38 protein-coding genes, 2 tRNA genes and 1 pseudogene (1 of these 41 only partly in view) are annotated in these 49,466 nt (G+C 71.8%); 28 read left to right on the forward strand and 13 right to left on the reverse strand.

The features are described from left to right. From B100_RS0126945 to B100_RS0126970, 6 genes are all read right to left on the reverse strand, one after another. On the reverse strand, positions 1–417 hold the 5' portion of the coding sequence (locus tag B100_RS0126945) for a TauD/TfdA dioxygenase family protein (protein ID WP_024887514.1). The gene continues 498 nt to the left of window position 1, outside the view; 417 of the gene's 915 nt are visible here — the first part of the coding sequence; its start codon is at positions 415–417; its stop codon lies off the left edge, out of view. Between the two features lie 44 nt (positions 418–461). Continuing rightward, positions 462–1,823, reverse strand: a complete 1,362-nt coding sequence (locus tag B100_RS0126950; RefSeq protein WP_024887515.1) for an LLM class flavin-dependent oxidoreductase — start codon at positions 1,821–1,823, stop codon at positions 462–464. An 89-nt stretch (positions 1,824–1,912) separates the two neighbouring features. After that, positions 1,913–2,632, reverse strand: coding sequence for an ABC transporter ATP-binding protein (locus tag B100_RS0126955; protein ID WP_024887516.1), 720 nt, complete (start codon positions 2,630–2,632; stop codon positions 1,913–1,915). Then, positions 2,608–3,456, reverse strand: a complete 849-nt coding sequence (locus tag B100_RS0126960; protein ID WP_037723586.1) for an ABC transporter permease — start codon at positions 3,454–3,456, stop codon at positions 2,608–2,610. Before B100_RS0126960 ends, B100_RS0126955 begins: the two co-directional genes overlap by 25 nt. 5 nt (positions 3,457–3,461) lie before the next feature. After that, the gene (locus tag B100_RS0126965) at positions 3,462–4,526 is read right to left on the reverse strand and encodes an ABC transporter substrate-binding protein (protein ID WP_024887518.1); all 1,065 of its coding nucleotides are present in this window, start codon (positions 4,524–4,526) and stop codon (positions 3,462–3,464) included. A 230-nt stretch (positions 4,527–4,756) separates the two neighbouring features. After that, positions 4,757–5,956, reverse strand: a complete 1,200-nt coding sequence (locus tag B100_RS0126970; RefSeq protein ID WP_024887519.1) for an ROK family protein — start codon at positions 5,954–5,956, stop codon at positions 4,757–4,759. 467 nt (positions 5,957–6,423) lie between these two features. Here B100_RS0126970 and B100_RS0126975 point away from each other — a divergent pair, with 467 nt between their 5' ends. Then, entirely contained in the window at positions 6,424–7,008 is a 585-nt protein-coding gene (locus tag B100_RS0126975) for a biotin transporter BioY (RefSeq protein WP_024887520.1), read from the forward strand. Between the two features lie 81 nt (positions 7,009–7,089). Here the strand turns inward: B100_RS0126975 and B100_RS0126980 are convergent, their stop codons facing one another. Beyond that, a complete protein-coding gene (locus B100_RS0126980; protein ID WP_024887521.1) occupies positions 7,090–8,556 on the reverse strand; it encodes an amino acid permease in 1,467 nt (488 codons plus the stop codon). A gap of 205 nt (positions 8,557–8,761) precedes the next feature. Between B100_RS0126980 and B100_RS0126985 the strand changes: the two genes are divergently transcribed. Both B100_RS0126985 and B100_RS0126990 read left to right on the forward strand, forming a co-directional pair. Further along, a complete protein-coding gene (locus B100_RS0126985) occupies positions 8,762–9,247 on the forward strand; it encodes a ribose-5-phosphate isomerase (RefSeq protein WP_024887522.1) in 486 nt (161 codons plus the stop codon). Between the two features lie 37 nt (positions 9,248–9,284). Further along, on the forward strand, positions 9,285–10,106 hold the full coding sequence (locus tag B100_RS0126990; RefSeq protein WP_024887523.1) for a DNA-formamidopyrimidine glycosylase family protein: 822 nt from the start codon (positions 9,285–9,287) through the stop codon (positions 10,104–10,106). A gap of 172 nt (positions 10,107–10,278) precedes the next feature. Here B100_RS0126990 and B100_RS0126995 read toward each other — a convergent pair whose 3' ends face one another. Beyond that, the gene (locus B100_RS0126995) at positions 10,279–11,529 is read right to left on the reverse strand and encodes a GNAT family N-acetyltransferase (RefSeq protein ID WP_024887524.1); all 1,251 of its coding nucleotides are present in this window, start codon (positions 11,527–11,529) and stop codon (positions 10,279–10,281) included. Between the two features lie 164 nt (positions 11,530–11,693). Here B100_RS0126995 and B100_RS0127000 point away from each other — a divergent pair, with 164 nt between their 5' ends. Together B100_RS0127000 and B100_RS0127005 are read left to right on the forward strand one after the other, a co-directional pair. Continuing rightward, entirely contained in the window at positions 11,694–12,872 is a 1,179-nt protein-coding gene (locus tag B100_RS0127000) for a PP2C family protein-serine/threonine phosphatase (RefSeq protein ID WP_024887525.1), read from the forward strand. An 87-nt stretch (positions 12,873–12,959) separates the two neighbouring features. Next, positions 12,960–13,403, forward strand: a complete 444-nt coding sequence (locus B100_RS0127005) for an HD domain-containing protein (protein WP_037723562.1) — start codon at positions 12,960–12,962, stop codon at positions 13,401–13,403. Here B100_RS0127005 and B100_RS0127010 read toward each other — a convergent pair. Beyond that, a complete protein-coding gene (locus B100_RS0127010) occupies positions 13,400–14,593 on the reverse strand; it encodes an acyltransferase family protein (protein ID WP_051490067.1) in 1,194 nt (397 codons plus the stop codon). The two genes, B100_RS0127005 and B100_RS0127010, sit on opposite strands and share 4 nt — an antisense overlap. 648 nt (positions 14,594–15,241) lie before the next feature. Between B100_RS0127010 and B100_RS0127015 the strand changes: the two genes are divergently transcribed. After that, on the forward strand, positions 15,242–15,436 hold the full coding sequence (locus B100_RS0127015) for a hypothetical protein (RefSeq protein ID WP_024887528.1): 195 nt from the start codon (positions 15,242–15,244) through the stop codon (positions 15,434–15,436). Positions 15,437–15,520: 84 nt separating this feature from the next. Here B100_RS0127015 and B100_RS0127020 read toward each other — a convergent pair. Then, positions 15,521–15,591 (reverse strand) — tRNA-Gly (locus B100_RS0127020). Between the two features lie 165 nt (positions 15,592–15,756). Here B100_RS0127020 and B100_RS0127025 point away from each other — a divergent pair. The 5 genes from B100_RS0127025 to clpX all read left to right on the forward strand — a co-directional run bounded on the left by B100_RS0127025 (position 15,757) and on the right by clpX (position 20,658). Continuing rightward, positions 15,757–15,833: transfer RNA gene (locus B100_RS0127025), tRNA-Pro, on the forward strand. Positions 15,834–15,997: 164 nt separating this feature from the next. Further along, positions 15,998–17,395, forward strand: a complete 1,398-nt coding sequence (tig, locus tag B100_RS0127030; protein ID WP_024887529.1) for a trigger factor — start codon at positions 15,998–16,000, stop codon at positions 17,393–17,395. Between the two features lie 370 nt (positions 17,396–17,765). Continuing rightward, positions 17,766–18,371, forward strand: a complete 606-nt coding sequence (locus B100_RS0127035) for an ATP-dependent Clp protease proteolytic subunit (RefSeq protein ID WP_024887530.1) — start codon at positions 17,766–17,768, stop codon at positions 18,369–18,371. 110 nt (positions 18,372–18,481) lie between these two features. Continuing rightward, the gene (locus tag B100_RS0127040) at positions 18,482–19,189 is read left to right on the forward strand and encodes an ATP-dependent Clp protease proteolytic subunit (protein WP_024887531.1); all 708 of its coding nucleotides are present in this window, start codon (positions 18,482–18,484) and stop codon (positions 19,187–19,189) included. Positions 19,190–19,371: 182 nt separating this feature from the next. Continuing rightward, a complete protein-coding gene (gene clpX, locus B100_RS0127045; RefSeq protein WP_024887532.1) occupies positions 19,372–20,658 on the forward strand; it encodes an ATP-dependent Clp protease ATP-binding subunit ClpX in 1,287 nt (428 codons plus the stop codon). 65 nt (positions 20,659–20,723) lie between these two features. Here clpX and B100_RS0127050 read toward each other — a convergent pair whose 3' ends face one another. Next, on the reverse strand, positions 20,724–21,662 hold the full coding sequence (locus tag B100_RS0127050) for a hypothetical protein (protein ID WP_024887533.1): 939 nt from the start codon (positions 21,660–21,662) through the stop codon (positions 20,724–20,726). A 37-nt stretch (positions 21,663–21,699) separates the two neighbouring features. Continuing rightward, positions 21,700–22,728, reverse strand: coding sequence for a hypothetical protein (locus B100_RS0127055; RefSeq protein WP_024887534.1), 1,029 nt, complete (start codon positions 22,726–22,728; stop codon positions 21,700–21,702). 136 nt (positions 22,729–22,864) lie between these two features. Between B100_RS0127055 and B100_RS0127060 the strand changes: the two genes are divergently transcribed. The 12 genes from B100_RS0127060 (at position 22,865) to B100_RS0127115 (ending at position 40,311) form a co-directional block, all read left to right on the forward strand. After that, positions 22,865–25,489 carry a valine--tRNA ligase gene (locus B100_RS0127060; RefSeq protein ID WP_024887535.1) on the forward strand — a complete coding sequence of 875 codons (2,625 nt, stop codon included), beginning with the start codon at positions 22,865–22,867 and terminating at the stop codon, positions 25,487–25,489. 146 nt (positions 25,490–25,635) lie between these two features. After that, positions 25,636–26,676, forward strand: coding sequence for an acyltransferase family protein (locus tag B100_RS0127065; RefSeq protein WP_024887536.1), 1,041 nt, complete (start codon positions 25,636–25,638; stop codon positions 26,674–26,676). A 54-nt stretch (positions 26,677–26,730) separates the two neighbouring features. Further along, a complete protein-coding gene (folC, locus tag B100_RS0127070) occupies positions 26,731–28,251 on the forward strand; it encodes a bifunctional tetrahydrofolate synthase/dihydrofolate synthase (RefSeq protein WP_024887537.1) in 1,521 nt (506 codons plus the stop codon). 6 nt (positions 28,252–28,257) lie between these two features. Next, positions 28,258–28,608: a DUF4233 domain-containing protein gene (locus tag B100_RS0127075; protein ID WP_024887538.1), complete on the forward strand. Its 351-nt coding sequence runs from the start codon at positions 28,258–28,260 to the stop codon at positions 28,606–28,608. 65 nt (positions 28,609–28,673) lie between these two features. Continuing rightward, positions 28,674–29,087: a nucleoside-diphosphate kinase gene (gene ndk / locus B100_RS0127080; RefSeq protein WP_024887539.1), complete on the forward strand. Its 414-nt coding sequence runs from the start codon at positions 28,674–28,676 to the stop codon at positions 29,085–29,087. Positions 29,088–30,097: 1,010 nt separating this feature from the next. After that, a complete protein-coding gene (locus tag B100_RS0127085) occupies positions 30,098–31,117 on the forward strand; it encodes a rod shape-determining protein (RefSeq protein ID WP_024887540.1) in 1,020 nt (339 codons plus the stop codon). Positions 31,118–31,288: 171 nt separating this feature from the next. Then, positions 31,289–32,230, forward strand: coding sequence for a rod shape-determining protein MreC (gene mreC, locus B100_RS0127090; RefSeq protein ID WP_024887541.1), 942 nt, complete (start codon positions 31,289–31,291; stop codon positions 32,228–32,230). A gap of 13 nt (positions 32,231–32,243) precedes the next feature. Further along, the gene (gene mreD / locus B100_RS0127095) at positions 32,244–32,912 is read left to right on the forward strand and encodes a rod shape-determining protein MreD (RefSeq protein WP_024887542.1); all 669 of its coding nucleotides are present in this window, start codon (positions 32,244–32,246) and stop codon (positions 32,910–32,912) included. Positions 32,913–33,027: 115 nt separating this feature from the next. Then, on the forward strand, positions 33,028–35,358 hold the full coding sequence (gene mrdA / locus B100_RS0127100; protein ID WP_024887543.1) for a penicillin-binding protein 2: 2,331 nt from the start codon (positions 33,028–33,030) through the stop codon (positions 35,356–35,358). Next, on the forward strand, positions 35,355–36,557 hold the full coding sequence (gene rodA / locus B100_RS0127105) for a rod shape-determining protein RodA (RefSeq protein WP_024887544.1): 1,203 nt from the start codon (positions 35,355–35,357) through the stop codon (positions 36,555–36,557). The genes mrdA and rodA overlap by 4 nt, the downstream gene beginning before the upstream one ends. Positions 36,558–36,658: 101 nt before the next feature. Further along, positions 36,659–38,242, forward strand: coding sequence for a CYTH and CHAD domain-containing protein (locus tag B100_RS0127110; RefSeq protein WP_024887545.1), 1,584 nt, complete (start codon positions 36,659–36,661; stop codon positions 38,240–38,242). A 104-nt stretch (positions 38,243–38,346) separates the two neighbouring features. Further along, entirely contained in the window at positions 38,347–40,311 is a 1,965-nt protein-coding gene (locus tag B100_RS0127115; RefSeq protein WP_024887546.1) for a TIGR03960 family B12-binding radical SAM protein, read from the forward strand. Between the two features lie 88 nt (positions 40,312–40,399). Here B100_RS0127115 and B100_RS0127120 read toward each other — a convergent pair whose 3' ends face one another. Then, on the reverse strand, positions 40,400–41,218 hold the full coding sequence (locus tag B100_RS0127120) for a DUF2637 domain-containing protein (RefSeq protein ID WP_024887547.1): 819 nt from the start codon (positions 41,216–41,218) through the stop codon (positions 40,400–40,402). 264 nt (positions 41,219–41,482) lie between these two features. Here B100_RS0127120 and B100_RS0127125 point away from each other — a divergent pair, with 264 nt between their 5' ends. From B100_RS0127125 to B100_RS0127145, 5 genes and pseudogenes are all read left to right on the forward strand, one after another. After that, positions 41,483–42,529, forward strand: a complete 1,047-nt coding sequence (locus tag B100_RS0127125) for a hypothetical protein (RefSeq protein WP_024887548.1) — start codon at positions 41,483–41,485, stop codon at positions 42,527–42,529. Between the two features lie 95 nt (positions 42,530–42,624). Then, positions 42,625–43,279: pseudogene (locus tag B100_RS34315) on the forward strand (MHYT domain-containing protein); the annotation flags it as partial. 386 nt (positions 43,280–43,665) lie between these two features. Beyond that, positions 43,666–44,442 (forward strand): TIGR03936 family radical SAM-associated protein, encoded by a 777-nt coding sequence (locus tag B100_RS0127135; protein WP_024887549.1) that lies wholly within the window; start codon positions 43,666–43,668, stop codon positions 44,440–44,442. Between the two features lie 261 nt (positions 44,443–44,703). After that, on the forward strand, positions 44,704–48,906 hold the full coding sequence (locus B100_RS0127140; protein WP_024887550.1) for an Rne/Rng family ribonuclease: 4,203 nt from the start codon (positions 44,704–44,706) through the stop codon (positions 48,904–48,906). A 79-nt stretch (positions 48,907–48,985) separates the two neighbouring features. After that, on the forward strand, positions 48,986–49,466 hold a 481-nt coding region (locus B100_RS0127145), incomplete at its 3' end, for a sugar phosphate nucleotidyltransferase (RefSeq protein ID WP_024887551.1).

Genomic DNA, 49,466 nt, shown 5'->3' on the forward strand with positions numbered 1-49,466 from the left:
CGGCTCGGGCAGGTCGCGGTAGGCGGCGGCCGAGTTGGCGATCAGCGTCTCGCCCCCGTACGGCGGGATCGTGATGCTGCGCAGGGAGGTGGCCTGCGGCGGGTTGAGGACGAAGGTGACGTCCGTGTGCCAGTTGTTGGCCGCGCGCCCGCGCCCGCTGTCGACCGGCAGAACGCTGGGCGCGCCCTCCACGGCGGGCACGGTCGGGTGGGCGCCGGTGATGTCGCCGAAGTGCCGCACGAAGGCCTGCTGCCCGGCGTCGTCGAGGTGCACGTCGTCGAACAGCAGCGTCTTGTGCTCGTTCAGGGCGTCGCGCAGCGCGGTGACGGTGGCGTCGTCCAGCGGCCGGGAGAGGTCGACGCCAAAGACCCGGGCGCCGATGTTCGCGGTGACCTTGGTGATCTGGAGGTCCGACATGAGGGCGTGCCTTCCTGTGACGGGGAGCGGTCGGGAGCGGTCGGTCAGACGAGTGCGGCGGTGGGGGCCGGCCCGGGGGCGTGCGGGGTGACGTGCTGGTTGGCGGGGCGCGGCAGCCCGTAGCGCTCGCGCAGGGTCCGCCGGGGGCCGTACTCGGTGCGGAACAGGCCGCGCTCGCGCAGGATCGGCACGACCTGGTCGACGAAGGTCTCCAGGCCGGACGGCAGCACGGCGGGCATGATGTTGAAGCCGTCGGCGGCGCCTTCGGCGAACCACCGGCCGATGGTGTCGGCGACCTGCTCCGGCGTGCCCGCGAAGGTCAGGTGTCCCCGCCCGCCACCCAGCCGCCCGATCAGCTGCCGCACGGTGAGCCGCTCGCGCCGGGCCAGCTCCACGATCAGCGTGTAGCGGCTCTTGGCGCCCTCGATGTCGTCCTCCGAGGGCAGCCCGCCCGGCAGTTCGCCGTCCAGGTCGAGCGTGCCCGGGGCGAGCCGCAGCAGCTCCTCCAGGCGGCGCACCCCGTGCTCGTGCACGATGTGCTCCTCCAGCACCTGCTCCAGACGCCGCGCCTCCGCCTCGGTGGAGCCGACCACGGGCACGATGCCGGGCAGCACCTTGATGTGGTCCGGGTCGCGCCCGGCCGCCGCCGTACGGGCCTTGAGGTCGGCGTAGAACGCCTGCGCGTCGGCCAGGGTCTGCTGGGCGGTGAACACCGCCTCCGCGTACCGCGCCGCGAACCGCTTGCCGTCCTCCGAGGACCCGGCCTGCACCAGCAGCGGGTAACCCTGCGGAGTGCGCGGCACGTTGAGCGCGCCCTCGACCCGGAAGTACCTGCCCCGGTGGCGCGGCGGGTGGATCTTCGCGTCGTCGCCCCAGACGCCCGCCGCCTTGTCGGCGACGATCGTGTCGTCCTCCCAGCTGTCCCACAGCAGCCGGGCGACGTCCAGGAACTCGGCGGCACGTGCGTACCGTTCGGCGTGCGCCGGCTCCGCGTCCAGGCCGAAGTTGCGGGCCGCCTCGGCTCCGGCGGTGGTGACGATGTTCCAGCCGGCCCGGCCCTTGCTGACGACGTCCAGCGAGGCGAACTTACGGGCCAGGTTGTAGGGCGAGTTGTACGAGGTGGACGCCGTCGCGATCAGCCCGATGTGCTCGGTGGCCGTCGCCAGCGCGGTGAGCAGGGTGAGCGGCTCCAGCGCCCCGGCGGGACGCTGGGCCACCGTGTTCCACAGCTGGGGACCGTCGGCGAGGAACAGCGAGTCGAACGTGCCCCGTTCGGCGATGCGGGCCAGCCGTACGTGGTGGTCCAGGTCGACGTGTGCGTACGGATCGCTCTCGGGCAGCCGCCAGGAGGCCTCGTGGTGGCCGGTGTTCATGAGAAAGGCGTTGAGGTGGAGCTGTCTGGGCATGGGGGATCCCCTTCTCGGCGCTTTCGGCGCTCTCGGTGCGAGGTGGTGGGTTGGTGGGGAGGTGCTTCAGGAGCGGCGCGGGCGGGCGGTCACGGGGTGTCCTCGGTGACGCCGAGCGCCTTCAGCAGCCGGGAGCGGTACGCGCCGTGGGAGTGCGGGCCCTCGCGGTCGATCGTCAGGTCCAGCCCGATCCGGCCGTCCTCCAGCACCAGCACGCGCTCCGCGAGGGCGATCGCCTCGTCCACGTCGTGCGTGACCAGCAGCACCGACGGCCGGTGCCGCTCCCACAGCTGCCGCAGCAGTGCGTGCATCCTGATCCGGGTCAGCGCGTCCAGCGCCCCGAACGGTTCGTCCGCGAGCAGCAGTTCCGGCTCGCGCACCAGGGACCGGGCCAGGGCGGCCCGCTGCTGCTCGCCGCCCGACAGCTCGCTCGGCCAGGCGCGTTCCCGGCCGCCCAGACCGACCTCGGCGAGCGCGGCCCGGCCGCGCTCCTCGGCGTCCTTGCCCTCCAGCCCGAGGAGCACGTTGGGCAGGATGCGGCGCCAGGGCAGCAGCCGGGAGTCCTGGAAGACCACCGACACCCGCTCGGGCGCGGTCAGTGTGCCGCTGCCCGCCACCCTGTGGTCGATGCCCGCGATCGCGCGGAGCAGGGTGCTCTTGCCGGAGCCGCTGTGCCCGAGCAGCGCGGTGAACTGGCCGGCGGGCAGGTCGAGGTCGACGCGGTCGAGCACCGTACGGCCCTCGAAGGACCGGGTCAGACCGCGCAGCCGCACGGCCGGCCGGGTCAGCTGCTCAGTGTGCGGCGCCATGACAGCACCCTCCGTTCGATCGCGCGGACGGCGGTGTCGGAGACCAGGCCGAAGAGGCCGTAGACGACGAGACCGACGAGGATGACGTCCGTCTGGCCGTAGTTCTGCGCCTGGAACATCATGTAGCCGAGTCCGCTGGTGGCGTTGATCTGTTCGAGGACGACCAGGCCCAGCCAGGACCCGGTCACGCCGAGCCGCAGCCCGACGAAGAATCCGGGCAGGGCGCCGGGCACGACGACCTGCCGGACGAAGGCGAACCGGGACAGGCCCTGCACCTCCGCCAGTTCCACGAACCGGTGGTCGATGCCGGACAGCGCGGAGTGGGTGTTCAGGTAGATCGGGATGTAGACGACGATGGCGATGATCGCGATCTTGAAGGTCTCGCCGATGCCCAGCCAGAGGATGAACAACGGGATCAGGCCGAGCGTCGGCACCGCGCGGTTGAGCTGCACGCTCCCGTCGATCAGCGCCTCGCCGGTCCGGCTCAGCCCGGACAACAGGGCGAGCACGACGCCCCCGGTCAGACCGATCGCGAACCCGGCGCCCGCGCGCCGCAGCGAGGTCAGGATGTCGTTCGCCAGGGTGCCGTCGGTCCACAGCCGGGCCCCGGTCTCCACCACCGTCCAGGGCGCGGGGATCGCCCCGGGGTCCAGCCGGCCGGCGGCGGAGGCGGCGGCCCACAGCAGCAGCACCAGCAGGGGTCCGGCGAGGCGGGTGGCGGGCAGCCGCCGGCCGGGGGACAGCCGCCGTCGTCGCCGTACCTGGTGTTCCTCCTCGACGGCGGCGGGCGGTGCGGGTGCGGTCGTGGTCGTGGTCGTGGTCACGGTGGTCACCTCCGGTACTCCTGGGGCACGGCCCTCGCCGCGAGGGACTCGAAGCGCCGGTCGAAGAGGACGCCGACATCGAACTTCTTCACGTAGCCGCCCTCCGCGAGCAGATCGGCGGTCTCCTGCTCCCACGCGATCGCCTCGTCCCAACCCGGCGGGAAGAGGGGTTTGTTGGCGAGCTCGGTGATGGACTCGGCCTGGTCGAGGGTGAGGTTCTGCGTCTTGACGTAGTACTCCCGGTTCCATGCGTCGGGGTGCTCGTACTGCCACACCGCGCCCTTGGCCCAGTACGGGATGTACGCGGCGACCGCGGCCGCCTTCGCCCGGTCGGCGAGCACCTCGGTCGGCGCCCACAGCAGGTTGAGCAGGTCCACCACCTCGGTGGGGATGGTGCGGGCGCCCTTCGCGCCGTACTGCTTCAGATAGGCGGGTGCCTGGCTGTTGCCCAGCGGGGCGATGTCCACCTGCCCGGACTGCAGCGCGGTGAGGAACTGGTTGCTGGTCAGCGGGACCAGCTCGGCCTCGTCCTGCTTCAGGCCGGCCTCCTTGAGGGCGCGCAGCAGCACCACGCCCTGCGCCTGGCCCTGGGAGAAGGCGAGCCGCCTGCCCTTGAAGTCGGCGACGGTGCGGATGTCGCTGCCGGGCTTCGTGGCGAACAGGTAGTTGGGCTTGCGGGTGATGTTGATGGCGACGATCCGCGCGTCGAAGCCCTGGTAGAAGGCCTGGATCGGCGGGATGCCCGCGTTGTTGGCGAGGTCCAGGGACTGGGCGCGGAAGGCGTTGATGACGTCCGGACCGGCCCCGATGTTCAGCCAGTCGGCCACCTCGAAGGGCAGGTCGTCGAGGCCGGCCAGCTTCAGCTGGATCTGCTGGACGTTCTCGTACGAGGAGATCTTCAGACGGGTGCCGGGCGGGACCTTCTTGGCGAGCGGGGCCTTCAGCGACGCCTCGTCGGCCGCGGCCCCGGCCTCGGCGCAGCCGCTCAGTCCGGCGGCAGCGGCGGTGACGCCGAGCAGGGAGGTCAGGAACAGCCGCCGGTCGAGGCCGGGCGAGGGCGGTGCGGGCATGAGGGGACTCCCAGGGGATGCGGGGACGCGGAAAGGCGCACAGGGGTGTGCGCGGGACAGAAAGGCAGGCGGAATTTTCGGGCGGAAAGGGCCCGGACGAAAATCACGCAGGAAAGGAGGGACGGCGCGGACGACCGCGCGTCAACGCGTCAGCAACAGAGGGTGCGACAGCTCATGACCAGCATGTTCCTGTTCCCTGAGGGGCGGTGTCAATATTCCGAGTTTCTGAATTAAATACGCTCTGGTGACACGCTCAACGGGTCCCGGTAAAGCACGTCGAGAGCGACCGATCCGCCGGCCACGGCCAGTACGGAATCCGGGAAACTCGTCGGCGTCACCGTCGCCGCCCGCGCCGCGTCCAGCTCGCCGCGCAGCGCCGCGAGACAGTCCGGCCGGTGGATGGCACCGATCTCGGTGACCACCACGCTCTCCGGGTTGAGGACGTCCGTCAGCAGCCGCACCGCGCGCCCCGTCATGCGGGCCCGCTCGCGCAGCAGCCGCGCGGCCACCGGATGCCCGGCCGCCGCCGCGTCGACCACCTGCAGGGGGTCGCGTCCGTCGCAGACCCCGGCCTCCCGGGCCCGCCGGCCCAGCGTGCGCTCGCTCAACTCGGCCTGGAGGCAGCCGGACCGGCCGCAGCCGCAGGGCTCGGTGGCGCCCGCCAGCGGGAGATGGGCGATCGCCCCGGCCTGCGAACGCGGCCCGTGGTGCACCTCGTCATGGGTGGCGAACGCCGCGTCGACGATGTTGCCGGCGAACAGGTGCAGCACGCTGCGGCTGTCCCGCGCCACCCGCCCGAACATCCGCTCCGCGTCCACCAGCGCCCGCGCGCGCCCGTCCACATGGACCGGCAGCCCGGTGCGGGCCCGCAGCACCTCCCGCGCGGGGACGTCGCGCCAGCCCAGCAGCGGATGGTCGACGACGGTGCCCGCCTCGCGGTCCACCCAGCCGCCGGCCGCGAAGCCGACACCCAGCGGCCGCCGCTCCGGCACCCGCCGGAAGAGGTCCGCGAGCCCCTCGGCGGCGCGCTCCAGCACCCGCGCCGGTTCGGTGTCCGGATGCGGCAGCCGCCGTTCGGCGAGCACCCGCCCGCGCAGGTCGAGCAGCGCCACCGTGGTGTACGGCACCGCGACATGCACGCCGCCCACCAGCCGCGAGCGGTCCACGTCGAGCGGCTGGTGCGGCCGCCCGACACCGCCCGAGCGGCGGGGCGCCGCGGCCTCCCGGACCAGTCCGAGCCCGACCAGACGGGCACAGTGGTCGGTCACGGAGGCCGGTGACAGCCCGGTGAGCCGCGCGATCGTGCTGCGCGCCACCGGTCCGTGCTCCAGCACGCAGCGCAGCACCGTGCGGGCACTGGTCCGCCGCCGGTCGGGATCGGCGGCACGCGCCGAGGGAGAGGGGGAGGGGGGTGCCACGGTACGAAGCATGGGGAACTTCCTCGGGAACGGGTCCGACACTGCGCCGTCGTACGGGAGTCGAGGCGCGCCGGATCCGCTCCGCCGGCCTCGTCAGAGGAGGCGACAGGCGGTGGCGCCCACGCGTCGCAGATCGACGTGGCGACGCGAGGTGAAGTTCCGGGACTGGGCGACCATGGCTCGAAGCTAGCAAACCGGCTGGCCCGCTGCCCAGACGGTGACCGACGGGCGAGACGGCCGGTGCGAACTCCGGTACCGGCATTGGTGGATCCCTACAGCCGGCGCTCCGCCCGGCCGTGTCGGCGACACCACGTCACCTCAGTGACCGGGGTCACCTTCACCGGGGTGTCGCTCCGTTCCTTTGTCCGGAGCCCACCAACTCCCCGTTCGACCCTTTGTCGAGCGCTGCTGGTGATCGGCACGGGGGCGCCGGTATAGCGTCGCCGTGTTCCCACTTGCCCTCACCCCGGGGAGTCCCCATGAGCACCGCCACCGTCACCTCCGCCCGGCCCGGACAGGTTCTCGCCGACCTGGTCCCCGCCTCCCGCGTCCGGGACGCGGCCCTCGTGCTCGGCGGTGCCGCGCTCACCGGCCTCGCCGCCCAGATCGCGGTGCCCGTCCCCGGCTCCCCGGTGCCGGTGACCGGACAGACCTTCGCGGCGCTGCTCGTCGGCACCACCCTCGGCGCCCGCCGCGGCTTCGTCTCCCTCGCGGTCTACGCGCTGGTGGGCATGGCCGGCGTGCCGTGGTTCGCGGAGGGCAAGTCCGGGATGGGCATGCCGTCCTTCGGCTACATCCTCGGCATGCTGCTGGCGTCCGTGGCCGTGGGCGCGCTCGCCCGCCGCGGCGCCGACCGCTCCGCCTGGCGCACGGCCGGCACCATGGTGCTCGGTTCGGCGGTCATCTACGCCGTCGGCGTGCCCTACCTGGCCCTGGCCACCGGCATGTCGGCCTCCGCGGCGATCGCGGCCGGCCTGACGCCGTTCCTCATCGGTGACGCGCTCAAGGCGGCGCTCGCCATGGGCCTGCTGCCCACCGCCTGGAAGCTCGTCGACAAGCGCTGACGACCGGCACTCACGCCGAAGGGCTCGGCGGGCGCTGTCACAGCGCCCGCCGAGCCCTTCCGTCGTGTCGGGGAGGCGGGATCAGCCCGCCCGCACCTCGTCCCGGTCCGGGGCGGTGGCCCGCCGTCCGGCCAGCCGGTGCCGGACCAGGGAGATCGCCAGCACCACCGCCGCGACCAGCATCGTCAGCAGCATCGTGGTCCGCCCGTCGTGCTCGGTGTCGGTCAGCATGTAGCCGAGCACGAACACGATGAACGCGATGCTCACCCAGGTCAGGTACGGGTACAGCCACATCCGCACGACCAGCTTCTCCGGTGCCTCCGCCTGGATGATCTTCCGCATCCGCAGCTGCGAGAAGCAGATCACCAGCCACACGAACAGCGCGACCGCGCCGGAGGAGTTGACGAGGAAGAGGAACACGGAGTCGGGGAACTTGTAGTTGAAGAAGACCGCGACGAAGCCGAACACGACCGACACGAGGATCGCGGCTCGCGGCACGCCCCGGTGGGTGGTCCGGGCGAACGCCTTCGGCGCGTCCCCGCGCTGACCGAGCGAGAAGGCCATCCGGGAGGCCGTGTACAGCCCGGAGTTGAGGCAGGAGAGCACCGACGTCAGCACGATGAAGTTCATGATCTGGCCGGCGTGCGCGATGCCGAGCGAGTCCAGCGCGGCGACGTACGAACCGTCCTTCGCGATCGCCGCGCTGTCCCAGGGCAGCAGACAGACCACGACGAGGATCGAGCCGAGGTAGAAGACGCCGATCCGCCAGATGATGCTGTTGGTGGCCTTGGTGACGGCCCGCTGCGGGTCCTCCGACTCGCCGGCCGCCAGGGTGGCGATCTCGCTGCCCATGAAGGAGAACACCACGAGCAGGATGCCGGTGAGGATGGCGCCCGCGCCGTTGGGCAGGAAGCCGCCGTGGGCGGTCAGGTTCGACAGGCCCGCCTGCTCGCTGTCGGCGCCGGGCAGCACTCCGAAGACGGCCAGTCCGCCGACGACGATGAACGCGCCGATGGCGACGACCTTGATGCCGGCGAACCAGAACTCGAACTCGCCGTAGGAGCCGACCGACACCAGGTTCGTCGCGGTCAGCACCACCATCACGATGAGCGCCCAGCCCCACTGGGGGACGGCGGGTACCCACCCTTCGAGGATGGCGGCGCCGGCGGTCGCCTCCACCGCGAGCACCACGACCCAGAAGAACCAGTAGAGCCAGCCGATGGTGAACCCGGCCCACGGCCCGAGGGCCCGGTCGGCGTGCGCGGAGAAGGACCCGGAGGTCGGGTTCGCCGCGGACATCTCGCCCAGCATCCGCATCACCAGCACCACGAGCGTGCCGACGAGGGCGTAGGACAGGAGGATGCCGGGGCCGGTGGTGGCGATGCCGGTGCTGGACCCGACGAACAGGCCCGCGCCGATCACACCGCCGATGGCGATCATCGACAGGTGCCGGTTCTTCAGCCCGGCCTGGAGACCGGAACCCGTGGGCGGGCCTCCGGGGCCCTCGGGGCCGTCCCCGGCCTTGGTGAGGGTCGGCTGCGAAGTCATGTGGGGGTCTTCCTTTGCGCCGGTTGAGCGGTACCCGTACGAGCGGTGCACGAGCTGAACCAGTGAAACGGAGGCGTACTTGCACAGGAACCTTTGATTTCCAATCTTTACTCGAGCTTTTCCTGAGGTCCTGTGGATTGGCTCACACTCTTCACACGCCCCACCCCGCGCCGCTTCCCCGCCGGGGCCGTGTCACACTCGACGCATGCGCGTGTATCTCGGCTCCGACCATGCGGGCTACGAACTGAAGAACCACCTCGTCGAGTGGCTCAAGGAGGCGGGACATGAGCCCGTCGACTGCGGCCCGCACCTTTACGACGCCCAGGACGACTACCCGCCGTTCTGCCTCCGCGCCGCGGAGCGGACCGCCGCGGACCCCGGCTCCCTCGGCATCGTGATCGGCGGCTCCGGCAACGGCGAGCAGATCGCCGCGAACAAGGTCAAGGGCGTACGGGCCGCCCTGGCGTGGAGCGAGCAGACCGCCGCGCTGGGCCGTGAGCACAACGACGCCAACGTGGTCGCGGTGGGCGCGCGCATGCACTCCGAGGACGAGGCGACGAAGTTCGTCGAGATCTTCCTCAACACCCCGTTCTCGGGTGACGAGCGCCACATCCGCCGGATCGACATGCTCTCCTCCTACGAGACCACCGGCGACCTCCCCCCGATCCCGGCCCACCACCCCCAGCAGTAACGACCGGACCGAACAGCAGCGGAGCGAGGGGGGAGCCGTGCCCGAGGGCCACACCATCCACCGGCTGGCCAAGGACTACGCCGAGGCCTTCCCGGCGGGCACCCCCCTGCGCGTCACCAGCCCCCAGGGCAAGTTCAGCGACGCCGCCGCCCTCCTCGACCGCACCCCGCTGCACACCACCGACGCCCACGGCAAGCACCTCTTCCTGGGCTTCGGCGGCCCCGGACGCGGCGAGTGGGTCCACATCCACCTCGGCCTCTTCGGCAAGGTCACCTTCGGCCCGGCCCCGGCCCCGCCGCCCACGGACACCGTGCGGCTGCGCCTCGCCGGCCCCACCGCGTACGTCGACCTGCGCGGCCCCACCACCTGCGCCCTGATCACGGAACCCGAGAAGCGGGCGATACACGACCGGCTCGGCCCCGACCCGCTCCGCGCCGACGCGGACCCCGAACGCGCCTACCGCAGGATCCGCCGCAGCCGCACCACGATCGCCGCGCTCCTCATGGACCAGAAGGTCGTCGCGGGCGTCGGCAACGTCTACCGCGCCGAGGTCCTCTTCCGGCACGGCATCGACCCCTACCGGGCCGGCAAGGACCTCACCCGCGCGCAGTGGGACGCGATCTGGACCGACCTGGCCGCGCTGATGCGCGAGGGCGTCCGCAACAACCGCATCGACACCGTCCGCCCCGAGCACACTCCCGAGGCGATGGGCCGCCCGCCGCGCGTCGACGACCACGGCGGCGAGGTGTACGTCTACCGCAGGGCGAACCGGCCCTGCCACATCTGTGGCGGCGAGATCCGCACCGCCGACCTCGCCGCCCGCAACCTCTTCTGGTGCCCCGGCTGCCAGCGCCCCTGACCCCGGACACACCGCACCGGAGCGCCCCGGGTCAGAACCTGTGCGGCGGCCACGGCGGCCACGGCGCCCGGGACCGGTAATCGCGCGGCATGCGGGCCGTGAAAGGTCAGAAGCCGTGCGGGCGGCCACGGAGCCGGGACCGGCAGCCGCGCGGCATGCGGCGCGTGCGAGGTCAGAAGCCGTGCGGCATCCACGGCGCCGGGTCGCTGCCGAAGGCGAGGGCCGCCTCGGCCAGCGCACCGCCGCGCAGCTCACGCACCCGCCCGGCCGCGGCGAGCGCCGTGAGACTCACCCCGCCCAGATACGCGGCACCCAGCTCCCGCGCCGACAGCGCGAGGTCGGCCGCGTCCCGGGTGGGCTCGCAGGACGCCCCCTTGGCGTCCCCGCTCAGCCGCCAGCGCCCCGCGTTCCAGGGACAGAAGGCGTCCTCCACCTCCAGCACCACGTCCACCGGGGCCCCGTAGGTGCGCGCCGCCAGCGCCGCCCCGACCTCCACCGGCCGCACGTACAGCGCGTCCCGGCGGGCCGGACGGCAGCGCCGTATGTCCGACACCAGGTACTGCCAGCCCTCGTCCACCGGCCGCCCCCGCGCCACCAGCGACGACGTCAGGTCGAGGCCGAACAGGAAGCGCCACAGCGCCGCGCCCGCCGCCGGATCCAGCGCCTCCAGGGCACTGAGCACCACCTGACTGTCGGGACCGGCCGCACTCCAGGACGGCTTCACCCGGTACCGCGCGTACCCGACGGTCTCCCCGTCGCGCTCGGCGACCACGCACTGCAGCGGCGACGCACCGTCCCGGTCGCTCTCCGGGTCGAGCAGACCGACCCGCTCCCAGCCGGGCCGCCGCGCCAGCATCCCGGGACGGCCGGGCACCAGCCGGGCGTAGACCGCCTCGCAGGCGTCCAGCACCTCGGCGGGGCCGGCGTACCGCACCTGTACGTCATCCGTACCGTCCGGCACGGTCAGACCCACGCGCGCGGTGTCGATCTCCGCGTCCAGCTGGAAGGTGGCGGCTCCGTAGCCGAACCGGCCGTAGATCGCCGGCTCCGACGCGCAGAGCACCGCCAGCGGCTCGCCCCAGGAGCGGACGTCGTCCAGCTGCCGCCGCATCATCGACGTCAGTACCCCGCGCCGCCGGTGCGTGGCCGCCACGCTCACCATGGTGACGCCCGCGGCCGGTACCGAGGCCCCGCCGGGCACCGTCAGCCGGAACGAGAACGCGCCCGCGGTCCCCACGCACCGCTCACCGTCCCAGGCGGCCAGGAAGCGGTCGAACTCGGTGATGGACCGCCACATCTCGCGTTCCTCGTCCGACTCCGGCAGCCCCCCGAAGGCGCGCAGCAGGTTGTCGTACGCGGTGTCCCACTCGTCCGGCCGCAGGGCCCGGAGCTCGGGCGCGCGGCCCGTCGAATCGTTCGCCATGGGGGCATGCCTACCAGGGCCCCATGATCCGGGCGAGGCAATTTCCGCCGGGCGGCCCCGGGAAGGCCCCGCGTGAAGTTCACTGTGAGTTCCGTCCCCGTCCGGGGGGACAACCAGGACCTCCCGTGCCAAGTGGCCGGTTGGATGGATAGGGTCCCGAACTGATGGCAGCAGGACGACAGCGGCGCGCGGAAGCCGGTACGTTCACGGCCCGGTTGAACAAGCAGTGGCACCGGGTCCGCGTCGGCGTGCGCCGGGCCGCCGTGGACTACTTCCGCGGCGACGGCTCGGACTGGATCGCGCTCGCCGGGCTGTTGCTCACCGTTCCGCTGATCGCCGCCGGGACGCTCGCCAACTCCGTGTGGTGCTCGCCCGCCGCGCTGTGCGTCCCGGTCGTCGCGGGCGGCCTGCTGCTGCGCCCGGCCAGTCTGCTCGGGCTGTACGCGGCGGCGGCGACCGCGCTGATCGTGGAGGCCGTGCAACTCGGCCCGTACACCGAGGGAGTGGCCCGGGTCACCCCCGGCGTGGTCCTGGTCGTCGCTGCCTGCGGCTTCTTCGGGCTCCTCGTCGCCCAGTTCCGCAGCCGGGTCGGCGTGCCCTGGCGGCGCGGCGGCACCATGCTGTTCGACCTGCGCGAACGCATCCGGGTGCAGAGCAAGCTGCCGAAGCTGCCCTCCGGCTGGCACCGGGAGATGGCGCTGCGCCCGGCCGGCGGCCAGTCCTTCTCCGGTGACTTCGTGGTCGCGGCCCGCACCAACGGCGGGCGCACCCTGGAGGTCGTCCTCACCGACGTCTCCGGCAAAGGCATGGACGCCGGTTCGCGCGCCCTGCTGCTGTCCGGCGCCTTCGGCGGGCTGCTCGGCAGCCTGCCCCCGCACGACTTCCTCCCGGCCGCCAACGGCTACCTGCTCCGCCAGGACTGGGACGAGGGCTTCGCCACATCCATCCACCTGGTGCTGGACCTGGACTCCGGCGACTACGAGCTCTACTCCGCCGGACACCCGCCGGGCCTGCAGCTCAGCGCGGGCAGCGGCCGCTGGGAGGAGAAGGCCGCCGACGGCCCGCTGCTCGGTGTCTACGACGGCGCCCAGTTCGACCCGGTGAAGGGTGCGCTGCGCCCCGGTGACGTGCTGATGCTGTTCACGGACGGCCTGGTGGAGACCTCCGACCGGGACATGGTCGAGGGCATCGACCGGCTCACCGGCGAGGCCGACCGCTATGTCGCCGGCGGATTCCACGGCGCCGCCTGGCACCTGATCGAGGCCGTCGCCAAGGACGTCAACGACGACCGTGCGCTGCTGTTGATCTGCCGCGAGGGCCCCACCGCGGCCGCCGCCCGCTGAGCCCGGTCGGGCACACCGGTCGGGTGCGGACGGGCACAGCGCCCGCATGCCGCAGGGCACACTGGGCGCGTGAACCGGACACCGATCATGGACCTGACCGAGGTGGAGGCCACCGCCCGCGCCGCGCACGCCGGCCAGACCGACAAGGCGGGCCGCCCCTACGCCGAGCACCTGCAGGCGGTCGCCGAGGGCGTACGACGGCGCGGCGGCGACGAGGAGCAGATCGCGGCGGCCTGGCTGCACGACGCCGTGGAGGACGACAAGCTCAGCCGCGCGTGGCTGGAGGGTGCCGCGCTCACCCGGCGCACCAAGGACATCGTTGACGCCGTGACCAAGCGGTCCGGCGAGCCGCCCGAGGACTACGCGGCCCGCGTCCTGGCCACCCCGGGCGCGCTGCTGGTCAAGCGGGCGGACCTGGCGCACAACGCCGACCCGGCCCGCCTCGCGGTCCTCGACGAGGCCACCCGGACCCGGCTGACCGCCAAGTACACGCGGATGCGGGCCCTTCTGGGCCTGGCCGCGGGGATTTAGACGGAGACCTTCTCGCCCGGCGCCCGCACCTCGGCGGGCCGGTGCTGCTCACGCACCCGGGCCGCCTCGCCGGCGTCCCGCCGGAAGGCCCACGCCATGCGCGGCTCCACCACGCACCGCAGGGCCCGCTGCACCGGCCGGGTGCACAGCAGCGTCACGGCGGCGGCCGCGAGGAGGGTGAGCCCCAGGACGCCGAGCGGCTCGTGCAGCCACGGCCGGTCGTAGAAGTCCGTGTAGTTGCCCGCCCGCACCAGGAAGGCGTGCAGCAGGTAGCCGTAGATCGTGCCCGCGCCGAGGGCCGTGAACCACATGCGGCGGCGCGGCACCCAGGCGAGGAAGCAGACGGTCGTCAGCAGCGATCCGGCGAGCGTGCCGAACACCATGAGCGGACCGGCCCACCAGGGCGCGCCCAACTCCGCGGCGCCGTCGCTGTGGTACAGCCAGCCGAGCCGCATGTACGGCATCGTCCACCAGGCCACGGCCGTCGCCGTGAGGAACACCGGCAGGGACAGCAGGCGCACCGAGCGGCGCTTGACCATCCGGAAGTGCTCGGGCCGCAGCGTCAGGCCCAGCACGAAGAAGGGGAGGAACTGCAGCACCCGCTGCAGCTCCAGGTCGTCACCGATCTGCGGGGACACCGAGCCCAGCGCGGCGAGCACCAGCGAGACCGGCAGCGGGTGTCGGATCGCCTTCCAGACCGGCGTCGTCAGCCGCCACACGAACAGCGCGCACAGGAACCACAGGTGGTAGGTGGGGTCCAGCAGCGTGATGCCGTGCCCCGGCTCGTCGTTGCCGTAGCGCTGGAACAGGGAGTACGCGGTCTCGAAGACGACGAAGGGGACGACGACTCCGGTGACCAGCCGCTGGACGTGCCGGGGGCGCAGGTCGAAACCGCGCGAGAAGTAGCCGGAGATCAGGATGAACGCCGGCATGTGGAACAGGTAGACGACGCGGTAGGCGGTCTCCACCGCACCGTCGTCCAGGATCTGCCCCCAGGCGTGACCGACGGCCACCAGCACGATCGCCAGGTACTTGGCGTTGTCGAAGTAGGCGTCGCGCTGTCTGCCGCCCGGAGCGGGCCGGGTGCCCTCCTGGGGCGGGGTGCGCGGACTCGGCACCCCGTTCGCCGGCGCCTGTGCCGGGGGGAGCGGCGTCCTGCTGTTGCCGTACGGTCGCTGCGAGTTCGTCACTGACCCTCCCGGCGGGAACTCGGGGAGGCGATCGGGGAGCTCGCTGCGCTTGCGGGGGACGAGGCAGCGTGGAACATCTCAGGCACCCTAGCGTTGTCCTCGGGAATCCGTAAAACGCCCGACGTCATTCCTGGATATCCCGTTCGAGTACCCCGGATTCGCTGTAGCGCGCATGCCTTCCGGGTGAGGGACAACACAGGTGACCGTCCGCCGTGTTGACGCCCACAAGCTCCATCCTTGTCAGGATTCATCCCCATCATTCGGGTCATGGGGGCGGGCGGCGACTCCGGTGATATGTCCGCCTTCGCTGGGGTCTGCTCCTGTGGTACGTACGCCTGTCGGGGCGGGGTGCCGGCAATTCGAATTACCTGCGAACGCGTTGTGTGGAAGCGAGGGAGAAACCGCTGAATTCCCTGCGCGGGTCCTCCCTCGAATTGCCGTGCGAAACGCAGACGTTGGTTCCGGCGCGACCCGTACGGGGCTTCGCCGCCCTCGGGCTGCCGGCGACGGCGGCGGGCACCGCGGTGCGGACGATGTGTCAGCGGCCGCATAGGGCGGCCCTGTTGGTGGCACGATGGTTCTGGCGGGGTGCGCGGGGATGCGTCGCCCGGGCCGGCGAAGCCGAACCGACCAAGGGTGTGATCAGTTGTGGCCATTTCACTGTCAGTGGTGCTGCTGTTGGCGATCATCCTGGTGGTGTTGCTGAGAGGTGGCTCCATCAAGGCGGGACCGGCGATCGTCGCGGTCCTCTTCGGCTTCTTCCTCGCCTCGACGGGCATGGCGGACGACATCCAGCGGTTCCTGGACTCGATAGCCGACATGATCAACTCGATCAGCTTCTGACCCCGCCCGCCCCGCGGAAGCGATCCGCAGACGCCTCAGGGCCGGCCCACGGAGAGATCCGCGGACCGGCCCTGAGCCGTACAGAGCGGGCGACGGGAATCGAACCCGCGTAGCCAGTTTGGAAGACTGGGGCTCTACCATTGAGCTACGCCCGCACACTGCGCGCCGCGCGTCGGTGACCGCGGCACTGACAGGCATCGTAGCGGGTCGTGCGCCCTCGTCGCACACCCCGTGTCCGGCCGGTCGCCGGGCGCCGCACCGCGCCGGTAAAGGCGGCGGCCCTTTCTCCCGCGTGCATGTACCCTACGGATCGCACCAGACGGGGTGTGGCGCAGCTTGGTAGCGCGTCCGCTTTGGGAGCGGAAGGCCGTGGGTTCAAATCCCGCCACCCCGACCAGCCACCTGCTCACCTACCGGTGATCGCCTTTTGGGTGCCGCAGCCGCTGCCGTTACTATGCAAGCTGCACGCCCATGTGTCTCTGAAGTCCGCTGGGCGGCGAATCGGCCGGACCGCTCTGGTCCCGGCAGAACCCGAGAAGTCAGCCACAAGGAGACCGAACCGTGAAGAGCGCCGTGGAGACCCTGAACCCGACCCGGGTTCGGCTCACTGTCGAGGTGCCCTTCGAGGAGCTCAAGGACAGCCTCGACGCGGCGTACAAGAAGATCAACCAGCAGGTCACGGTGAAGGGCTTCCGTAAGGGCAAGGTCCCGGCCCGGGTCATCGACCAGCGCTTCGGCCGCGGTGCGGTGCTGGAGGAGGCCGTCAACGACGCCCTCCCGAAGTTCTACACCGACGCGGTGAACGAGGCGGACCTCAACCCGCTCGGCCAGCCCGAGGTCGACATCACGGAGCTGAAGGACGGCGAGACGCTGAACTTCACCGCCGAGGTCGACATCCGCCCCTCCATCGAGATCCCGGACTACTCCGGCATCGAGGTCGAGGTCGACGCGGTCGAGGTCACCGACGAGGACGTGGAGAAGTCGGTCGAGCAGCTCCGTGAGCGCTTCGCCTCCACCTCCCCGGTCGAGCGTGCCGCCGAGGACGGCGACGTCGTCACCATCGACCTGGAGGCCAAGGTCGACGGCGAGGTCCTCGAGGACGGCGTGGCCAGTGGTGTCTCCTACACCATCGGCTCCGGTGAGCTGCTGGACGGGATCGACGACGCCGTGAAGGGCCTGGAGACCGGTGGCGAGGCCACCTTCACCTCCGAGCTCAAGGGCGGCTCGGCGGCCGGCAAGGAGGCCGAGGTCACCGTCAAGGTCACCCAGGTCGCCGCGCGTGAGCTGCCCGAGCTGGACGACGAGTTCGCGCAGCTCGCCTCCGAGTTCGACACCCTCGAGGAGCTGAAGGCGGACAGCCGTAAGCGCCTGGAGAACATGAAGCAGTACGACCAGGCCACGCAGGCGCAGGAGCGCGTCCTGGACAAGCTGCTCGAGCTGGTCGAGGTCCCCGTCCCCGAGAAGCTGCTCGAGGACGAGATCAACACCCGCAAGCACAACCTCGAGCACCACCAGCTCGGCCAGATGGGCCTCGACCTCGCGAAGTACCTGGAGATCCAGGGCAAGACCGAGGAGGAGTTCGAGACCGAGACCCGCGAGGCCGCGGTCAAGGGCATCAAGACCCAGTTCGTCCTCGACGAGCTCGTGAAGCAGGAGAAGCTCAACGTCAACCAGGAGGAGCTCACCGAGCACCTCATGCGGCGTGCGGCCTCCTCCGGCATGTCCCCCGACCAGTTCGCGCAGGCCGTCGTCGAGCAGGGCCAGGTCCCGCTGCTCGTCGGTGAGGTCGCCCGCGGCAAGGCGCTGGCCGTCGTGGTCGAGAAGGCCACGGTCAAGGACACCAACGGCGAGATCGTCGACCTCGAGGACGAAGAGGACGAGACCGCCGAGGCCGAGACCTCCGAGGCCGCGGCCGACGAGAAGGCCGAGGAGAAGGCCGAGGAGAAGACCGAGGGCTGAGCCCCGGCAGCGGTGACCATGTGAGAAGGCCCCGGGGTGACCACCCCGGGGCCTTCTCGGCACCAGGGGGCCGGACGCCCTCAGGGGCACGGGGAACCGCGCGAGCAACCACGACGCACCCGCAGCCGGCCACCGGGACCCGCGGCCCCCACGGCGCGTCCGCACGCCCCACGGCGGGCCCTGCCCGCCCCGCCACGACTACGCCCCCGGCGAACACTCCCATCTCCGGGATTCCCCGAAGGGACCCGCGCGTTAGGGTCCATGAATACCAGGGCAGTGGAGTCTCCGATACGGCTCCCGCCCCCGCAGGGAACACGTGAGACGGCCCGGCGCCGTCGTAAGACGAGCAGGTGGATACGTGACGAATCTGATGCCTTCAGCCGCCGGCGAGCCTTCCATCGGTGGTGGCCTCGGCGACCAGGTCTACAACCGGCTGCTCGGCGAGCGGATCATCTTCCTCGGCCAGCCGGTCGACGACGACATCGCGAACAAGATCACCGCACAGCTGCTGCTCCTTGCCTCGGATCCCGACAAGGACATCTACCTCTACATCAACAGCCCCGGCGGTTCGATCACGGCCGGCATGGCGATCTACGACACCATGCAGTACATCAAGAACGACGTGGTGACGATCGCCATGGGTCTCGCGGCGTCCATGGGACAGTTCCTGCTCAGCGCGGGCACCCCCGGCAAGCGCTTCGCGCTGCCCAACGCCGAGATCCTGATCCACCAGCCCTCGGCGGGTCTCGCCGGTTCCGCGTCGGACATCAAGATCCACGCCGAGCGGCTGCTGCACACCAAGAAGCGCATGGCCGAGCTCACGAGCCAGCACACCGGCCAGACGGTCGAGCAGATCACCCGCGACTCGGACCGTGACCGCTGGTTCGACGCCTTCGAGGCCAAGGAGTACGGCCTCATCGACGACGTGATCGCCACGGCCGCCGGCATGCCGGGCGGCGGCGGCACCGGGGCCTGAGCAGCCCCACGGGGCTTCAGGAGCCCCGTAGGCCCCGCCCGGGCCCCCGTGGAGCCCTGGGCGGGCCCCAGCGCCCCAGCCGACCGCCTCAGCCCCTTTCAGGAGACACCGTGAACGCATTCCCCGGCAGCGGGATGTACGACCGTATGCAGGCCGCGCAGGACATGAGTGCCTCGCAGGGCCGTTACACCGGCCCGCAGGCCGAGTCCCGTTACGTCATTCCGCGCTTCGTCGAGCGCACCTCCCAGGGCATCCGCGAGTACGACCCGTACGCGAAGCTCTTCGAGGAGCGCGTGATCTTCCTCGGCGTGCAGATCGACGACGCCTCGGCCAACGACGTCATGGCGCAGCTGCTGTGCCTGGAGTCGATGGACCCCGACCGGGACATCTCGGTCTACATCAACAGCCCCGGCGGCTCCTTCACCGCGCTCACCGCGATCTACGACACCATGCAGTACGTGAAGCCCGACGTGCAGACGGTCTGCATGGGCCAGGCGGCCTCCGCCGCCGCGGTCCTGCTGGCCGCGGGCACGCCCGGCAAGCGCATGGCGCTGCCGAACGCCCGGGTACTGATCCACCAGCCCTACAGCGAGACCGGCCGCGGCCAGGTGTCCGACCTGGAGATCGCCGCCAACGAGATCCTCCGCATGCGTACGCAGCTGGAGGACATGCTGGCCAAGCACTCCACCCGTCCGATCGAGAAGATCCGTGAGGACATCGAGCGCGACAAGATCCTCACGGCCGAGGACGCGCTGGAGTACGGCCTGATCGACCAGATCATCACCACCCGGAAGATGGACAACTCCAGCCTGCGCTGATGCGGGGCTGGGGTGTAACGTCTGCCGCCCCTTGGCACGGTTTGGCACGGTCCACGTCAAAGTGAACCGTGCCAAGGGGGGCCCGAACGGGGGGCCAGGCAAGGTACCGTCGGACATAAGGCAGCACCAGGAGCCGTCGGACATGGATGTCCGGCGTCTCCCAGGCGAAGGGGAAGCACACCGTGGCACGCATCGGTGACGGCGGCGATCTGCTCAAGTGCTCGTTCTGCGGCAAGAGCCAGAAGCAGGTCAAGAAGCTCATCGCAGGGCCCGGTGTGTACATCTGCGACGAGTGCATCGATCTCTGCAACGAGATCATCGAGGAAGAGCTCGCCGAGACCAGCGAGGTCCGCTGGGAGGAGCTCCCCAAGCCCCGCGAGATCTACGAGTTCCTCGAGGGGTACGTCGTGGGCCAGGAGGCGGCCAAGAAGGCCCTCTCGGTCGCGGTGTACAACCACTACAAGCGCGTCCAGGCCGGCGAGAACGGCGGCGCCCAGGGCCGTGACGACGCCATCGAGCTGGCGAAGTCCAACATCCTGCTGCTGGGCCCCACGGGCTCCGGCAAGACCCTGCTGGCGCAGACCCTCGCCCGCATGCTGAACGTCCCCTTCGCGATCGCCGACGCCACGGCGCTCACCGAGGCCGGGTACGTCGGCGAGGACGTGGAGAACATCCTGCTCAAGCTGATCCAGGCGGCCGACTACGACGTCAAGAAGGCCGAGACCGGGATCATCTACATCGACGAGATCGACAAGGTCGCCCGAAAGAGCGAAAACCCGTCGATCACCCGGGACGTGAGCGGCGAGGGCGTGCAGCAGGCCCTGCTGAAGATCCTCGAGGGCACCACGGCCTCGGTCCCTCCGCAGGGCGGACGCAAGCACCCGCACCAGGAGTTCATCCAGATCGACACGACGAACGTGCTGTTCATCGTGGGCGGCGCCTTCGCCGGTCTGGAGAAGATCATCGAGGGCCGGGCGGGCGCCAAGGGCATCGGCTTCGGCGCGACGATCATCTCCAAGCAGGAGCGGGAGTCCAAGGACCAGTTCGAGGAGGTCATGCCGGAGGACCTGGTCAAGTTCGGCATGATCCCCGAGTTCATCGGCCGGCTCCCCGTCATCACCAGCGTGCACAACCTCGACCGCGAGGCCCTGCTGCAGATCCTGGTCGAGCCGCGTAACGCGCTGGTGAAGCAGTACCAGCGCCTGTTCGAACTCGACGGTGTGGAGCTGGACTTCGAGCGCGAGGCGCTGGAGGCCATCGCCGACCAGGCGATCCTGCGGCAGACCGGCGCCCGTGGCCTGCGCGCCATCATGGAGGAGGTCCTCCAGGGCGTGATGTACGAGGTCCCGTCCCGCAAGGACGTCGCCCGCGTGGTCATCACCGCCGACGTGGTGCTGTCCAACGTCAACCCGACGCTCATCCCGCGCGACTCGCGCGGCCGCGGCTCGGGCGAGCAGAAGACGGCGTAACCCTCGACACACACGGAAGGGGCGTCCGGCGCATCGCGCCGGACGCCCCTTCCGTGTGCCAAGGCCTACTTGGCGACCCGCACGTCCTTGCGCACGTCGGCGGCCATGCTCGCGGACTCGTCGAGCGAGTAGGTCTTGCCGGTGGCGGTCGGCTCGACCACGGCGACCGTGCTGTAGTCGGCCCACACGCACATGAAGGTCGTCTGCTCCTTCTTGGTGACCGGGTGCGTGGTCTCGGCCTCCTGGCACTTCATCACGGCGCCGTCCAGCCCGCCGGGGGACACCGACTTCGGCTCACCGACCAGGTTGACCTTCTCGCCGTCGGTGTTCTTGTGCATCTGCGTGAACATCACGTCGAGGGCCTTCTCCGGGTCCTCGACCTTGCCGTAGACGCCGAAGTAGGTGATGTTCTCCGCGGTCTGCAGCTTCGCCAGGTCCTCCGGGTCCTCGGGGTCCAGCTTCGTGAGGTCGGTGGTGGAGTAGACGGCGGCGACCGAGGTCGCGTCGCTCACCCCGGCCGTGGCCAGGTCCTTGGCGTCGCTGGTGCTCGCCTTCTCCTCCTGCGCCGGGCCCTGGCGGTCGTACTTGTCCGAGAGGACCGACGAGGGCGCGGACAGCTTGTGCGGGCCGTCGTCCTTCAGGCCGCCGCCGTCGCTGTCCCCGCCGAGGACGAAGTAGGCGCCCACACCGATGGCCGCCACGACCGCGACGGCGCCGACGATGATCGCGGCCTTCTTGCCGCCGCCTCCGCCGGACGCCGGGGGCTGGGGCGGCATGCCGTACTGCGGCTGCTGGCCGTAGGGCGGCTGCTGCGGCGGAACCCCGGGCTGTCCCGGCTGCTGCGGGTAGCCGTAGCCGGGCTGGCCGGGCGGGGGCGTCTGCTGGGGGTACCCGTAGCCGGGCTGGGGCGGGGTCTGCGGCGGCTGGCCGTACGGGCCCTGCTGGCCGTACGGACCGGGCTGCTGGGGCTGCCCGCCGTACGGGCCCGGCTGGTTGAAGCTCATGACTGGGTTCCCCCTCGTGTTCGCTGCTGCGGTGCGGTCAGGCCGTGACGCGGATCTGCTCGCGGAGCTTGGTGGTCAGGTCGACCGCGGTGTCCTTGTCGACGCCCGTGCCGGCGTTGTCACCGGGCGAGACCATGGCGACCGTGCTGTGGTCGGCCCAGGCGCAGAACCAGTCGGTCGACTGCTTCTTGGTGAGGGAGTTGGTGCTCTTCGTCGACTGGCACTTGGCGACCGTGCCGTCGATCTCGACCTCCTCGGGCTCGCCGACCAGCTCGGGCTTCTCCATCCCGCCCGAGTTCCCCGAGGAGCTCTTATCCACCTGCTCCTGGATGTTGGTGAAGAACTTGTCCAGCGTCTTCTCCGGGTCGGCGATCTCGCCGTAACCGCCCACCATGGTGACCCCCTTGGCGGTGAGCAGTTCCGACCGGTCGGGGAAGTCGCCGGCGGTGCTGGGATCGGCCGGGTCGTAGCTGCCGAAGTCGGCCGTCGACCACTGGCCGAGGATGGCGGTGCCGTTCTTGACGCCGCTCTTCTCCATGTCCTTCGCGGTGTCGGAGTCGCTCTCCTCGGAGCCCTTGCCGAACCGGTTGTAGTCGTCCAGCACCGTCTGCGGCGTGGTGAGCTTGTGCGGACCGTCGTCCTTCAGGCCGTCCGCGCCGCCGCCACCGCCTCCGCCGATGACGAAGTACGCGCCGACACCGATGGCCGCCACGACCGCGACGGCGCCGACCACGATGGCGGCCACCTTGCCGCCGCCCCCGCCGGAGGCCGGGGGCTGGGGCGGCGCGCCGTACGGCGGCTGCCCGTAGGGCGGCTGCTGGCCGTAGGGGGCCTGCTGCCCGTACTGCGGCTGCTGGCCGTAAGGGGGCTGCTGGGGCGGGACGCCGGGCTGTCCCGGCTGCTGCGGGTAGCCGTAGCCGGGCTGGGCCGGCGGGGGCGTCTGCTGGGGATATCCGTAACCAGGCTGGGGGACCTGCGGCTGCTGGCCGTACGGTCCCGGCTGCTGGCCGTACGGGCCGGGCTGCTGAGGCTGCCCGCCGTACGGACCCGGCTGGTTGTGGCTCATGACTGGGTTCCCCTCCAGACGCTTACGTGCTGCTGACATCCTGGCTCAGAGTCAACGACTCCAGACCGGCGGGGGTCGCACCGTTACAAAGGAAACGCGTTTCGGGACACCCCCGTGACGGCTCTAAACTGAGCCCGTGACCGACAACGCTCAGCAGCAGCCACCAGCGCCCACGACCGACCTGCCGACCCAGTACGCGCCGGCCGACGTAGAGGGGCCGCTGTACGAGCGCTGGGTGGAGCGGGGTTACTTCGAGGCGGACGCGAAGAGCGACAAGCCGCCCTACACCATCGTCATCCCCCCGCCGAACGTCACCGGCAGCCTGCACCTGGGCCACGCCTTCGAGCACACGCTGATCGACGCCCTCACCCGCCGCAAGCGCATGCAGGGGTACGAGACGCTGTGGCAGCCCGGCATGGACCACGCCGGCATCGCCACGCAGAACGTGGTCGAGCGGGAGCTCGGCAAGGAGGGCAAGTCCCGCCACGACCTGGGCCGCGAGGCGTTCGTCGAGCGGGTCTGGAAGTGGAAGGCCGAGTCCGGCGGCCAGATCAGCGGCCAGATGCGCCGCCTCGGCGACGGCGTCGCCTGGACGCGTGAGCGCTTCACGATGGACGAGGGCCTGTCCCAGGCCGTCCAGACCATCTTCAAGCGGCTCTACGACGACGAGCTGATCTACCGCGCCGAGCGCATCATCAACTGGTGCCCGCGCTGTCTGACCGCGATCTCCGACATCGAGGTCAACTACCAGGACGACGACGGCGAGCTCGTCTCCATGAAGTACGGCGAGGGCGACGAGACCATCGTCGTCGCCACCACCCGCGCGGAGACGATGCTCGGTGACACGGCCGTCGCCGTCCACCCCGAGGACGAGCGCTACAAGCACCTCATCGGCAAGCTCGTCAAGCTGCCGCTGACCGACCGCTCCATCCCGGTCGTCGCCGACGAGCACGTCGACCCCGAGTTCGGCACCGGCGCCGTCAAGGTGACCCCGGCCCACGACCCGAACGACTTCGAGATCGGCCGGCGCCACGACCTGCCGTCCATCGCCGTGATGGACGAGCACGCCGTCATCACCGCGCACGGCCCCTTCCAGGGCCTGGACCGCCTCGAGGCCCGCTCCGCCATCGTCGCCGCGCTGCGCGCCGAGGGCCGGATCGTCGCCGAGAAGCGCCCCTACGCCCACTCCGTCGGCCACTGCTCGCGGTGCGGCACCACCATCGAGCCGCGGCTGTCCCTGCAGTGGTGGGTCAAGGTCGGCCCGCTCGCCAAGGCCGCCGGTGACGCGGTCCGCGACGGCCGCGTCAAGATCCACCCGCAGGAGATGGAGAAGCGCTACTTCGACTGGGTCGACAACCTCCACGACTGGTGCATCTCGCGGCAGTTGTGGTGGGGCCACCGCATCCCCGTCTGGTACGGGCCGGAGGGCGAGGTCGTCTGCGTCGGACCGGACGAGGAGCCGCCGAGCGGCGAGGGCTGGCGCCAGGACTCCGACGTCCTCGACACCTGGTTCTCCTCGGGCCTGTGGCCGTTCTCCACGCTGGGCTGGCCCGAGCAGACCGAGTCGCTCGCGAAGTTCTACCCGAACTCCGTCCTGCTCACCGGCTACGACATCCTCTTCTTCTGGGTCGCCCGGATGATGATGTTCGGCCTCTACGCGATGGACGGCACCCCGCCGTTCCACACCATCGCCCTGCACGGCATGGTCCGTGACCAGAACGGCAAGAAGATGTCCAAGTCCTTCGGGAACGTGGTCAACCCGCTGGACTGGATGGACAAGTACGGCTCCGACGCGCTCCGCTTCACCCTGGCGCGCGGCGCCAACCCGGGCGTCGACGTGCCGATCGGCGAGGACTGGGTCCAGGGCTCGCGCAACTTCGCCAACAAGATCTGGAACGCCACGCGCTTCGCGCTGATGAACGGCGCGACGGTCGAGGGCGAGCTGCCGGACGCCTCCCGGATGTCGCCCACCGACCGCTGGATCCTGTCCCGGCTGAACTCCGTCGTCGCCGAGGTCGACGCGTACTACGACGACTACCAGTTCGCCAAGCTGTCGGACGCGCTGTTCCACTTCGCCTGGGACGAGGTCTTCGACTGGTACGTCGAGCTGTCCAAGACGACGTTCCAGGCGGGCGGCGAGCCGGCCGAGGTCAGCAAGCGCGTCCTCGGCGAGGTCCTCGACGTCACGCTGCGGTTGCTGCACCCGGTGGTCCCGTTCGTCACCGAGACCCTGTGGACGACGCTGACCGGCGGCGAGTCCGTCGTCATCGCCGACTGGCCGGCCGACAGCGGCTTCCGCGACGAGGCCGCCGAGCGGGAGATCGGGACGCTCCAGTCGGTGATCACCGAGGTCCGCCGGTTCCGCGCCGACCAGGGCCTCCAGCCCGGCCAGCGGGTCCCGGCCCGGCTGACCCTGGAGGGCACCCCTCTCGCCGCGCACGAGGCGGCCATCCGCCAGCTGCTGCGCCTCCAGCCCGAGGGCGACCCGTTCACGGCGACCGCGACCCTGCCCGTCGCCGGTGTCGAGGTCGCGCTGGACCTGTCCGGCGTGATCGACGTCGCCGCCGAGCGCAAGCGGCTCGCCAAGGACCTCGCCGCCGCCGAGAAGGAGAAGGCCCAGGCGACGGCGAAGCTCGGCAACGAGGCGTTCCTGGCCAAGGCCCCGGACCACGTCGTCGACAAGATCCGCACGCGGCTCGCCAAGGCGGAGGACGACATCGTCCGCATCCGCACCCAGCTCGACCGGCTGCCCCAGGCCTGACGCCCGGCCCGCAGTCCGTACGGCCCCCGACCGGTACCTCCCGGCCGGGGGCCGTTCACGTCGTGGTGGCGGCCCGGTAACCCGGCGGGGGGAACCTGTCGGCTCCGCCCGCCGACAGGCCCACGCCGCCAGGAGCGCCCCCGCCGATGTCCCCCGCCACGTCCCCCGCCGCCGCACCGCAAGCGCCGGACCGCGCCACCGGCCGGGAGCGGCGGTACGACATCGACCTGCTGCGGGTGCTGTGCACCGCCGCCGTCGTCCTGGTGCACGCCTCCGCCGAGTTCATCGACGCCGGGCACCGCACCACCGGGATCCTCGGGGACACGGCGGGCCGGTTCGCCGTGCCCGCGTTCTTCGCGATGGCCGGCTGGGCCGCGCTGTCCGGCGCGCCGGTGCGGGACGAGGCCCGGCTGCTCGCCCGGCTGGGCCGGATCCTGCGCCCGATGGCCCTCTGGACGGCCCTCTACCTGCTGGCGTCCTCCGTGTCCGGAGGGAACCGGGACCAGGCCGGCGAGGAGGCGGTGCGGGCGCTCTTCGGGTCCGTGGAGGCCGCCTTCCACCTCTGGTACCTGTACGCCTACGTCCCCCTGCTCCTGCTGCTCGGCGTCGTGGTGCTGGTGGTACGGGGGCGCGCCCTGCCCCGCCGCTCGGCGGTGCTGCTGGCCGCACTGGCCGTCGCACCGGCGCTCCTCGGGGACGTGACGACGCCCACCGGGTGGGCGCCGCCCGACTGGGCGTGGTCGGTGCCGCTGTCCTCGGTGGTGTACGCGGTGGCCGGCGCCGCGCTGCTCGCCGCCCCGCGACGCGGCCCGCGCGCGCTGTGGGCGGCGGCCGCCGCGGTGGCGCTCGCCGTCCTCGCCGTGTACCAGCTCACGGTGCGTCACCCCGCCGCGTACGGCAGCGCGGCGGTGGCCGCGGTGACCTTCGCGGTGCTGGGGACGGTGGCCGGGGTACGGGTGCCGGAGCGGGCCCGGCCGCTGCTGGCGCGGCTGTCGGACGCGTCGTTCGGGACGTACCTGGTGCACCTGGTGTTCGTGACGCTGCTGGCCGGGCCGGCCGCCGGGCACCTGCCGGCCGGGCCCTGGGCCCCGGTGGCGCTCGCCGTGACCACGGTGGCGGCGGCCGCGCTGTCCTTCGCCGTGAGCCTCCTGTGGGGGCGCCTGGGGTGGCGCGCCTGGCTCGGCTGATCCGGCAGCGGGGTGTGCGGGGCACCACTCGCGCCGCTCCGTAGACTGGGGAGCGTGAGCGAGCGCCCAGATTCAGCAGGTCCCGACCCGGACGACACCTTCGAGGAGTTCGCGGAGCTCGTGGAGGAGGAGACCCGCCGCGACCCCGACCTGGCGGTGATCGAGGCCGGCAGCCGTACGCTGCGCACCCAGGGCGGACCGCCGCAGGCGGACGTCCCCGCGCGCCCCGCCGACCCCGAGGTCGACAAGGCCCTGCGTGAGGTGGAGGCGGAACTCGCCACCCGCTGGGGCGAGACAAAGCTGGAGCCGTCGGTGGCCCGCATCGCCGCCCTGATGGACGTCCTCGGGGAGCCGCAGCGCGCGTACCCCTCGATCCACATCACCGGCACCAACGGCAAGACGTCCACGGCCCGCATGATCGAGGCCCTGCTCGGCGCCTTCGACCTGCGCACCGGCCGCTACACCTCCCCGCACGTCCAGTCCGTCACCGAGCGGATCAGCCTCGACGGGGCACCGGTCTCCGCCGAGCGGTTCATCGAGACGTACCAGGACATCAAGCCGTACGTGGAGATGGTCGACGCCTCCCAGGAGTACCGGCTGTCCTTCTTCGAGGTGCTGACCGGCATGGCGTACGCCGCCTTCGCCGACGCGCCCGTGGACGTGGCGGTCGTCGAGGTCGGCATGGGCGGCGCCTGGGACGCGACGAACGTGATCGACGCCGGCGTCGCCGTGGTGACGCCGATCGACCTGGACCACACCGACCGGCTCGGCTCCACGCCCGCCGAGATCGCCACCGAGAAGTCCGGCATCGTCAAGCAGGACGCGACGGTGATCATGGCGCAGCAGCCGGTGGACGCGGCGCAGGTGCTGCTGAAGAAGGCCGTCGAGGTGGGCGCCACCGTGGCCCGCGAGGGCCTGGAGTTCGGCGTCCTGGACCGGCAGGTCGCCGTCGGCGGCCAGCTGATGACGCTGCGCGGGCTGGGCGGCGAGTACACCGAGGTGTACCTGCCGCTGCACGGCGCCCACCAGGCGCACAACGCGGCGGTGGCCCTCGCGGCCGTCGAGGCGTTCTTCGGCATCGGTTCCCAGCACGCCCAGCCGCTCGACATCGACACCGTGCGCAAGGCGTTCGCCTCCGTCGCCTCGCCGGGCCGCATGGAGGTCGTGCGCAGGTCGCCGACCGTCGTGCTGGACGCCGCCCACAACCCGGCCGGCGCGCGGGCGGCGGCCGACACGATCGGCGAGGCCTTCCAGTTCAGCAACCTCATCGGCGTGGTCGGCGCGAGCGGCGACAAGAACGTACGCGGGCTCCTCGAGGCCTTCGAACCGGTCTTCGCCGAGGTCGTCGTCACCCAGAACACCAGCCACCGCGCGATGGACGCCGACGAACTGGCCGCCGTCGCCGTGGAGGTGTTCGGGGAGGACCGCGTACAGGTCGAGCCCCGGCTCCCGGACGCCCTGGAGGCCGCGATCACGCTGGCCGAGGAGGAGGGCGAGTTCGCCGGCGGCGGTGTGCTCGTCACCGGTTCCGTCATCACCGTCGGCGAGGCCCGACTGCTCCTGGGGAAGGGCTGAGATCCCGTGCGTACGCTCTGTTCGTCGACGCTGATCGGCGAGTTCTTCGTGATCGGCTTCGCCGGTCTCGTGGCGATGAAGCAGCCCGACCTGTCCACCGGCACGGTGTGGACGGTCTGCGGCATCGCCATGTTCCTGTCGGTCGTGCTGTGCGGGATGGTCGGCCGGCCGGGCGGGGTGGCCCTGGGCTGGGCGCTCCAGATCGCGCTCGTCGCCTCCGGGGTCTTCGTGCCGATGATGTTCTTCCTGGGCGCGGTCTTCGCGCTGCTGTGGTGGGCGTCGGTGCACTTCGGGCGGAAGGTGGACGAGGCGAAGGCCCGTTTCGCCGCACAGGCGCAGCAGTCGGACACTGCGTGACGGACGGTCCGACACGCCCGGTAACCTCTGTGACCCGCACCATTTGACGCACAAGGAGCCCCGTCGTGACCCAGCGCACCCTCGTCCTCCTCAAGCCCGACGCCGTCCGTCGTGGCCTGACCGGCGAGATCATCAGCCGCATCGAGCGCAAGGCCGGCTGGCGGATCACCGCGCTGGAGCTGCGCACGCTGGACCAGGACACGCTGGAGCAGCACTACGGCGAGCACAAGGGCAAGCCCTTCTACGAGCCGCTGGTGGAGTTCATGGCGTCCGGCCCGGTCGTGGCGATGATCGTCGAGGGTGAGCGGGTCATCGAGGGACTGCGCCAGCTCGCGGGTCCCACCGACCCGATCGCCGCCGCGCCGGGCTCGATCCGCGGCGACTACGGCGTGATCGTCCGCGAGAACCTGATCCACGCGTCCGACTCGGAGGAGTCCTCCGCACGCGAGATCAAGATCTTCTTCCCGGGCCGCGCCTGAGACACCTCCTGGCCGGTCCGGTCCGGCCTCGAAGCCCCGACACGCCCGGTCGGGGCTGCCGGCGCGGGCTGCGCCGGAGTTCCGGCCGCACCCGGACCGAAGCATGCGTGCACGCCGTGCCGGCACGGCGCTCCACCGAGGCGGGTTGCCGGCCGCGCCGAGGCCAGAACGGCCGACCGGGGCGGGCGGCCGGCCACGTCGAGGTGTTGCCCGTCCGGGTGAGCCGGCGTGTCGACCCGCGTCGAGGCGGGGTGCCGGCCGGGAGGGCCGGGATGCCTGGCGTGCCGGGGCGGGTGTTGCCGTGCCCGAGCGGGAGCTCTCGGCGCAGGCCCGTCCGGCGTGCTCCGCGTCGGATCCCCAGGCCCGGCCGGGATTCTTGTGCGTGCCGGCCGCAGCTCTCACCGCGTGCCTGTTCGGCTCGTGCCGCGCCGGAGCCGCGCGGGCTTTTGGCCGTGGCTGTGCGGGCGTGCGGAGCCTCGGCTCCTGGTGCGTGTCGAGGTGTGGCGCCCGGCGTGTGCCGGGAAGGGCCCGGCGCCTCCCCGCGCCGAGTGGGAGCGTGGTCGGCCCGCGGGTGAGCCGCGCGGCCCCAGGGCGTGGCGGCGCGGGTGAGCCGCGCGGCCGGGGTGTGGCGTGTCGTGGTGACCCGGCGCGCCCGGGCGGACACGTCGGGGTGACGCCGCGCGCGACCCCGTCTCACCACGAGGGAATCCGCGCATAACGATCACATCGCGGCAGCGGTCCACGGTTTTGTCGCACGTCATAGGGTCTGGGAGCTTTGCCCCCGGGCCACATTTGGCATATGCACGGCGTTCGGGGGAACGGATGCCCCCGATGGGCCGTCTCCAAAGGCAGGGCGACCCGCCATCTGATGACAATGGCGAAGACCCTCGCACAGTGTGCGCGAAGGCACGTCTACCATGGACGCCATCGCGTCACCGCACCCACCTCGCCGACCTGAAAAGCCCTCAAAAGCTCGTGGGAAGGCCAGACGAATCCTGATGGGGAACTCAATGTCGTTCATCGGCCGTGACATGGCTGTCGACCTCGGGACCGCCAACACGCTGGTGTACGTCAGGGGTCGCGGAATCGTACTCAACGAGCCGTCCGTCGTCGCGATCAACACCAACACCGGTGGCATCCTCGCGGTCGGTGCCGAAGCGAAGAAGATGATCGGGCGCACCCCCGGCAACATCGTTGCCGTGCGCCCGCTGAAGGACGGCGTCATCGCCGACTTCGAGATCACCGAGCGGATGCTCCGCTACTTCATCCTGAAGATCCACAAGCGGCGGTATCTGGCTCGTCCGCGAGTCGTCGTCTGCGTGCCCTCGGGCATCACGGGCGTCGAGCGCCGCGCCGTCATCGAGGCGTCGTCCCAGGCCGGCGCCCGTCAGGTGCACATCATCGAGGAGCCCATGGCGGCCGCCATCGGCTCCGGACTGCCGGTCCACGAGGCCACCGGCAACATGGTGGTGGACATCGGCGGCGGCACCACGGAGGTCGCGGTCATCTCCCTCGGCGGCATCGTCACCGCCCAGTCCATCCGCGTCGCGGGCGACGAGCTGGACAACGCCATCATCCAGCACATCAAGAAGGAGTACTCCCTCCTGCTGGGTGAGCGGTCGGCGGAACAGATCAAGATCACGATCGGCTCGGCGTACGACCTCGACACCGACGAGCACACCGAAATCCGCGGCCGGGACCTCGTCTCGGGGCTGCCGAAGACCGTGGTGATCTCCGCCGCCGAAGTGCGCAAGGCGATCGAGGAACCGGTCAACGCCATCGTGGACGCGGTCAAGACGACCCTCGACAAGTGCCCGCCGGAGCTGTCCGGCGACATCATGGACCGGGGCATCGTGCTGACCGGCGGCGGAGCGCTGCTGCGCGGCCTCGACGAGCGGCTGCGCCGGGAGACCGGCATGCCGATCCACATCGCCGAGGACCCCCTGGACAGCGTGGCGCTCGGCTCCGGCAAGTGCGTCGAGGAGTTCGAGGCCCTCCAGCAGGTGCTGGACGCCCAGCCCCGCAGATGACACACCGCCACGACTCCGCCGTACGAGACGCTCCCTCTCGTGCGGCGGAGCGCTGGTATCGAGGCCCAAGGCCGGCGGTGACGCCCCGAAGGCCCCGGCCCGCACCACCCCACAGCTGAACAGACCCCCACCTCATACCCGTTCTCGACGAGGAAGGCACGGCCGCCGCACGTGAGGGACACGAAAGAGAGCCGGCTGCTCCTGGTGCTGCTGATCGCCACCGCGTTCGCACTGATCACGGTGGACATCCGCGGTGGGGAGGACTCACCGGTCGACGGTGCCCGGCAGGCGGCGGCGTCCGTCTTCGGCCCGATCGAGAACGGCGTGTCCAGCGCGGTCGACCCGATCGGCAACGCGGTCACCGCCGTCCGCGAGTCCGGAGACCGGCACGACCGGCTCGCCGAACTGGAGCGGGAGAACGCGGCGCTCAAGGCCGAACTCGGCAGCGACGACCGCGGACGCAGCCGCCTCAAGCAGCTCGACAAGCTCCTCGGCATCGCCGGCAAGGGCCAGTACGGCATCAAGGGCGCCCAGGTCATCGCCATAGGAGCGGCCCAGGGCTTCTCCTGGACCATCACCATCGACGCGGGCGCCGACGACGGCATCAAGCGCGACATGACCGTCCTCAACGGCGACGGCCTGGTCGGCCGGGTCACCACCGTCGGCCCCGGCACCGCCACCGTGCTGCTCGCCAGCGACCCCGACTTCACCGTCGGCACCCGCATGGAGGCCGGCGACGAACTCGGCTTCGCCTCCGGCCAGGGCGACCGTCCGCTGCGCGTCGAACTGCTCAACGGCAAGGCCGAGATCAAGAAGGGCGACCGGCTGGTCACCTTCGGCTCACAGGCCGACAAGCCGTTCGTGCCCGGCGTCCCGGTCGGCGTGGTCTCCCGCGTCGACCCCTCCGGCGGCGACCTGACCCGCACCCTGTACGTCACCCCGTTCGTCAACTTCAGCAAGCTCGACGTGGTGGGCGTCGTCGTGCAGGCGCCCGCGAAGGACCCGCGCGACACGGTGCTGCCGAAGAAGCCCAAGCCGACCCCGACGCCGACCGTGACGGTGACCGTCACCCCCTCGGCCCCTGCCGACGGCCTGAACCAGCAAGAGCAGTAGGAGCTGTCACCCCATGCGCGTCAACCGGATCCTGCTCTCCAGCTCGCTGATCGTCGTCGCCCTGGTGATCCAGGTGAGCGTCCTCGCCCGCCTCCACCTCCCCGGTGCCGTCCCCGACCTGCTGCTGCTCGTCGTCCTCGGTCTCGCCCTGGTCTACGGCCATGTCGGCGGCGCCCTCGTGGGCTTCGCCGCCGGCCTCCTCGCCGACCTCGCCCCGCCCGCCGACCACGCCGTCGGCCGCTACGCGCTCGTGCTGTGCGTCATCGGCTACCTCGCCGGACTCGTCAAACCCGAGAGCGGGCAGGTGAAGACGGCGGCCGGCCCGATGCTCGTGGTCGTCGCCGCCGCCGTCGGCTCCACCCTGCTCTACGCCGGGGTCGGTGCCCTCGTCGGCGACACCGCCGCCCGCCACGTAGGCCTGAGCGGACTGCTGTTCACGGCCGCCCTGTACGACCTGCTGCTCGCGCCGTTCGTGGTGCCCGGCGTGATGGCACTGGCCCGGCGCGCCGAGAACGACCCGCTCGCCGACACGAACTCCACCAGGTCCGGGGACATCTCCTCGGGCTGGCTCTCCGGCGGCACCGGACTGCGCATCGGCGGCCAGCGCAACGGACTGCGGGTCAAGGCGGCCCGCGCCCGCTCGGCCCGCGCCGGACGCATCAAGGGGGTCAAGCGCCTGTGACCTCCCGAAACTTCACCGGTACGGGTGAACGCGGCCGGAACGCGCGTCCACCGGCCGGTCGTTCACCACTCGTCACCATCCGCACGCACGCGCTCTGAGAGGGGGAGGAAGCAGCGTGACCAACATCCCCGAGACCGGCCGCAGCACACGCGTCCAGATCCGGCTCGTCGTCATCCAGGTCCTCGTCATCTCCCTGCTCGGCACCCTCGGCGGGCGCCTGTGGTATCTCCAGATCCGCGAGGGCGACCAGTACGCCAAGGAGGCCTCCGGCAACCACGTCCAGCAGGTCGTCCAGCCCGCCGTGCGCGGCTCGATCCTGGACGCCCGTGGCGTGGCCCTCGCGGACAACGAGACGCGGCTCGTCGTCTCCGCCTCCCGCACCGACCTCATGAAGATGGAGGACGACGGCAAGGCGGTCCTCACCAAGCTCGCGGGCGTCCTCGGCATGAAGCCCGCGGACGTCATGATGAAGGTCCGGCTGTGCAACGCCGAGACCCCCCAGCCCTGCTGGAACGGCTCGCCGTACCAGCCCATCCCCATCACCGACGAGGCCACCCCGAAGCAGGCGCTGCAGATCCGCGAACGCGCCGAGGACTTCCCCGGCATCACCGCCGAGCCGCAGGCCCTGCGCCGCTACCCGAGCCCCGGCAAGGCCAACACCGCCCAGGTCCTCGGCTACCTCTCGCCGGTCACCGACGAGGAGATCCAGCAGGCCCAGGACACCGACTCGCCCTACCTGCGCTCCGACATGGTCGGCCGCTCCGGCCTGGAGCGGCAGTACGACCAGCAGCTGCGCGGCAAGGCCGGCGTCACCCGCTACGAGGTCGACAAGCTCGGCCGCGTCCTCGGCGAGGCCCAGGCCGACCCCGCCGAGCCCGGCGCCAACCTCGTCACCAGCATCGACTCCCGCGTGCAGCGCATCGCCGAGTTCGAGCTCAACGAGGCGATGAAGGAAGCCCGCAAGCAGCACGACCGCAACACCGGCCGCAACTACGAGGCCGACTCCGGGGCCGTCGTCGTCATGGAGGCCAGGACCGGCCGCGTCGTCGCCATGGCCTCCAACCCGAACTACGACCCCAACTCCTGGGTCGGCGGCATCTCCGCGAAGGACTACGCCCAGCTCACCGGCAAGAAGTCCAACTACCCGCTGCTGAACCGCGCCATCCAGGGTCTGTCCGCGCCCGGCTCCATCTTCAAGGTGATCCCGACGGCCGCCGCCATCAAGGCCGGCTACTCCTTCGAGGGCCCCTACAACTGCTCCAGCGCCTACTCCATCGGCGGCCAGGTCTTCAAGAACTTCGAGTCGCAGAACCACGGCCCGATCAGCCTCGGCCGGGCCCTCGAGGTCTCCTGCGACACCGTCTTCTACGCCCTCTCCCACGAGGAGTGGAAGCGCGACGGCGGCAACAAGCCCAAGAAGAACGCCAACGACTGGTTCTACAAGACCGCCCACCAGTTCGGCCTCGGCGAGGAGACCGGCATCGACCTGCCCAACGAGGTCACCGGCCGCGTCCCCGACCGTCAGTGGAAGGCCGACTACTGGAAGGCCAACAAGGACGCCTGGTGCAAGTACGGCAAGAAGGGCGGCAGCTACGCCGAGCAGATCGCCTACGAGAACTGCCTCGAAGGCAACCGGCTGCGCGCCGGTGACTCGGTGAACTACTCCATCGGCCAGGGCGACACCATGGTCACGCCCATCCAGATGGCCACCATCTACGCGGCCATCTCCAACGGCGGCACCCTCTACAACCCCACCGTCGGCAAGGCCGTCATCAGCCCCGACGGCCGGACGGTCAAGGAGATCAAGCCCCAGGCCCACGGCAAGCTGCCGACGTCGAAGAAGACGCTCAAGCAGATAGACGAAGCCCTCGAGGGAGTCGCCACCCGCGGTACGGCCGCGTGGCGGTTCGGGGGCTGGCCACAGGACAAGATCCCGATGCACGCCAAGACCGGTACGGCCGAGGTGTACGGCAAGCAGACCACCTCGTGGTTCGCCACCTACACCAAGGACTACTCGATCGTGATGACGATCTCCCAGGGTGGTACCGGCTCCGGCGCCTCGGGCCCCGCCGTGCGCAACATCTACAACGCCCTCTACGGCGTGTCCGAGGACGGCGAGATCGACAACAAGAAGGCGCTGCTGCCCACGCCGCAGAAGACCCTGCCCAAGGTCCGCACGGACGGCACCATCACCTCGCCGAAGGTCTCCAAGGACTTCGCCAAGGACCAGCGGGCCACGCCGTCGCCCGACGCCGAGGCCGGCACCCCGCAGCAGGACGACCCGGCCGACCCGCAGCAGACCGGCACCGCCCCCTCGCCCGAGAACACCAACCGCGACACCCGCCGCAGACGACGCCACAACCCGGGACCGGGCCGCGGCGGCGGTCGGCCACGCGGCCGCGCCCACCGGCCGCGCGCCGCCCACCCGGAGAGGACGACGTCATGACCGGCGGCGTCAACAGCTTCCAGGTCTCCGGGTACGGACCCGAGCGGGCCGGCTGGACGCGGGTGTTCGCCCGAGACTCCCTGGCCCGCAGGCTGGACTGGCCGATACTGCTCTCGGCGCTCGCCCTGTCCCTGCTGGGCTCGCTGCTGGTGTACTCGGCCACCCGCAACCGCACCGAGCTCAACCAGGGCGACCCGTACTACTTCCTGGTCCGGCACTGGCTGAACACCGGCATCGGCATCGCCCTGATGATCGGCGCCGTCTGGCTCGGCCACCGCGGCCTGCGCACGGCCGTGCCCCTGCTGTACGGCGCCTCGGTGTTCCTGATCCTGCTCGTGCTCACCCCGCTGGGCTCCACGATCAACGGCGCGCACAGCTGGATCCAGCTGCCCGGCGGCTTCTCCCTGCAGCCCTCCGAGTTCGTCAAGATCACGATCATTCTGGGCATGGCCATGCTGCTCGCGGCCCGGGTCGACGCGGGGGACAAGCCGTACCCCGACCACCGTACGGTGCTCCAGGCCCTCGGCCTCGCCGTCGTCCCCATGCTGATCGTGATGCTCATGCCCGACCTCGGGTCGGTCATGGTCATGGTCATCATCGTGCTCGGCGTGCTGCTCGCCTCCGGAGCCTCCAACCGGTGGATCTTCGGCCTGCTCGGCACGGGCGCGGCCGGCGCGATCGCCGTCTGGCAGCTCGGAATCCTCGACGAGTACCAGATCAACCGCTTCGCCGCCTTCGCCAACCCCGAGCTCGACCCGGCAGGCGTCGGCTACAACACCAACCAGGCACGCATCGCCATCGGCTCCGGCGGACTGTCCGGCTCCGGCCTCTTCCACGGCTCGCAGACCACCGGCCAGTTCGTCCCCGAACAGCAGACCGACTTCGTCTTCACCGTCGCCGGCGAGGAACTCGGCTTCGTCGGCGGCGCACTGATCATCGGCCTGCTCGGCATCATCCTCTGGCGCGCCTGCCGCATCGCCCGCGACACCACCGACCTGTACGGCACCATCGTCGCCGCCGGCATCGTCGCCTGGTTCGCGTTCCAGAGCTTCGAGAACATCGGCATGACCCTGGGCATCATGCCGGTCACCGGTCTGCCCCTGCCGTTCGTGTCCTACGGCGGATCCTCGATGTTCGCGGTCTGGCTGGCGGTGGGCCTGCTGCAGTCGCTCCGGGTCCAACGACCCATGTCCGCCTGACCCCCGGCCCCACCCGGCCCACCAGGCCCACCAGGCCCCGCACGTCACCGGTGCGGAGCGGCCCACTGCCGCTCCGCACCCACGACGACTACATTCGGGACATGGCGGACACCAAGCGCGAGATCGAGCGAAAGTACGAGTCCGACGACACCGGGCTGCCCGACCTGACCCGCGTCCCCGGTGTCGCGTCCGTGCGGGAGCGAGGCGTCACCCACCTCGACGCCACCTACCACGACACCGCCGACGAACGCCTCGCCGCGTCCGCCGTCACCCTGCGCCGCCGCACCGGAGGCTCCGACGCCGGGTGGCACCTGAAGTTCCCCGTCGCCCCCGGGGTGCGCGACGAGATCCGCGCCCCACTCTCCGACACCCTCCCGGACGAACTCGCCGCCCTGGTCCGCTCCCGCGTCCGCGACCGGCACCTGCTTCCCGTGGTCCGGCTGCGCTCCGACCGCGACGTCCGTCACCTCCTCGACGCCGACGGCCGGATGCTCGCCGAGGTGAGCATCGACACCGTGCACGCCGAACGCCTCACCGGCGCGGGCGGCACCGCCCGGTGGACCGAGATCGAGGTCGAGCTCGCCGACGACGGCGACCCCGCCTTCCTCGACAAGGTCGAGAAGCGGCTCCGCAAGGCGGGCGTACGGCCCTCCGCGTCGGCCTCCAAACTGGCCCGCGCCCTCGCCGAGACCGCGCCGGACGCCGGTGCGGCCCGCACGGCCGGCACCACCCCGGACACCGCCGGCACACCCCCCGCCACCGCCCCCGAGGCCGCGCCCCGGCACAAGCACCGCCCCCGCCCGGACGGCACCCCCGTCACCGCCGGCGACCATGTCCTCGCCTACGTCCGCGCCCAGCGCGACGCCCTCGTCGAACTCGACCCCGCCGTACGGCAGGACGTCCCCGACTCCGTGCACCGCATGCGGGTCGCCACCCGACGCCTGCGCAGCACCTTCCGCACCTTCCGCAGCGTCCTCGACCGGACGGCGACCGACCCGGTCGCCGACGACCTCAAGTGGCTGGCCGCCGAGCTCGGCCTGGACCGCGACCAGGAGGTCCTCGCCGAACGCCTCACCGACGCCCTCGGCGCCCTGCCCTCGCCCCAGGTCACCGGCCCCGTCGCCGACCGCCTCGCCACCTGGTCCGCCGCCCGCCACAAGGGAGCCCACCACGAGGTCGTCGCCATCCTCGACTCCCGCCGTTACCTCACCCTCCTCGACACCCTGGACGCCCTGCTCGCCGACCCGCCCCTGCGCAAAAAGGCCGGGGCCAAGCCGCGTAAAGTGCTCGCCAAGGCCGTGCACAAGGACTTCGACAAGCTCGCCGGACTCGTCACCCACGCCCAGGAACTCCCGCCCGGCCCGGAGCGCGACACCGCGCTGCACGAGGCGCGCAAGAAGACCAAGCGCACCCGGTACGCCGCCGAGGCCGCCGCCCCCGCACTCGGCGCGCCCGCCGAGGAGGCGGTCCGGGACATGAAGGCGCTGCAGAGCCTGCTCGGCGACCACCAGGACAGCGTCATGGCCCGCCGCACCCTGCGCGAACTCGCCGCCGTGGCCCACGCGGCGGGGGAGAGCGACTTCACGTACGGCGTGCTCCACGCCCGCGAGGAACACCGCGCGCAGGCCGCCGAGGCCGCCCTCCCGGAGGCGTGGAGCTCGATCAGCCGGGAGTTCGCGTTCTGAGCGCCGTACGGGGGACCCCTCCGGGCGGGTTAGGCTGGATGGTCACCCGCCCCTGAGCCGTTCGTCCGGCCGGGGGGACCGCAGTCACCACACGAAGGTTCGCGATGCCTGCCGAAGCCGCCGAGTCTGTGTTCCCGCAGCTCGAAGCTCTGCTCCCGCATGTGCAGAAGCCGATCCAGTACGTCGGCGGAGAGCTCAACTCCACGGTCAAGGACTGGGAATCCTGCGACGTCCGCTGGGCGCTCATGTACCCGGACGCGTACGAGGTCGGACTGCCCAACCAGGGCGTCATGATCCTCTACGAGGTCCTCAACGAACAGGACGGCGTCCTGGCCGAGCGCACCTACAGCGTCTGGCCGGACCTCGAGGCGCTGATGCGCGAGCACCGTGTGCCGCAGTTCACCGTCGACAGCCACCGCCCGGTCAAGGCCTTCGACGTGTTCGGCCTGAGCTTCTCCACGGAGCTCGGCTACACGAACATGCTCGCCGCCCTGGACCTGGCCGGCATCCCGCTGGAGGCGAAGGACCGCGGCCTCGACGACCCGATCGTCATCGCCGGCGGCCACGCGGCCTTCAACCCGGAGCCGATCGCCGACTTCATCGACTGCGCGATCATCGGCGACGGTGAGCAGGCGGTCCTGGAGGTCACGCGGATCATCCGCGCCTGGAAGGAGGAGGGCCGCCCCGGCGGCCGCGAGGAACTCCTCCTGCGCCTGGCGAAGACCGGCGGCGTGTACGTCCCCGGCTTCTACGACGTCGAGTACCTCCCCGACGGCCGTATCGCCCGCGTCGTGCCGAACCGCTCCGGCGTGCCGTGGCGCGTGTCCAAGCACACGGTCATGGACCTCGACGAGTGGCCCTACCCCAAGCAGCCCCTCGTCCCGCTCGCCGAGACGGTGCACGAGCGCATGTCCGTGGAGATCTTCCGCGGCTGCACCCGCGGCTGCCGCTTCTGCCAGGCCGGCATGATCACCCGTCCGGTCCGCGAGCGCTCCATCACCGGCATCGGCGACATGGTCGAGAAGGGACTGAAGGCGACCGGCTTCGAAGAGGTCGGCCTGCTCTCCCTGTCCTCCGCCGACCACTCGGAGATCGGCGACATCGCCCAGGGCCTCGCCGACCGCTACGAGGAAGACAAGATCGGCCTCTCCCTGCCCTCCACCCGGGTCGACGCCTTCAACATCGACCTGGCGAACGAGCTGACCCGCAACGGCCGCCGTTCGGGCCTCACCTTCGCCCCCGAGGGCGGCTCCGAGCGCATCCGCAAGGTCATCAACAAGATGGTCTCGGAGGAGGACCTGATCAGGACCGTCGCGACGGCCTACGGCAACGGCTGGCGCCAGGTGAAGCTGTACTTCATGTGCGGCCTGCCCACCGAGACCGACGACGACGTCCTGCAGATCGCCGACATGGCCACCCGGGTGATCGCCAAGGGCCGCGAGGTGTCCGGCTCCAACGACATCCGCTGCACCGTCTCCATCGGCGGTTTCGTGCCCAAGCCGCACACCCCGTTCCAGTGGGCCCCGCAGCTCTCCGCCGAGGGGACCGACGAGCGCCTGGCCAAGCTGCGCGACAAGATCCGGGGCGACAAGAAGTACGGCCGTTCCATCGGCTTCCGCTACCACGACGGCAAGCCCGGCATCGTCGAGGGCCTGCTCTCCCGGGGCGACCGCCGCATCGGCTCGGTCATCCGCGCGGTCTACGAGGACGGCGGCCGCTTCGACGGCTGGCGCGAGCACTTCTCCTACGACCGCTGGATGGCGTGCGCGGACAAGGCGCTTCCCGAGTTCGGCGTGGACGTCGACTGGTACACCACCCGCGAGCGCACCTACGAGGAGGTCCTTCCCTGGGACCACCTCGACTCCGGTCTGGACAAGGACTGGCTCTGGGAGGACTGGCAGGACGCCCTCGACGAGACCGAGGTCGAGGACTGCCGCTGGACCCCGTGCTTCGATTGTGGCGTGTGTCCTCAGATGGACACGAGCATTCAAATCGGCCCCACGGGCAAGAAGCTGCTGCCCCTGACGGTCAAGAACGCGGGTCCGGTACCGAGCGGTCACGCGCACTGAGCCCGGCCCGGGCTGACGGGCGGAACACGAAACGGAGCAGCGGCCTCTTCGGCGGGGGGCCGCTGCTCCGATGTCGTGGGGTGGGGCGTTACGGGACCTGCCGGCCGCCGTAGGGGCGGACCCGGTGGCGGGGGCTGACCGTGCGGCGAGGCGGGCGGGTGAGGGTGATCTGGCGGACGAGTTGCTGGAAGCAGGCCAGGGCGGCGACTCCGGGGAGGGCCGCGGCCGCCGTGTCGGTGATGGTGCGGGGGGCCTGGGCCACGCACAGCAGGACCGCGACGGAGGAGAAGAGCAGGACGACGAACCAGGAGTGCAGGGCGCGTCGTTGGTGCAGGGCGGCGCGGAGGATGGAGAGCGAGCCGGCCAGCCAGGGGCCGTAGACCAGGATGGGCCACCAGGACGACGAGTCGCCGCTGCTGTGTGCCGTGGTGACGAGCAGCAGGGGTTCGTAGGTGACCACGCCGCTGAAGACGCTCACCATCGACACGGTGACCGCGGCCAGGGCGGCGATGGTGTAGCTGGCCACGCGCAGGGCGTCGGGGCGGGGGCGTGGGGGCTTGCGGTGGGCGCGGGGGGTTCGGCGCAGGGGTGGCAGTTCGGCCGTGATCTCCTGCAGGTTGCCCATGGGGCTGCCGGCCGGGGGCGCGGTGACCGAGGTCTCCTCGCGCGGGGGCGGGACGGTGGGCGCGTACTCCTCGCGCGGAGGCGGGACCGTGGGGGCGTACTCCTCGCCGCGGGCCTCCTGGAGCAGGTAGGCGAGTTCCTCGGCCGGGTCCCAGGGGGGAACGGTGGGTTCCACGGGTTCCGCGTAGACGGCTCCGGCCCGGTGCCGCCCGGTTCCCGATTCGTTGAACGGATCGTGGGTGTCGGCGTTGTACCAGAGCGGGTCGTAGCGTTCATCATTCATGTCAGAATTGATTCATCGGGCCGGCTGGAGCACTCAACAGCTTGTGTGTGAAGTGCGGTTGGAGCGGATCTGACCTGCTTGCCTTCATACAGCGACTAACGGTGGCTGTTTCACTTGGATGCGCGGCGAATGAGTGAACGGCCGGGGTGACAATGGTTTTGTCAAAGGCTCCGAATTTCTTTTTTTCTCCTGGCGTTCAGCATATGAGGGGCTCGGTCGCGGGCTGTGTGCATCCGCGGGGGAGTGCGCTGCGTCTATGCCGGTATGGATCTCGAGAAGGCGCCGGAGCCGGCGGGCGGTGAGGGGTGTCTCGTTGTCGCGATCCGCCTCCCGGTGCGGATCGTGGTGCTCGTGCTGGTCGTGCCGGTGCGGATGGTGTGGGACGCCCTGGTCGTCGCCGGGCGGTTCCTCGGTGACACGGTGTTCCGGCCGGTGGGCCGCGCCGCGCTGTGGGTGGGGCGGGCGGTGTTCGTGTGGCCGTTCGTGGGGCTGTGGCGGTACGTGCTCCTGCCCTTGGGGGTGGTGCTGCGGTGGCTGGGGACGGTGCTGCTCGTCGTCCCGGCCGTGGCGCTGTACCGGTGGGTGCTGACGCCCCTCGGTCATGCGGTGGTGTGGTTCCACGCGCGCGTGCTGGCACCGGTGGGGCACGGGTTCGCCGTGTGCGCCGCCGCCGTAGGGGGCGCCCTGCTGTGGCTGGGCCGCCGGCTCGTCGTGGCGCCGTCGGTGTGGCTGTACCGGTGGGTGCTGACGCCGGTCGGGCACGCGCTGCTGTGGTGCGGCAGGGGGCTGGCGTCGCTGGGTGCGCTGCTCGTCACCGGGATCGGCAGTGCCCTGTACTGGACCGCCCGGGTCCTGGTGGTGCTGCCGGCGCTGGCCGTGTGGCGGTGGGTGCTCGTCCCGGTCGGGCGGGTGCTCGGGGTCGTCGCGCGGGAGGTCGGTGCCGCGCTCGGGCACGCCTGGCGGATCGCCGGGTACGTCTCGCTCGCCGTCGGCCGGGCTCTGGCCGCCCTCTTGCGGTGGACGGTCGTGGAACCGGCGCGGTGGCTGTACCGGAGCGTGCTCACCCCGGTGGGACACGTGGTGCGTGCCGCGGTGCTGCGGCCCGTCGCGGAGGCCGCGCGGAGTGTGGGACGCGTCACGCGGCAAACCCTGCGTTCGGTCGGTGTGACCGTGCGTCAGGTGCGGTCGGACGTGCGGCGGGCGCTCCTCGGTGATCGCACAACGCCTGGCACGCAAGGTGTTCAGAGGGCCGAGGAAACTGCTGCCACGTCAGGCGACCGTGATGACCGTTTTTTGTTGACCAAGCGCTGACCGGCCTTTTCGTCTCACCTGCGCTTGTTCTTACGTGCCTTCTCCATGCAGATGTCGCCTTCACGAAAGCTGCACACGCGAGAGGCACACGGCACATGCAAGGCACGGTGGACGGATTCAGCTACGGCCCGGTCACCACCGTCGCGGCCTGTCTCGTCGCCTGCCTGGGCGGCGCCCTCGGCCTGCGCTGCACCATCCGGTCGCTGCGCGGCGGCGGCCAGACGTGGAAGCCCGGCTGGCTCGCCCTCGGCGCCGCCTCCGTCGGCTGCGGCATCTGGACCATGCACTTCATCGCCATGCCGGGCTTCTCCGTGAACGAGACGTCCATCCGCCACGACATCCCGCTCACGCTGCTCAGCCTCGCCGTCGCCGTCGCCATCGCCGTCGTGGCCGTCGGCGTCTTCATCGTCGGCCACCGCGGCACCGGACGGGCGACCCTCCTCACTGCCGGGATCATCACCGGCCTCGGCGTCGCGGGCACGCACCACATCGGCATGGCGTCCATGAGCGTCCACCTCCACGGCGAGGGCGGCGGCACCGGCGCGCGCCTGCTGTCGGCCATGCTGCCGATGCTGCTCGGCCCCCCCCGTCTTCCTCCTGTTCGCCACGGCGGTCGTCATGTTCGACCCGCTGCTGATCGCGGGCGACGAGTCCGCCGTGGCGCCCCCGGCGGCCGGCGCGACGCCCCGGCGGCCCGGAACGCGGCCACCCCCGTGCCCGCGTTCCCCGCCGACGGACCCGGCCACGCGCCGCACGCCCCGCACGCGCCGCACACGCCGCACGGGCCGGTGGCGCCGGGGGCGTACGCCTCCTTCGACGCGCCCGCCGACCCGCACGCCCCGCACCTGGACGGAATGCAGAGCGCTCCGTGGGGTACCGGTGGGCGGGAAGACCGTCCCGCCGGCTGGTGAGCGCCGCCGCACGGCGGCGTGACGAGGACGGACCACCGGGGAACCGGCGTCCCTGCTTGCACGTACTCTGAAAGGGACCACGGCCCTGGTGCCCGACCGGGACAGCCGGGGCCGTCGTCGTACGGCCGTATCCTGGAAGGGAGGCGCGTCCCCGCGCCCCCCTTGCGACAAGGAGAAGATCCACTGGGCAAGCGACAGCCCGAAGGCCCGCCGCCCGCACCCGCGGTGCAGCGCATCCGACTGCGCTACACCAAGCGCGGCCGCCTCCGGTTCACCAGCCACCGTGACTTCCAGCGTGCCTTCGAGCGCGCGTTGCGCCGTGCCGAGGTGCCGATGGCGTACTCGGCCGGTTTCACGCCGCACCCGAAGGTGTCGTACGCCAATGCCGCACCCACCGGCACGGGCAGCGAGGCCGAGTACCTGGAGATCGCGCTCACCGAGCCGCGGGACCCCGAGCGGCTGAGGGCCCTGCTCGACGAGTCGATGCCCGCCGGGCTGGACATCGTCGAGGCCGTGGAGGCCCGCACCTCCGGGCTCGCCGACCGGCTCACCGCCTCCGTGTGGGAGCTGCGGCTCGACGGGGTCGCCCCCGAGGACGCCCGCCGCGCGGTGGACGCCTTCGAGACGGCCGAGGCCGTGGAGGTCCAGCGCCGCACCAAGAACGGCATCCGTACCTTCGACGCCCGCTCCGCGGTCGTGACGCTGGAAACCGCCGAGGCGGACTCCTCGCCGGCTGATAGGCCGACCGACCGGCCCTGTGCGATACTGCGGCTGGTTGTTCGGCACGTGACGCCTGCCGTACGACCCGACGACGTCCTGTCCGGTCTTCGCGCCGTGGCCGACCTGGCGCCGCCGGTCGCCGCAGCGGTGACCAGGCTGGCGCAGGGGCTGTTCGATGAAGAGACCGGCACGGTGACCGACCCGCTCGCGCCCGACCGCGAGGCAGCAGCGACCGAGCCGCAACCGGCCGCCGCGACTGCCACCGCGACGGCGCCGGCGTAAGGAAGGTCCCGCGTAGGGACGGACGTCGAAAGCGCCGCCCTCGAACTCGGGAGCCACCTGGGTCGGGCAGCGCACCGACCAGAAGACTTTCGCCAGGCCGTGCGCATTCGGCGTACGGAACCGGCGAGACAGGACACAGAGAGCTTCCGAGCGGCGCCCGCGCCCCGGACGGCGGCCACCGCGCATCGCGCGGGCCGCGGACGTCACCGGCATCGCCGGACCAGGCGCGGCGCCCGGGAGCCTGACGGGAGAAACGCCCGCATGCTCGAACCGACCGAGCCCACCGAGGGTTCCGAACCGAACAACACCCCCAGCGACACCCTGCCGCCCCGCCGGCGGCGGCGTGCCGCGTCCCGTCCGGCGGGACCGCCCGCCGCGAACGCGGAGACGACGGCCGAGACCGTCGCGCCGGCCATACCGGCCGCCGAGCCGGCTGCGGCTACCGCGTCCGCCGAGGTCACGGGGGCGACCGAGCCCGCCGACGACCGGACCGGTACGGAGGAGGGCGCGGCCCCCGCGCCCCGTCGCCGCCGCGCCGTCCGTCGTGCGGCCGCGCCCGCCGGTGCACCCGCGTCGGCGGAGGCCGCCGAGACCGTTGTACCGGCCGCGGCCGAGTCCGCCGTCCCTGCGTCCGAGCCGGTCGCCGACGCCACCGAGGACGCCGCTCCGCGCCGTACCCGGCGCCGCGCCACACGCACCGTGACCTCGCCCACGAAGGCGGAGGCGGCGACGACCGCCGACACCTCCGGAACCCCGGCAGCCGCCGAGCCCGCCACCCCGGCCGTGGCCGAGTCCGCCGCCCCGGCGTCCGAGCCGGTCGCCGACGCCACGGAGGACGCCGCTCCGCGCCGTACCCGGCGCCGCGCCACGCGCACCGTGACCTCCCCGGCCGCCGAGACCGCGACCGACGGGACAGCGACCGCCGAGCCCGCCGCCGAGGAGACCTCCCCGGCCGCCGAGGCCGCCCCCGAGCCCGCCGCCGACGCCACGGAGGACGCCGCTCCGCGCCGTACCCGTCGTCGTGCCTCGCGGCGCGCGTCCGCGCCCGCCGGTGCTCCCGCGCCGGCCGCCGCCGAGCGGAGCGACGAGGAAGAGACCGAGCAGGCCGCCCCGACCGCCGAGGAGGCCCCGGTGACCCGGAACGACAAGAAGGACGACACCGCCGCCGAGGCGCCCGCCGCCGACGCCACGGAGGCTCCCGCCGACGAGGCCGCCCCGCGCCGCCGCCGTCGCGTCGTCCGCAAGGCCGCCGCCGGCTTCGCCGAGCCCGCGCGCCCCGCCCGCGGCGCCGAGGACGAGGACGACGAGGACGCCCCGCGCCGCCCGGCGCGCCCCGCCGTCGCCGTGTTCCAGCCCCCGGTCTTCACCGAGCCTCGCTTCCAGACCCCCGAGCGGGCCGCCGCCGAAGCGGCCGCCGGTACCGCCGAGCCCGAGGAGCCGGAGGAGGAGGCGGAGACGGAGGAGCTCCCGGAGGAGCAGCCCACCGCCGCCCGCCGCCGGCGCCGCCGCCGGGGTGCCGCCGAGGAGCCCGAGGCCGCCGCACCGGCCGCCCGGGCCACCGAGACCGCGCCCGAGGCCGACGCCGAGGACACCGACGAGCAGGCCGACGACCAGGACACCGACGAAGGCGACGACCACGAGGACGGCGAGTCCTCCGGTTCGCGCCGCCGCCGTCGCCGCGGTGGCCGCCGCCGCCGGCGCGGTGACTCCGCCGACGCCGACGCCGACGAGTCCCAGGACGGCGACTCCGCCGACACCGGGCGCGCCGCCGCCGAGCAGGCCGCCCAGGACGCCGAGGACACCGCCGAGCAGACCGAGGAGGACGCCGAGGAGCGCGAGGAGCGCGACGACAACGGCGGCTCCAGCAGCAGCCGGCGCCGTCGCCGCCGCCGTCGCCGCGCCGGTGACAGCGGCGGGGACGCCGAGCCGTCCTCCGACGACCCCGAGCGCACCGTCGTCAAGGTCCGCGAGCCCCGGCCGAAGGCCGAGCCGTCCGACGAGGTGCAGTCCATCAAGGGCTCCACGCGTCTGGAGGCCAAGAAGCAGCGCCGCCGCGAGGGCCGCGAGCAGGGCCGCCGGCGGGTGCCGATCATCACCGAGGCCGAGTTCCTGGCCCGCCGCGAGGCCGTCGAGCGCGTCATGGTGGTCCGCCAGCACGGCGACCGCACGCAGATCGGCGTCCTGGAGGACGGGGTGCTCGTCGAGCACTACGTCAACAAGGAGCAGGCCACCTCGTACGTCGGCAACGTCTACCTCGGCAAGGTGCAGAACGTGCTGCCGTCGATGGAGGCCGCCTTCATCGACATCGGCAAGGGCCGCAACGCCGTGCTCTACGCCGGTGAGGTCAACTTCGACGCGCTCGGCATGTCCGGCGGGCCGCGCCGCATCGAGGCCGCCCTGAAGTCCGGCCAGCCGGTCCTGGTGCAGGTCACCAAGGACCCGATCGGCCACAAGGGCGCCCGCCTCACCAGCCAGGTCTCCCTCCCGGGCCGCTACCTCGTGTACGTCCCCGAGGGTTCGATGACCGGCATCAGCCGCAAGCTGCCCGACACCGAGCGGTCCCGGCTGAAGACCATCCTCAAGAAGATCGTCCCCGAGGACGCGGGCGTCATCGTGCGCACCGCCGCCGAGGGCGCGAGCGAGGAGGAACTGCGCCGGGACGTCGAGCGGCTTCAGGGGCAGTGGGAGGAGATCAAGAAGAGGTCCAAGAACGGCGGCGGCACCGCGCCGACGCTGCTGTACGGCGAGCCGGACATGACCGTCCGTGTCGTCCGGGACATCTTCAACGAGGACTTCTCCAAGGTCATCGTCAGCGGTGACGAGGCCTGGGAGACCATCCACGGCTACGTCTCCCACGTCGCGCCCGACCTGGCCGGCCGCCTGCAGCGGTGGACCAGCGAGGTCGACGTCTTCGCCACGTACCGGATCGACGAGCAGCTCGCCAAGGCGCTGGACCGCAAGGTCTGGCTGCCCAGCGGCGGTTCGCTGGTGATCGACCGGACCGAGGCGATGGTCGTCATCGACGTCAACACCGGCAAGTTCACCGGTCAGGGCGGCAACCTCGAGGAGACGGTCACCAGGAACAACCTGGAGGCGGCCGAGGAGATCGTGCGCCAGCTGCGGCTGCGCGACCTCGGCGGCATCATCGTCATCGACTTCATCGACATGGTGCTGGAGTCCAACCGGGACCTGGTGCTGCGCCGCCTGCTGGAGTGCCTGGGCCGGGACCGGACGAAGCACCAGGTCGCCGAGGTGACCTCGCTGGGCCTGGTCCAGATGACCCGCAAGCGGGTCGGCCAGGGCCTGCTGGAGTCGTTCTCCGAGACCTGCGTCCACTGCAACGGGCGCGGTGTCATCGTCCACCTCGACCAGCCGTCCTCCTCCGGCGGCGGCAAGCGCCGCAAGCGGGCCCGCGCGGGTGCGGCGGAGCAGCCGCACGAGCACGAGGGCGCCGCGTCCGTCGAGACGGCGGAGCAGGAGGCGGAGACGGAGAGCGAGGTCGCCGCCGAGACGGCCGAGCCGCTCGCGCTGCCCGCCCCCGAGTTCACCCCGGACGAGGAGCTGTACAGCAGCGCCGCCGAGGCGGAGGCCGCGGCCGGCCGCGGCCGTTCGCGCCGCCGGGCGAGCCGCAGGGTGTCGTCCCCCGCGGGCGCCCCGCAGCGCGAGTCCGGCAGGTCCGGCCGCAAGCAGGCCGAGGAGCCCGTACGGGCGGACGAGGCGCCGGCGGCCGAGGAGACCGCGGCCCCGACGGCGCAGGACGTCACGGCCGCCGAGGAGGCCGCGCGGCCCGTGCAGCCGGAGTCGGCCGCCGAGGCGCTGGCCGAGCCGGCCGCCGCCGAGGACGCCGTGGTGCCGCCCACCACCGAGGAGGCCGCCCCGCGGGGCCGTACCCGGCGCCGGGCCACCCGCAAGGTGTCCGCACCGGCCGGTTCCCCGGCGGGAGCGGAGGCCGCGGTGGTGACCGTCACCGAGCCCGTGAAGACGGAAGAGGCACCGAAGGCCGAGGAGACCCCGGCCGAGGCCGCCCCGGCGGAGCCCGCGCCCGAGGCGTCGGCACCGGCCCGTCCGCGCCGGCGCGCGGTGCGCAAGGCGAGCACGTCGACCGCGTCCGAGGACACGGCCGTCGTGGTCCTGCCGGCCGCCCCGGCGGAGGAGCCGGCGCCCGCGGAGACCGTTGCCGAGGAGCCCGCCGCCGAGACCGCCGACGCGGCCGAGGCCGTGGAGGGCACCGAGGAGGCCGCTCCGGCCAAGAAGACCGCCCGCAAGGCGGCCAAGAAGGCCACGGCGAAGAAGGCCGCCACCAAGAAGGCGACCACGGCCAAGAAGACCGCCGCCAAGAAGACGACGACGGCGAAGAAGACCGCCGCCAAGAAGTCGACGGCGAAGAAGGCCACGGCCAAGAAGACGGCGGCCGCCGAGCAGCAGGCACCGTCCTCGGTCACCGCGTCGGCCGACGAGAGCTGACCGGCGTCTACCCTGTGTGGTCCCGTCCCCTGCGGGGGGCGGGACCACACGTTTGTGTTCCGTTAGGAGAAGAACCGCGATGATAGGCCTCGTGCTCGCGGCCGGCGCCGGCCGGCGTCTGCGCCCGTACACCGACACCCTGCCCAAGGCCCTGGTGCCGGTGGGCGCGGAGGGCGACCCGGACGCCGTGACCGTGCTCGACCTCACGCTGGGGAACTTCGCGGAGATCGGGCTGACCGAGGTGGGTGTCGTCGTCGGTTACCGCAAGGAGGCCGTGTACGAGCGGCAGGCGGCGCTGGAGGCGAAGTACGGGCTGAAGCTGACGCTCATCGACAACGACAAGGCGGAGGAGTGGAACAACGCCTACTCGCTGTGGTGTGCGCGGGACGCCCTGAAGGACGGCGTGATCCTGGCCAACGGTGACACGGTGCACCCGGTGTCGGTGGAGCGGACGCTGCTGGACGCGCGGGGTGACGGCAAGAAGATCATCCTGGCGCTGGACACGGTGAAGAAGCTCGCCGACGAGGAGATGAAGGTCGTCGTCGACCCCGGGAAGGGGA

The sequence above is a fragment of the Streptomyces sp. CNH189 genome (assembly GCF_000527195.1).

What these genes read in the sequence shown, in the direction of transcription:
- B100_RS0126985 (WP_024887522.1), top strand. Translation starts at nt 8,762, where the DNA reads ATGCGCGTGTATCTCGGCTCCGACCATGCGGGCTACGAACTGAAGAAC.
- mreD (WP_024887542.1), top strand. Translation starts at nt 32,244, where the DNA reads ATGCGCGTCAACCGGATCCTGCTCTCCAGCTCGCTGATCGTCGTCGCC.
- B100_RS0126980 (WP_024887521.1), bottom strand. Translation starts at nt 8,556, where the DNA reads ATGACTTCGCAGCCGACCCTCACCAAGGCCGGGGACGGCCCCGAGGGC.
- B100_RS0126995 (WP_024887524.1), bottom strand. Translation starts at nt 11,529, where the DNA reads ATGGCGAACGATTCGACGGGCCGCGCGCCCGAGCTCCGGGCCCTGCGG.
- B100_RS0126975 (WP_024887520.1), top strand. Translation starts at nt 6,424, where the DNA reads ATGAGCACCGCCACCGTCACCTCCGCCCGGCCCGGACAGGTTCTCGCC.
- B100_RS0127110 (WP_024887545.1), top strand. Translation starts at nt 36,659, where the DNA reads ATGGCGGACACCAAGCGCGAGATCGAGCGAAAGTACGAGTCCGACGAC.
- B100_RS0126955 (WP_024887516.1), bottom strand. Translation starts at nt 2,632, where the DNA reads ATGGCGCCGCACACTGAGCAGCTGACCCGGCCGGCCGTGCGGCTGCGC.
- B100_RS0126965 (WP_024887518.1), bottom strand. Translation starts at nt 4,526, where the DNA reads ATGCCCGCACCGCCCTCGCCCGGCCTCGACCGGCGGCTGTTCCTGACC.
- B100_RS0126970 (WP_024887519.1), bottom strand. Translation starts at nt 5,956, where the DNA reads ATGCTTCGTACCGTGGCACCCCCCTCCCCCTCTCCCTCGGCGCGTGCC.
- B100_RS0127055 (WP_024887534.1), bottom strand. Translation starts at nt 22,728, where the DNA reads ATGAGCCACAACCAGCCGGGTCCGTACGGCGGGCAGCCTCAGCAGCCC.
- B100_RS0127000 (WP_024887525.1), top strand. Translation starts at nt 11,694, where the DNA reads ATGGCAGCAGGACGACAGCGGCGCGCGGAAGCCGGTACGTTCACGGCC.
- B100_RS0127120 (WP_024887547.1), bottom strand. Translation starts at nt 41,218, where the DNA reads ATGAATGATGAACGCTACGACCCGCTCTGGTACAACGCCGACACCCAC.
- B100_RS0127085 (WP_024887540.1), top strand. Translation starts at nt 30,098, where the DNA reads ATGTCGTTCATCGGCCGTGACATGGCTGTCGACCTCGGGACCGCCAAC.
- B100_RS0126950 (WP_024887515.1), bottom strand. Translation starts at nt 1,823, where the DNA reads ATGCCCAGACAGCTCCACCTCAACGCCTTTCTCATGAACACCGGCCAC.
- B100_RS0127115 (WP_024887546.1), top strand. Translation starts at nt 38,347, where the DNA reads ATGCCTGCCGAAGCCGCCGAGTCTGTGTTCCCGCAGCTCGAAGCTCTG.
- B100_RS0127050 (WP_024887533.1), bottom strand. Translation starts at nt 21,662, where the DNA reads ATGAGCTTCAACCAGCCGGGCCCGTACGGCGGGCAGCCCCAGCAGCCC.
- B100_RS0127005 (WP_037723562.1), top strand. Translation starts at nt 12,960, where the DNA reads ATGGACCTGACCGAGGTGGAGGCCACCGCCCGCGCCGCGCACGCCGGC.
- B100_RS0127125 (WP_024887548.1), top strand. Translation starts at nt 41,483, where the DNA reads ATGGATCTCGAGAAGGCGCCGGAGCCGGCGGGCGGTGAGGGGTGTCTC.
- B100_RS0127065 (WP_024887536.1), top strand. Translation starts at nt 25,636, where the DNA reads ATGTCCCCCGCCACGTCCCCCGCCGCCGCACCGCAAGCGCCGGACCGC.
- rodA (WP_024887544.1), top strand. Translation starts at nt 35,355, where the DNA reads ATGACCGGCGGCGTCAACAGCTTCCAGGTCTCCGGGTACGGACCCGAG.
- B100_RS0127140 (WP_024887550.1), top strand. Translation starts at nt 44,704, where the DNA reads ATGCTCGAACCGACCGAGCCCACCGAGGGTTCCGAACCGAACAACACC.
- B100_RS0127035 (WP_024887530.1), top strand. Translation starts at nt 17,766, where the DNA reads ATGCCTTCAGCCGCCGGCGAGCCTTCCATCGGTGGTGGCCTCGGCGAC.